We start from the raw sequence: 57,245 nt of genomic DNA, 5'->3' as shown, positions 1-57,245 counted from the left end.
GGGCGGCCTGATCGCCATCGCTGCCGGCACTGTGAATGCAGCCACGCCTTCAGCATCGCTGGCCGACCGTTGGGCAGCGCTGCGTACAGAGCAGCCCAAGCTGCAAATTCGCGACGCAGCGCGCACCTTGGGCGCCTCCGAAGCGGAGCTGCTGGCAACGGGCATCGGCAAGACGGTGACACGCCTGTCGGATGCAGATCACGCAGTGAACGACATCATGATCCGCGCGCTGGACCTGGGTACCGTGCTGGCATTGACCCGCAATGAGAACGGCGTGCTGGAACGCACCGGCGTGGCAACCAAGGCCAAGCCCGAGTCGTTCACCGACAAGGAGCGCTTCCGTGCGGTGGCTGGCGGCTACCTGGGCGGCGAGCTCGACATGCGCTTCCACTTCGCGAACTGGAAGCATGCGTTCGCCGTGGTGCAGCCGGCACGCGATGGCACCACCAGCCGCAGCCTGCAATTCTTTGACGCGCAGGGCAATGCGGCGCACAAGGTCTACGTGAAGAGCGAGGCCGGCGTCGCGGTATTCGACAAGATCGTGGCCGACTTCAAGCATCCGCAGCAGGCGGGTGAACTGAAGATCGCTGCCGCCGCACCGAAAGCGGCTGAAGTGGCCGATAGCGCGGTGGACGTGAAAGAGTTCCAGCTGGCGTGGAAGGAGATGACCGATGTGCACCAGTTCAATCGCATTGTCAGTGAATTCAAGCTGAACCGCGAACAGGCGATGCGCCTGGCGCCGGAAGGCGTAGTACAGAAGATCGCGCCGCAAGCGCTGCGCAAGCTGCTGGATGAATCGGCGAAGCAGCAGATGCCGATCATGGCCTTCCTGGGGAATGGCGCGGCGACGCAGATCTACAGCGGCAAGATCACCAAGACGGCTGCCAGCGGCGATTGGTACAACGTGCTCGATCCGGAGTTCAACCTGCACATTCGCGAAAGTGCCTTGAAGAGTGGCTACGTGGTGCAGCGCGCGGGCGTGACGTCGGTAGAGTTCTTCGACAAGGACGGCGAGCTGGTGGTGACCTTCTTCGGCGTTCGCGAACGGGCGAAGCCGCAACCGCAGGCATGGGTGGACCTGACGCGCAGCCTCTGATTGCAGTTGAGCCCGTGTCACACTTGGGGTGTGACCCCAAGGTGTGACACGGGCTGGGCTGTGGTTAGTGTTTGGCTTCGGAGCCGTGGATCAGGGCTTCGGCCGGGGCGTCGGTGACGAAGAGCTGGGCGCAGTCGACTGCGTCGTATTCGTAGTGCTTGCCGCAGAAGTCGCAGTTGATGCCCAGCTTGCCCTGTTCGGACAGGGCGTCTTCCACTTCCTGCCGGCCCAGCATCTTCAGCATATTGCCCACTTTTTCGCGGGTGCAGGAGCAGTGGAATGCCGGGTGCAGCGGCTCGAATACGCGCAAGGTCTCTTCCCAGAACAGGCGCTTTTGCAGTTCCTCGATGCCGTGTTCCAGCATCTCCGCTTCCTTTAGCGTATCGCCCAGCATCACGACGCGGTTCCAGGTTTCCTGCGACATTTCGGCAGCGTGCGCGCTCGCTTCCGCTTTGCCGCCATGCAGCGGCAGCTTTTGCAGCAGCAGGCCGCGCGAGACCTGGTCGTCCGCCGCCAGCCACAGTTTGGTGTCGAGCTGCTCGGAGCGCAGCATGTAGTGCTCGATCACGGTCGCCACATCGTCGCCGTCCAGCGGTACGATGCCCTGGTATGGCTGCTGGCCAGGTACTTTCTCGGCCGGATCCAGCGTGATCACGAAACGGCCGTGGCCATGCGAGTTGACCAGCGCCTGCAGGCCGGCGTCTTCGGCAATCGCGAATTCGGAGTTCATCTTGGCCGTGGCGCGCATGCGCAGCTCGGAATCGCATTCCACCACCAGCAGGCGCACCGGGCCGTCGCCGTGCAGCTGCATGATCAGCGAGCCGTTGAACTTGAGGTTGGCCGACAGCAGGGCGGCCGCCGACACCATTTGCCCCAGCAGGCGCTTGACGGCAACCGGGTAGTGGTGGCGGGCCACAATCTCGCGCCAGGTGGCGGAAATGTCGACCAGCTCACCGCGCACGGCGGCGTCTTCGAAGACAAACTTCTGCAGGGTATCCGGGGTGTTCGTCATTGTTTTTATCCAATCTTTTTCAGTTGCGACTTGAACAGCTGGCCACGTTTGACATAGCTGTCGGCGCTGCCAACCAGGCGCGCCACGTCTTCCGCTGTCAGTTGGCGCACCACCTTGGCAGGCGCACCGACGATCAGCGAGTTGTCGGGAAATTCCTTGCCCTCGGTGACCAGGGCGCCGGCGCCGACCAGGCAACCCTTGCCGATCCTGGCGCCGTTCAGCACCACTGCCTGGATGCCGATCAGCGAGCCGTCGCCGATGGTGCAGCCATGCAGCATGGCCTGGTGGCCGATGGTCACGTCCTTGCCCACCGTGAGCGGGTAGCCCATGTCGGTATGCATCACCGTACCTTCCTGCACATTACTGTTTTCACCGATTGTGATGCGCTCGTTATCGCCGCGGATAGTTGCGCCGAACCAGACGGAGCTGTTCGCGTGCAAGCTCACCTTGCCGATCAGGGTCGCATTCTCCGCCACGAAAGCGGAAGCATCAATCTCTGGCGCGTGTTCGCCAAGCTGGTAAATTGTCATGGATGGTCCGGTAGGAGGGAAGTGGCGCTATTGTACGCCAAGCAGGTTTTAGCACGGTCGTGCTATTATTCTGGTTCACCCATTTCGAGGCAGGCACCATGATTCCATCCCGTTCCGACTTTATCGATGTGCGCGGCAAGCGCACCCACGTGCTGCACTGGGGCCGCGAAGGCGCGCCCAAGGTGTTCATGGTGCATGGCTGGATGGACGTGGGCGCCAGCTTCCAGTTCGTGGTCGATTGCCTGAAGGGCGACTGGCACGTGATTGCGCCGGACTGGCGCGGTTTCGGCCTGACCGAGCGTAATGGCACGGATACTTACTGGTTCCCCGACTATGTGGCCGACCTGGACGCCATCTTGCGCCATTACCAGCCGAAGGGCGAGGTCAACCTGCTCGGCCATAGCATGGGCGGCAACGTTGTCAGTTTGTACGCGGGCGTGCGCCCGGAGCGCATCCGCCGCCTGGTCAACCTGGAGGGCTTCGGCCTGAAGGCAACCGTGCCGGAACAGGCGCCGTCGCGCATGCGCAAGTGGCTGGACGAACTGCTGGTGGAGCCCGAAATGCGCAGCTATGATTCGCAGGCCGCTGTTGCAGCGCGCCTGCAGAAGACCAATCCGCGCCTGTCCGACGAGCGGGCCGCCTTCCTGGCCAGCCATTGGTCGGCGCAGAATGCCGACGGCCGCTGGGAAATCCTGGGCGACCCGGTGCACAAACGTCCCGGCCCTTCGCTGTACCGGGTGGAAGAAGTGCTGGCCTGCTGGAAGAAAATCACGGCGCCGGTGCTGTGGGTGGAGGCGGAAGACACCAATATGTGGCTGTGGATGGGCCCCAAGGACGAGGCGCGCGCCGAAATCGACCGGCGCCTGGGCCACCTGGCCAAGGTCACGCCGAAAATGATGCCCGACGCCGGCCATATGCTGCACCACGACCAGCCGGAACTGCTGGCTGAAATGCTGGAGGAATTCCTGGCCTGAGCTTTCAGCGTACAATGAAACCTTCGCAATATTGCAACCTGTATGCTGAACGTAGATCTCCATTGCCATTCGAATGTGTCCGACGGCGTGCTGCCCCCTGCGGCAGTGGCCGAGCATGCCCATAAGGCGGGTGTGAATGTCTGGGCCCTGACTGACCACGATGAAGTCGGCGGCGTCGCCGCGGCGCGCGCGGCCGCGCAACTGTATGGCATGCGTTTTGTGCCGGGCGTGGAGATTTCCATTACCTGGGCCGGCGAAACGGTGCACATCGTCGGCCTGCAGGTCGACGAGAATAATGCAGGCTTGCTGAAAGGGCTGGAAGATACCCGCTCGGGGCGCGATAACCGTGGTCGCGAGATCGGGCGCCAACTGGAATTGGCGGGCATTCCGGGGGCTTACGAGGGCGCGCTGGAGTACGTCGACAACCCGGCGCTGATGTCGCGCACGCACTTTGCGCGCTTCCTGGTGGAGCAGGGCGCTTGCTCGTCGGTGTCGGAAGTATTCCGCAAGTACCTGTCGCCGGGCAAGCCGGGGTATGTCGAGCATCGCTGGGCTTCGCTGCAGGATGCGGTGGGCTGGATACTGGGAGCGGGCGGGATTGCGGTGATTGCGCATCCGGGGCGCTACAAGTTCACGCCGTTGCAGGAAGGTGTCCTGTTTGACGAATTCAAACAGCTTGGCGGGACGGCGATCGAGGTAGTGACTGGGTCGCATACGCCGGACCAGTATCCGAAATACGCGAACCTGGCGAACAGCTACGGCTTTTTGGCTTCGCGCGGGACCGATTTCCATGCGCCGGGCGAGGCGCGGGTTGATTTCCGTTTGCTGCCGCCACTGCCGGGCAATGTAACGCCGGTTTGGCATGACTGGTTCTGACCGGGGACTTGCAAATCCCTGCTGCTGTCCATAGATTATCGGTCGGTAAAGTTGTCCGGAGGGCCATTCTATGAAACGCATCATCCTGTTCATTGCCACCAACCTGGCGGTTGTCGTGGTGCTGTCAATTGTCCTGTCGCTGCTGGGCATTGGACGTCCCGGCTCGGGAACGAGCATGGGCGGTTTGCTGGCGTTTTCCGTGGTGGTGGGCTTCACCGGCTCGATTATTTCGCTGCTGATGTCCAAGCCGATGGCCAAGTGGTCGACCGGCGCGCGGGTGATCGAACAGCCGCAGAACTCAACCGAGCAGTGGCTGGTCGGCACCGTGCACGCACTGGCTGACAAGGCCGGCATCGGCCGTCCGGAAGTGGCGGTGTATGAGGGCGACGCCAACGCATTTGCGACCGGCGCCTTCAAGAATGACGCACTGGTGGCGGTGTCCACAGGCTTGCTGCAATCGATGAACAAGGAAGAAGTAGAAGCGGTGCTGGGCCACGAGGTGGCGCACATCGCCAATGGCGACATGGTGACCTTGACCCTGATCCAGGGCGTGGTCAATACTTTCGTCGTATTCCTGGCGCGCATCGTCGGCTCGGTAGTGGACGGTATGCTGAACAAGGATGAAGAGCGCCGTGGCCCGGGGATCGGTTACATGGTCACCGTCTTCGTGTGCGAACTGCTGTTTGGCCTGATCGCCTCGATGATTGTTGCCTGGTTCTCGCGCCAGCGTGAATTCCGTGCCGATGCCGGTTCGGCCCGTTTGCTGGGTTCCACTGTCCCGATGCAGCATGCCTTGGCCCGCCTGGGCGGCGTGCATCCGGGCGAACTGCCGCAAGGCATGGCAGCATCGGGTATTACCTCGCCGAGTGGCTGGGCGGCGCTGTTCTCCAGCCATCCACCAATTGAAGAACGCATCGCGGCCCTGCAGCAGCTGCGCTAAAACATGACCCAATTTTTCCAGGTACACCCAGACAATCCGCAGCTGCGGCTGATCAAGCAGGCGGCGCAAATCATCCACGGCGGCGGCATTGTCGCGCTGCCGACCGATTCCTGCTATGCGCTGGTGTGCCACCTGGACGACAAGGCGGCGGTGGAAAAGCTGCGCCGCATCCGCGGCATCGACGAAAAGCACCATCTGACCTTGTTGTGCCGTGACCTGAGCGAAATCAGCACCTACGCCCGGGTCGACAACAAGCAATTCCGCATGATGAAGGCCGTGACGCCCGGCCCGTACACCTTTATCCTGGAAGCGACGCGGGAAGTGCCGCGCCGCCTGTCCCATCCTTCGCGCAAGACCATCGGCCTGCGCGTGCCGCAGAATCCGATTACCGAATTGTTGATGGCCGAACTGGGCCAGCCGCTGCTCGGCACCACCCTGATCCTGCCGGGCGACGATGAGCCATTGACCGACCCGGACATGGTGCTGGAGCGCCTGTGCAAGCAGGTTGACCTGGTGATTGACGGTGGCGCCTGCCGGCTGGAACCAACCACCGTAGTGGACCTGACCGGCGACCAGCCTGAACTGATCCGGCGTGGCTGCGGTGACTGCGCTGCCCTCGGCCTTTGAGCTGTTTGGCCCTCAGTCTGACCGAGCAGCGAAGTGTCCAGAGCCCTCTGATAAAATTCCCTTTATGAACAATATTGACCAGGTCATCCAGACATTCGCCGTTTTTGCCATTCCCGTATTGTTTGCCATTTCGCTGCATGAGGTTGCACATGCCTATGTCGCCCGCTATTTTGGCGATAACACGGCTGAACAACTGGGGCGCTTGACCGCTAACCCTCTTAAGCATATCGACCCCATTGGTACCATATTGTTGCCATTGATAATGTATTGGGCAGGCCTGCCGCCGTTTGGCTATTCCAAGCCGACGCCGATTGATTATGGCAAGCTGCGCAACCCTAAGAAACAGATGGGGTATGTGGCTGCAGCAGGTCCGCTGGCGAATTTTGCAATGGGGCTAGGGTGGATGCTGCTAGGCGTGGTTTTCACAGCGGCCGGCGTGCATGAAGAATTCCCGCTGCTGATGTGCCAGGCGGGCGTTGCAACCAACGCGATGATGTTCGTGATCAACATGATTCCGGTACCGCCTCTCGATGGCGGCTCGGTTGTCGTATCGCTCCTGCCTCGCGATCTGGCAGTCAAATATGCGCGACTCGAGCAATATGGCTTGTTCGTCTTCATTGGTCTTGTGGTGTTACTGAATACCGGTCCTTTCCGTGGCCTGATTGGCGGGCTGATCATGATGGTCTACCAGCTTTTTGCGTTCCTGCTGACTCCGTTTCGCCTTCTTCTGAGCTGACACCATGTACCCTGACCGCGTAGTCTCCGGCATGCGCCCGACGGGCAGCATGCACCTTGGCCACTACCACGGCGCCCTGAAGAACTGGATCAGGATGCAGTCAGAGCAGCCCTGCCTGTTCTTCGTGGCCGACTGGCACGCGCTGACCACGCATTACGACGACCCGTCCATCATCGAGAAGTCGACCTGGGACATGCTGGTGGACTGGCTGGCCGCCGGCATCGACCCGACCCAGGCCACGCTGTTCATCCAGTCGAAGATCCCCGAGCACGCTGAACTGCACCTGCTGCTGTCGATGGCCACGCCACTGGGCTGGCTGGAACGCGTGCCGACCTACAAGGACCAGATCGACAACCTGGCCAACAAGGACCTGCAGACCTACGGCTTTCTCGGCTACCCACTGCTGCAGGCGGCCGACGTGCTGATCTACCGTGCCAGCGAAGTGCCGGTCGGCGACGACCAGGTGCCGCACGTGGAAATGATGCGCGAGATCGCGCGCCGCTTTAACTACTTGTACGGCAAGGAGAAGGGCTTCGAGGAAAAGGCCCAGGACGCGGTCAAGAAGCTGGGCAGCAAGCGCGCCAAACTGTATAACGAACTGCGCACCGCCTACCAGCAGGAGGGAGACGACGCCGCGTTGGAACAGGCCAAGGCCATGCTGGACGATGCGCAGAACCTGTCGATGATCGACCGCGAGCGCCTGTTCGGCTACCTGGAAGGTGCGCGCAAGCTGATCCTGGTGGAGCCGCAAGCCAAGCTGACCGAGGCTTCGCGCCTGCCGGGCCTGGATGGCCGCAAGATGTCCAAGAGCTACGGCAACGCGATTGCCCTGCGCGAGGACAAGGAATCGGTCACCAGGAAAGTCCGCACCATGCCGACCGACCCGGCGCGCGTGCGCCGCACTGACGCCGGCGAGCCGGAACGCTGCCCAGTGTGGCAATTCCACGTGGTGTATTCGGACGGCCCGACCCAGGAATGGGTGCAGAAGGGCTGCAAATCGGCCGGCATTGGCTGCATCGAATGCAAGCAGCCGGTGATCGACGCCATCGTCAAGGAGCAGGAGCCGATGCACGAGCGCGCGCAGCCTTACCTGGACGACCCGTCCCTGGTGCGCGCCATCGTGGCGGACGGTAATGAAGCAGCGCGCAAGCTGGCGCAGGAAACCATGCGCGATGTGCGCGAAGCAATGGGATTGAGTTATGGCTGATGTCTTCACACCACCCTCGGCCTGGGTGGAACGTTTCGCCTGCCTGGTGCCGAACGGCGAAGTGCTGGACCTGGCTTGCGGCAGCGGGCGCCATGCGCGCCACCTGGCCGCGCTGGGCCATGCGGTGGTGGCTGTCGACCGTGATGCCGAGGCACTGGCCGCGGCGGCCGGCGACGGCATCGTCACCAGCCAGATCGACCTGGAAGAGGAGGGCGCCTACTGGCCGTTCGGCCCGGCGCGCTTTGCCGGCATCATCGTCACCAACTACCTGCACCGTCCGCTGCTGGCCGGCATGCTGGGCAGCCTGGCGCCAAACGGCATGCTGATCTACGAAACTTTCGCCGATGGCAATGCCGCCTTCGGCAAACCATCGAATCCGGCCTTTTTGTTACAGCCGGGAGAATTATTGGAATTGGCTAGAATGCATGATCTGCGTGTCATCGCGTTCGAGGATGGCGTCGTTAATACACCGAAGCCGGCCATGGTGCAGCGGATTTGCGCCGTGAAAGGGGAGTTTCCAAGGGAGGCGGCGCTGTTGCCGTCATTTTGAGCGACCAAAATGCACCACGGGTGCAGGGTATGCTCTACAATCGTCGTTTTAATTCTTATTGCAATTGGTTTCCTATGATTAAGGGTAGCATTGTAGCAATCGTAACCCCGATGCACGCGGACGGCTCCCTGGACTATCCAGGCCTGAACGCGCTGATCGACTGGCATATTGCCGAAGGCACGGACGCCATCGTCATCGTCGGCACCACCGGCGAATCCGCCACTGTCAGCGTGGCCGAACATTGCGAACTGATCAAGGCTGCCGTGGAGCGCGTTGGCGGCCGCATCCCAGTGATCGCCGGTTCCGGCGGCAATTCCACTGCGGAAGCCATCGAACTGACCCGCTTTGCCAAGAACGCCGGTGCTGACGCGTCGCTGCAAGTGGTTCCTTACTACAACCGCCCAACCCAGGAAGGCATGTACCAGCACTTCAAGGCGATCGCCGAAGCGGTGGACCTGCCAGTCATCCTGTACAACGTACCAGGCCGCACCGTTGCCGACATGAGCAACGACACCATCCTGCGCCTGGCTAAAATCAAGAACATCATCGGCGTGAAAGACGCGACCGGCAATATCGCCCGCGGCTACGACCTGCTGCGCCGCGCGCCTGCCGATTTCGCCGTCTACTCCGGCGACGATCCGACTGCCATCGCGCTGATGATGGCCGGCGGCAAAGGCAATATCTCGGTGACCGCCAATGTGGCGCCGCGCCAGATGCACGAACTGTGCGAAGCCGCGATGGCTGGCGATGCCGCCAAGGCAACTGCCATCAACAACCAACTGCTCCCGCTGCACCAGCACCTGTTCATTGAACCGAACCCGGTGCCGGTCAAATGGGCGCTGGCGGAAATGGGCAAGATGCCGAAAGGTATCCGCCTGCCGCTGGTGTCGCTGGCAGAGCAATATCATGAGACCGTCCGCGCTGCCCTGCGTGAATCCGGTGTGCTGAACTAATCTTCTTTCTCACATGACTATTCGCAAGATCGTTTCCCAGACCCCGCAGCGCGGGCTCGTCGTTGGCGCCCTGATGCTGAGCCTGACCGGTTGCGGCATGGTGCAGTCCGTTGTCGGCGAAACCAAGGTGGATTACAAATCGGCCAAGAAGGCCAGTACCCTGGACGTGCCGCCGGACCTTACCCAACTGTCGAAGGACAACCGCTACTCGCTGCCAAGCAATGATCGCGGCGTGGCAACCGCCTCCGGCTACCAGCAAGCCCGCGGCACCACCACGGGCGCGGCTGCCGTCAGCAGCAATGAAGTGGCCAGCACCGGCAATAGCGCCGTGCGTGTCGAGCGTTCCGGCAACCAGCGTTGGCTGGTGGTACAGCAGACCCCGGAAAACCTGTGGCCGCAGCTGAAAACTTTCTGGGAAGAGTCGGGCTTCACCCTGGCAGTGGATGATGCCACCGCCGGCGTGATGGAAACCGAATGGAATGAAAACCGCGCCAAGATCCCGCAAGACTTCATCCGCAGCACGATCGGCAAGGTGTTTGACGGCCTCTACTCGAGCGGCGAGCGCGACAAGTACCGCACCCGCCTGGAGCGCAATCCAGCCGGCGGCACCGAGATCTACATCAGCCACCGTGGCACCAAGGAAGTGGTGACCGGCGCGCAGAACGAGTCGACCATGTGGACCAACCGCAATAGCGACCCGAACCTGGAAGCGATCTTCCTGGCCAAGCTGATGACCAAGCTGGGCGGCACCACCGACGAAGCAACGGCACGTACCTCGGTCGACAATGCCGCAGTCCAGGCGCAGCACGCCACCCTGGTGGGCGAAGGCGCCGACGCCTTCATCAAGACCGACGAAGGCTTTGAGCGCACCTGGCGCCGCGTAGGCCTGGCGCTGGACCGCGCCGGCTTCACCGTGGAAGACCGCGACCGCGTGCAAGGCGTGTACTTCGTGCGCTTCGTGAACGATGCCACCGATACCCGCGGCTGGTTCAGCAAGCTGTTCAGCTTCGGCGCCTCGGACAAGGAGAAGGAAGCGCAGCGCTACCGCATCTCGGTGCGTTCGGATTCGGTCAATACCACCCAGGTATCGGTCTGGAACAGCCAGAATAAGCCAGAAGCTTCCCCGGTTGGCCAGAAAATCCTGACCCTGCTGCAAGAGCAGTTGAAATAAGGTGCAAGCCTTTAAATAAAAAGAGCCGGCGCAAGCCGGCTTTTTTATTGCCTGAAAAATGGGGACGTACCCCATTTAAATGGCAAGTTCTCTTTCTTCAGGCGAAAAAAAAACCAGCCCGAAGGCTGGTTTTTTTCCCTGCAAGGAATTACTTAGCAGCGGAAGCAGCGGAGGCAGCAGCCGAAGCAGCCGAAGCAGCTGCGGAAGCAGCAGCAGCAGCGTCGGTAGCAGCGGAAGCGGCAGCAGCAGCAGCGTCAGCGGCTGGAGCAGCAGCAGGAGCAGCTGCGTCAGCTGCTGGAGCTGCAGGAGCGGCTGCTGGAGCAGCTGCTTCTGGGGTAGCTACTGGAGCAGCAGGAGCTTCTTCTTTCTTGGAGCAAGCAGCCAGAGCAACAGCCAGCAGGGAGGCGATCAGCAGGGATTTTTTCATTTGTCTTCCTTAAATAACAACAAAAATTAAACAATGTTGCGATGAATAATTACCGGTAATTATCGCTCATACGGCGTTTCGTCGGCCCTTCCAACCTTCAGAAAAAGGTCGACCAGACACGGAAACACACCGGATATTATAGCGTTTTCTGCTGCGTCGCAATAGCAAATCGGGCGGTTTACACAACTATTTTGCGAAAACGCAATATTTTTTTCCCGCTTCGATCTGCTGGCAACTGCAGCGATTACCGTCTTACCTCGAACCGCAGCATTTTACATTTTTCCAGCCTACAATCCAGTCGTTCCTGGTCTCAGGCCCGGCTGGGTTTCAGCCCAGATAGCTTCATAACGCTCCAAACTGGTTTGGGTTGACGAAGGGGCATCAAAATCCGCTTCGCCGCGGAAGTGGTCGGAATGGAAGCGGCGCACGATGTGCACGCCGTCGCCCACGCAGAAGGAATCGGTCAGGGTGCTGATGCTGCGGCTGGTCAGGCGGCACTCGATCTGGTGGCTGAAATCTTCCAGCAGCTTCAGGAAGCGCGGCTCATTGCGCTCCAGGTGGGCATTGCTGTGGGCTACCAATTGAATGCGGCCGTTGTGCTGAAGGAAGTGGCGCAGTAGGGCATCGGTCTTGGAATGCCCCAGCTGCCACCAGACGTAGTCCGGGTCGAACATCTGCAGCGTCAGGCGGGCCTGGGAGATGCAGTCCAGTAACAGGGACTGGAATTGGGTACGGCTGTCAAAAAGCTGCTTCTCCATGCTATCTCCGATTATTTGTTCAGTTCCAGCCAACCGTCCGTATACCAGGCGAACAGGGCTTCCAGTACGTCTTCGGAAGCGCCGGCCACTGCCGCGCCATCCAGGCCGCGGGTGTTGGCCAGGGTTTCCAGCGTCGCCTTGTCAGACTTGTTCATGGCGAACGATTCGCCGTTGATGAAGACATTCTTGCCGCGATACAGCATTTGCGTCTTGCGCGAGAGGGAAACCCCTTTTTTCTCTGCGGATTGCTGGAACTTGCCGGCAGTTAGCGGTTTCTCTACGGGTTGGAAGAAGACGTTATGCTTTGGTTCGGACAGATATTCGCCGAGGAAAATGGCGAAATCATCTTCCGTAAAGCTGACTTTATTCAATTCATCGGCCAATTTGCCCAGCATGGCTTTTGGAATTTCGGCCGGTTTATTGGTCGGCTCCAGATCCGGATCGGCATAGCGGCCCGGCAAGTCGATGGAATCGGCCATGAATTGCAGGAAGGCTTCGCCCAATTCCTGGTAGGAGGGCGAGCGGAAGCCGATCGAGTAAGTCTGGCAGTCACCAATCGCTTCGCCATCGTGGGCGTAGTGCGGCGGCAGGTAGAGCATATCGCCCGGTTCCAGCACGAATTCCTCGGTGGCCTTGAATTTCTTCAGGATCTTCAGCGGCAAACCGTCGATCAGGGTCAGGTCCTTCTGAGCGCTGATTTTCCAGCGGCGCTGGCCTTCGGCCTGCAGCAGGAACACGTCATAGGAATCGAAGTGCGGGCCGACGCCGCCGCCATCGGTGGCAAAACTCACCATCAGGTCGTCCAGGCGTGCATCGGGCAGGAAGCGGAACTGGCGCAGCAGCGCATCCGCGCTGTCGTCCTGCAGGTTGACGCCCTGGACCAGCATGGTCCACTCGCGCTCCTTGCGCGCAGGCAGGTCTTTCAGCGGGCCGTGCTGCATGTCCCAATTGCCATCCTTCTTGGTGACCAGGCGGCTTTCCACGTAGTCCTTGGTGGCCAGTTCGGCCAGCTTGTCGAAAGGCAGCAGCGGCTTGAAACCGGGGACGGCCTGGCGGATCAGCAGCGGCTTCTTGTGCCAGTAATCGCGCAGGAATTGTTCGGGCGTGATGTCGCCCAGGAGTGTCAGTTTTTTCATGGGGCCGATTATAGCAAGCGGTATAATCCTCCCAGCTTAGATATGAAAGGAAGCTCAATGAAGATCGCCAAGAATACCGTTGTGACGGTGGAGTACAAACTGTCCGACGCACAGAACAATCTGATCGAAGATGGTCGCCAGCCGATGGTCTACCTGCACGGTGGCTACGAGAACACCCTGCCGAAAATCGAAGAAGAACTGGACGGCAAGGAAAACGGCTATGCCACCACGATCCAGATTGAACCGGAAGACGCCTTTGGCGATTACGATCCCAACCTGCTGAAAGTGGAAGAGCGCGCGCGCCTGCCGGAGCCGCTGGAAATCGGCATGCAGTTCGAAGGCCTGCCTGAAGGCGGCGAAGATGACGACGCAATGATCTTCACCGTGACCGAAATCGCCGAAGACAAAGTGGTCCTGGACGGCAATCACCCGCTGGCCGGCATGGCCCTGCGCTTTGAACTGAAAGTGATCGACGTGCGCGCCGCCACTGAAGAAGAAATCGCCCACGAACACGTGCATGGCCCGCATGGCCATCACCACCACGACGGCGACGAAGAAGAAGGTGACGATGGCGAGGAAGGCGATCACTTCCGCAGCCACCCGATTCACTAAAAGAGAAAACCCCGCTGCTGCGGGGTTTTTTGTTGGCGCTTAGAGGTAGAGCGAAATGATCTCGCGGGTCCAGCGCGATTCATTGTCTTCGCCGGTCTTGAATCGTTCCATCTGTTTTTCCAGGTAGGCGCGGCTTTCCGAGGTGCCCATATCGCCGATGGCCTTCAGTGCCATGGCACGGTCCTGCCAGATGCCGGTCTGCGACTCGTAGCGTCCAACCAGGAATGGCATTTGTGCAGTGGCCTTCAGGATGCCCAGCGAGGACAGGGCGGCCAGCCGCACGTATTCGCTTTCGTGGCTGCTCAGCTTGACGAGTTCGGGAACGGCCAGCTGATTATTGCTGAAGCCGAGCTGGTACACGTCAAGCCAGACGGTATCGAGCGCGATATCGCGGTTGACTTTGTCGATCAGCACCTTGACCTGATCATCGCTGACGGACTGCTTGAACAGTTGCTGGTTCAGCTTGGCCGCCAGTTCCTTGGTCAGTACATCCAATGGAGCGTTGTAGGTCGGATCGATGACTTCGTCGAACGACCATACCGGCACTTTGCCGCGCTTCACGTAAGCTGCCACGTGCTGCACGCCTTGCGGCGTGTCGATATCGGCGCGCAGCGAAGTGAAGGTGACGAACGGCGAGAAGCCGCTGGCGCGGTGGTTTTCAATGCTGATGCGCTTGAAGCTCAGTTTCGTGCCAGCGCCACCGGCTTGCGCCACAGTCACCGGCAAGCCGCGCGCGGACATTTCACGCGCGGTCTGGTCGGCAATCCAATTCACCGCGTTGAACGGCTTATCCTGGTAGGTCAGGTTCATTGGAATCCGGCCGGTCAGCAGTTGTTCCTTGTTCTTGCCATCGCGCGCATCTTCGACGGCCAAGCCAACCGGCTGCGGCGCGGCGCCGTTGTTGTTGTAAGCCACAGTCGACTGCACCGGGTCTTTAACGGGTACGCCCATATTGATGGCGCAACCCGACAGGGTTGCCAGCGCAATGAGCAGGCCAGGCAGCGATTTCAGTTGTTTCACGACGTCCCTTTTTAGTTCTGGTTAAAAAGGGTAATTATAAATTTAATAATGATTATTGTGAATGGTCTGGTGCCAGGCTGAAGACCTCGGCGCTGCCGGGGATCACGCGCAGTGCCGCCCATTCGGCCCCCAGCGCCAGGTGGCCGACGTTCTTGTTCCATTCGATAGCCGGGGCGGCCTTGTCCTGCTTGCGGTTATCCACCAGCAGCAACTGGCCTGAATACTTGTCGGCCTGCGAGCGCACGATGCGGCGGATCTCGGTAAAGCCGTCGCGCTTTTGCGCCAGGCGGGCAAAGAAGCCTTGTTCCACATGGGCGCCGATATCGCCATCCATCACCAGCACGATACCGGCGATGTTCTTGCGCTTGGCGTGCAGGAAGGCGCGGTGCAGCCAGCCGCGGTTGGCCACCATGCGGTCTTCGTATTCGCTGTTGCGGCCAGCTTCGGTCAGGTAGTGGTTGTTCCTGGCCGGCACATTGAGCGTGACGAACAGGACGTTTTCGTATTCCCAATAGGTGTTCTCGGCGTAGTCGCGGAACTTGGCGATGCCGGACTGGCGGTTCAGCGGCAGCTTGCCCTTGCCCAGTGCATCGGGTTCGGCGAAGAACAGTTCGCGAATGCGGTTAAGGCGTTCGATGGCGTTCGACTTGCCGTTGGAGTTGCGGCATTCGGTCCAGTCGCTGCCAGCCGGCAGCAGCACCAGCGGGCGCTCGACGCTGTTCATCAGGTCGCGGCGCTCCAGGTACAGGGCATCGGTGCACGGTTCGCTGGCCGCCTTGAGCCCGATGGCGATCAGGAAGGCCGGCTCGCTGCGGCTCGTTTCCGCCAGCATGCGGCGGAATTCGGTATCGCCTTGGCCCTTGGGGAAGTTGTGGCCGAGCAGGGCGAAGCTGAATTCGCCCTTGCGCGGCGCAGGCTTGTCGCCGCGCGCAAATGCGGCCGGCGCGGCCAGTATGGCGGCCGCCAGCACGGCCGCGGCAGTCAAGGCGTAGCGCCGTTTCATGCCTTTGCCAGGCGTTTGAGCTGGTATAGGCGGTCCAGCGCTTCGCGCGGGGTCATGGCATCCGGGTCGATGTCGTCCAGCGCCGCCAGCAGTTCTTCGGCGCGCGGATCGGCGGCGGGGGCGGCCGATGGCGCCTCGTCGTCGTTGGCATCGGCCACTGGCGCGGCGAACAGGTCGAGCTGCGGCGTTGCGTCCAGCGCTTGCGCTTCCAAGCGCGCCAGGTGCTTGCGCGCGGCCTTGATCACCGGCTGGGGCACGCCGGCCAACTGGGCCACCTGCAAGCCATAGCTTTGCGAAGCAGGGCCGTTCTGCACCGCGTGCAGGAACACGATGGAGTCCTTGTGCTCCACTGCCGACAGGTGCACGTTGGCGGCAGTCGGATGCGCTTCAGGCAACTGGGTCAGTTCGAAATAGTGGGTCGCGAACAGGGTGAAGCTGCGGCTGGTTTCGATCAGGTGGCGCGCAATGGCCCAGGCCAGCGCCAGGCCGTCAAAGGTCGAAGTGCCGCGGCCGATTTCATCCATCAGCACCAGCGAATGTTCGGTGGCGCCGTTCAGGATGGTGGCCGCTTCCGTCATCTCCACCATGAAGGTGGAACGGCCGCCGGCCAGGTCGTCAGTGGCGCCGATACGGGTGAACACGCGGTCGATCGGGCCGATGGTGGCGCTGCTTGCCGGCACATAGCTGCCCACATAGGCCAGCAGGGTTATCAGGGCAACCTGGCGCATGAAGGTCGATTTACCGCCCATGTTCGGGCCGGTGATCAGCAGCAGGCGGCGGTCGGCCATGAACTTGCAGTCGTTGGCGATGAAGCGTTCGATCTGGTTTTCCACCACCGGGTGGCGGCCTTCCACGATATTGATGCAGGGCTCGGCCACCAGGTTCGGCGCGCACCAGTTGTTGCGCAGCGCGTGTTCCGCCAACGAACACAGGGTGTCGACCTGGGCCAGGGCCTGGGCGATCGCTTGCAGCGGGCCGATGAACGGGGCCAGGGCGGCCAGCAGCTCGTCATACAGCATCTTCTCGCGTGCCAGGGCGCGGTCCTGTGCCGACAAGGCCTTGTCTTCGAAAGCTTTCAGTTCCGGCGTGATGTAGCGTTCGCAGTTCTTCAGGGTCTGGCGGCGGCGGTAGTCTTCCGGCACCTTGTCGGCTTGGCCATTGGTGACTTCGATGTAGAAGCCGTGCACGCGGTTGTATTCGACGCGCAGGTTGGCGATGCCAGTGCGTTCGCGTTCGCGGGTTTCCAGGTCGACCAGGAACTGGCCGGCGTTTTCGGACAGGCCGCGCAGTTCATCCAGCTCGGCATCGTAGCCGCGGGCGATCACGCCGCCGTCGCGCACCATGGTGGCCGGCTCCGGCATGATGGCGCGCACCAGCAGGCCGACGCATTCCTCCGGCTCGTTCAGGCCGTGGTGCAGCTTGGCCAGCAAGCCTTGTGCGTTGTCGTGGCTCAGGGCGCGCTGCATGGCGTGCTGCAGCTTGGGCAATTGCTGCAGGCCGTCGCGCAGGGCGGACAGGTCGCGCGGGCGGGCCGACAGCAGGGCCACGCGGGTGGTAATGCGCTCGATGTCCGGCACTTGCGCCAGGTGGTAGGCCAGCGATCCGGTGGTGTCGTGCTGCATCAGCGCGGCGATGGCATCATGGCGCGCGCGGGCCACCGACTGGTCACGCTTGGCGTGGTGCAGCCAGTGGCGCAGCAGGCGCGAACCCATGGCGGTGCGGCAGTGGTCCAGCAGCGAGAACAGGGTAGGGGACTCCTGGCCGCGGATGGTTTCCGTCAGTTCCAGGTTGCGGCGCGTCGCCGCGTCCAGGCCGATGTACTCGTTTTCCGTTTCGCAGGACAGGCTCTTGACGTGCTGCAGGCCGCGGCCCTGGGTCGCTTGCGCATAGCGCAGCAGGGCGCCAGCTGCGCCGAACGCCGCGCCCAGGCCTTCCGCGCCGAAGCCGGTCAGGGTGGCGACCGCCAGCTGGTCCAGCAGGGCCTTGTGGCCGTGCACCACGTCGAAGTGCCAGGCAGGCACGTTGTTGACATGGCAGATCGAGATATCGTCGAACATGTCGGCATCGTCGCCGCGCAGGATTTCAGCCGGCGCGATGCGTTCCAGTTCCTGCCCCAGGCGCGTGTTGACGCTGCGCTGGTCGCCGGAGAATTCCATCAGGCGCAGCGCGCCGGATGCCAGCGACAGCCAGGCCAGGCCGCAGGTGACCACCTTGCGGTTGCTGATCATGGTCATCGAGAGCAGCGGACGCTCCGACTTTTCCGGCAGCAGGTCCGAATCGGTCAGGGTGCCCGGCGTGACCACGCGCACCACCTTGCGTTCCACCGGCCCCTTGGCCAAGGCCGGGTCGCCAAACTGCTCCGCGATCGCGCAAGACTCGCCGACCTTGACCAGCTTGGCCAGGTAGCCATCCAGCGAATGGAAAGGCACGCCCGCCATCTTGATCGGTACGCCGTTCTGGCTGCCGCGCGCCGTCAGCGTAATGCCCAGCACGCGCGAGGCCTTCTCGGCATCGTCAAAGAACAACTCGTAAAAGTCGCCCATGCGGTAGAACACCAGCATGTTCGGGTAATCGGCCTTGATGCGCAGGTACTGTTGCATCATCGGCGTCACTTTTTCGGCCGGGCTGTTCTTGACGGCGTCTGGATTGATTTCGGAGGGGAGGGTGGTCATTTTTCGAAGTTTCGGTCGGGCGTCGCGCCGGGCGCGGGAAAACATTGCATTTTACCCTAGGGGGCGGGTGTGCGGCGACCACGCCAAATCATAGATAAACCGTTCTAATGATGCTCCATAGCAACGGATTGTGCGAGACTTCTTGCCCAAATGCAGTTAAACTTCCGCAAATTATTTTTCGGCAAGACATGTTTTGCTGGTAAAGGAACCCTTGTGAATCAAATATTCAAGCACCGCAGCAGTGGTTTTACCCTGATTGAACTGATGGTTACTATCGCCATCATCGCTGTCCTGGCCGCGATAGCGTTGCCATCATATAAAGACTATGTCATTCGTGGCCACATCCCCCAAGCCACCAACGGCCTGGCGGACATGCGCATCAAGCTGGAGCAATTCTTCCAGGATAACCGTACCTACGCCGGCGCTTGCGACAAGGGCGCTGCGGCAGCGCCATCGACCAACCCGGACTTCACCTTCACCTGCAATATCGCGGCTGACGGCATGAGCTACGGCTTGAAAGCCGAAGGCAAGGGCCCGATGAACGGCTTTACCTATGAAGTCAATGAAAGTAATGCCAGGAAGACATCGGCCGTGCCGACCGGCTGGAGCACCTCGAACACTTGCTGGGTGACCGCGACGGGCGGGCGCTGCTGATGCGTAAGCAAAGTGGTGTGAACCTGATCGAGCTGATGGTCGCCATCAGCATCCTGGGCCTGCTGCTGGCATTGGCCATGCCAAATTTCTCGCGCATGGTGCAGGACGCCCAGAACCGCACTGCGGCGGAATCGGTGCTGAACGGCTTGCAGTTGGCGCGCGCGGAAGCCTTGCGGCGCAGTACACAGGTGCGCTTCACCCTGACCGACAAAGAAGGCAAGGTGGCGTGGACGGTCGGCTGCGTGAACGCCAACATCTGCTCGGCTTCGATTCAGGAGCGTGGGCCGGATGAAGGCGGCAACAACGCGCGGGTTGGCGTCACCACCGTGGCCCTGCCCAAGCCGCTCAAGCCCGATACCTTTGCTTCCATCCTGTCGGCTGGCGCCGGCCTCGATAAGCCGGCCGTGGTCACCTTCGACAGCTTCGGACGGGCCAGCGCTCCTGCCGGCACTGAAATCAGCCGCATCGACGTCACCAACGCCAAGACCAGCGAAGCGCGCCGATATGTCGTGACCGTTGGCGCGGGCGGGCAGGTCCGCATGTGCGATCCCGACACCAGACTGGGTGGCACACCCCAGGGCTGTACTTAAGGAGCAATCCCATGATTCGCAAGTTTAAACCTGGCAGCCAGGACGGCATCGTATTGCTTGAAGCGCTGGCCGCCATCCTGATCTTCTCCTTCGGCATCCTGGCTTTCCTGTGGATGCAGGCCTCGGCAACGCGCCAGGTCACCGATTCCAAATATCGCCTGGAGGCCAGCTTCGCGGCCAACCAGCTATTGGGCGATATGTGGGTGCATCGCGACAAGTGGTCGGATTACATCGGCGATAACCAGGCCGTACCTGGCCTGCCAAACGGCAAACGCACAGTGGCAGTCCAAGGCAATACGGTGACCATCACCATCAATTGGAAGCTTCCTGGCGAGTCCAAGGACCACAAATACCAGGCCGTGGCCCAAATCAACGGTTGAGGAAAATTATGTACCGTTCACACAAAGGCTTCACGCTGATCGAGGTCATGGTCGGCCTGCTGATCGGCATGCTTGGCACACTGATCGTGGCGCAGGCATTCACCAATAACGAAGCGCGCAAGCGCGCCACCACCAGCAATGCCGACGCGCAGGCAAACGGCGCTATCGCGCTGTACATGCTGGAGCGCGATGCCAAGGCCGCCGGCTGGGGCATGGCCGCGGGCAGCAATTCCTATTCGGGCTGCACGACGATCTATGCCTACTGCGACAAGAATGCAAGCTGCGGTGGCGCGGCAGGGGCCCTGACCAATATCAGCTTTGCCCCGGCACTGATCAAGGACGGCGGCACCAAGCCGGACACCCTGGCCATCCAGTATTTCGCCGATCCTAACCTCGGTTCGTCCTTGCCGTCCGGTTCTACCATCACGACCAGGAAAATGCTGCTGCCATCGGCCGAACTGGATGTCGCCAATCCAGCGGCATGCTCGGAGGGCGACCTGGCACTGGTATCCCAGGCCGGCAATTGCACTGTGATGAAAATCACCGAAGTGCAGGACGTGGCGTCCAAGCTGCAGCACAACCCGGGCACGAGCGGGGAATACAACCCGCCGGCCAGTTTTTCCAATGACAATGGTTGGCCAAAGTACCCGTCCGGCGCCAGCGTGACCTGTTTCAAGCCGGCCACCAATGGCCCGATTTTCCGCAAGGTCTATTCCGTCAATACGGCAACGCATGACCTGGAACGCAGCGATAACTCGCAGAATCCAGCCGTCACCAACGAGCTGGTCATGACTGACGTGGTTGACCTGCAGGCCCAGTATGGCGTCGCGCCGGCCGGGACCCAGGCCATCAACGCCTGGGTCAATGCCTCCGACCCGGGCTGGGACAACCCGCTGCCGGCCGACTGGGCGCGCATCAAGGCGATTCGCGTCGCGCTGGTCACGCGTTCCACCCAGTACGAACGTCCCGTTGCCGGCGAAGGCTGCAAAGCGACGACCTCGCTGAAGTCCAGCTGGGCGACGATCAAAACCGACAACTACCCCAGCGATTGGGGCTGCTATCGCTACCGGGTATACGAGACCGTCATCCCGCTGCGTAACGTGATCTGGGGAAAGATATGAAATCGGTAATCAATTCGGCAGGGCGCCGCCGGCAGCACGGTGTGGCGCTGGTGATGGCGCTGATCGTGCTGGTGGCCATGACACTGGCCGGACTGGCCATGATGCGTTCGGTCGATACCTCGTCCATGATCGCGGGCAACCTGGCGTTCAAGCAAAGCGCGGCGATCAGCGCCGATGCGGGCGTGGAAGCGGCGATCGCGTGGCTGAGTGCGCGCCCGGGTGGGCTGGACAACGACGCCGGCGACAGCGGCTACTCCGCCAGCAGCCAGGCGTCGCTCGACTTGACGGGCAACGATACGCCGGAGGCCAACGATGACCTGGACTGGAACGACAAGGGCAATGTGGCCCAGCTTCCAGTCGATGTCGCGGGCAACCAGGTGTCTTACGTGATCCACCGCATGTGCGATGTGGCCGGCGAGTTTGACCCGGCCAAGTGTTCTACCGCGCCATCCGGGGCCCAGGGTATCGGTGACAACAGTATCGGCATTTTGCGCCCGATGCTGACTTACCAGCCGCTCAACAACACCGGGGTCTCCGGCACTACGGTCGCACTTTACCGTATCACTGTGCGGGTGATTGGCCCGCGTTCCAACGTCAGTTTCGTACAGGCGGTTATTTCACAATGAGTATGCGAGACCTATCAATGAGGCCACTCTTTAAACATCTGATGCTGGCAGCACTGTTTACCGGCAGTGTGCTGGGCGCCGCCATGTCGCGTGCTGCCACCACGGACCTGGCGGACAAGCCGCTGGCAAACTCCACGACAGTAGTGCTGCTGCCGAACATCATGCTCGACCTGGATAATTCGGGCAGCATGCTGTGGAACTACATGCCCGACTACGTTCGCATGAAGTCGGGTAATAACTTTGAAAAATATTGCCGCAACACCGACGGCCGGATTACTGCCGTCTGCAATAACGGCGACCCGCCGTTTGCCTCCAGCGCATTCAACAAGATCTACTACAACCCTGCCGTGCGCTACGACTGGCCGGTCAACCATGACGGCGCGCCGCGTCCCGATGCCACCAAGGCGGCGCGGACCTCCTACAAATCGCCATGGTCGGGGATTCCGAGTGACGGTTACGGCAAGCAGCGCGTTGAAACGACTTACGGCGAGACCAACCTGGACTACCCTTGCGGCCCCAGCACTTCTTGCGACAAGCTGAAGGCCGGCGACACCGTAAACCTGATGACGGTCGGTAAAGATGCTGCGAGCTTCCCTGACCGCGTCTGGTGCGATGCCTGGGGCAGTACCTGCGTCAAGGCCATCAGCGGAACGAGCTACGCTTACCCGAACGCTAACTACCCGAATGCCAAAGAGGTGACGGGAGCGCCGTACTACTACAACGTGACCGTGAAATGGTGCGACGCCAATGGCAATAATTGCCAGGCAGCCCGCGACAATGGCCATACCACCGTCAATTACAGCCAGTGGGAACGGGTGGACATCGTGCCGACCCGCACCAGCTATCCCAAGGCTGCCAGCCGTACCGATTGCCGCGGTGCGACGAGCTGCAACTTTGAAGAGGAGATGAGCAATTTCGCGACCTGGTACGCCTGGTACCGCACGCGCGCGCAAATGGCCAAGTCGGCCATCGGCCTGGCTTTCAAGGACGTGCGCGGTACGCCAAAGCAGGTAACCGACGACAAGACCGACGCGAACTACTTCCACGCCCGCATGGGCCTGGTGACCATCGACAACTCCACCATCGCGGTCCCGATCGAGGCCTTCGAGGGCGCGCATAAAGAGTCGTTCTACACGGAACTGTATAAGCTCAACCCGGACACCAGCACGCCGTTGCGTGCTTCGTTGAACGAAGTAGGCCGCCTGTATAAGTTCGGCAAGAACGAAGCGTTCCCGAAAGGCCCGGATCCGATCCAGGCTGCTTGCCAGCGCAACTTCACCATCCTGGCCACCGACGGCTACTGGAACGGCAACGCCCCTTTGTACACCGATGCTGACCGGAGCGTCCAGATGAAGGACCAGGACGGCGACATCAGCAAGGCCCCGCGCCCGTCCTATGCGCCGTACAAGGCCGGCTCGAAAGGCGTGACTGGCGACCAGATCACGCTGGCCGACGTCGCCTTCTACTATTACAACAACGACCTGCGTCCGACTATGGAGAACATCGTCCCGAGCGCGGGCGGTGCAGCCAACATCGGCGATGTGGCCAACCACCAGCACATGACGACGTTCACCCTCGGCCTTGGTGTCGACGGCACGCTGCCTTACCGTAGCGACTACAAGACGGCCAAGGCGGGCGAGTACTACAAGATCCTGCAGGGCCCGCAGAACTGGCCTGCGCCAACCGAGAACACGGCGGAGACCATCGACGACTTGTGGCATGCTGCAGTCAGCGGCCGCGGCACCTATTTCAGTGCCAAGGACCCGGCAGCGCTGCAGGAGAGCCTGCACCAGGCGCTGGGCAGCATCGGCCAGTCCGACGGTAGCGGCGCCGCAGCAGCGACCAGTAACCTGCAGCCGACTGAAGGCGACAACAACATCTATATCGCCAACTACCGCACCGGCGCATGGGATGGCGAGTTGAGCGCCTACGCCATGAACACCACCACCGGCGAAGTCACGGGCGATCCGAAATGGCAGGCTGCCGTGAAGCTGCGCACCAGGATCACTGCCGACGGCGACTCCCGCACCATCTGGACTTCGGACACCAGCAATAACCTGGTGCCGTTTACCACCGGCGATATCTCGCCAGCCCAGAAGGCCTTCTTCAACGAGACGGTCCAGAAGTCGCTGAGCCAATACAAGAATTGGTCTGCCGAACAAATCAAGGCGGCCAACGCCGATACGCTGGTGAAATTCCTGCGCGGCCAGGATCCGCAGGTCGTGGTGGAAAAGGAAAGCAAGCGCCTGTACCGCGAACGCGACAAGATCCTGGGTGACTTTGTTCACTCGCAGCCGGTGTATGTGCGCCAACCGCCCTTCGGCTTCAAGGATGGCGACTACGACAAATTTGCCAACCAGAACTCTGATCGCGCCCCGACCGTTTATGCAGCCTCCAATGATGGCATGCTGCACGCTTTCGACGCTGATACCGGTGAGGAGCGCTGGGCCTACATTCCGCCAATGGTGCTGCCCGACCTGTGGCAACTGGCCAACAGCGACTACGCCGACCGCCACCGCTATTTCCTGGACGGTTCGCTGACGGTGGCCGACGTCAAGATCGGTTCTGACTGGAAGACGATCCTGATCGGCGCCATGGGCAAGGGTGGCCGCGGCTACTACGCACTGGACATCACCGATCCGGCCAAGCCGAAAGTGCTGTGGAACTTTACGGCCGAAGACAACCCGAATCTCGGCTACAGCTTTGGCCCGGCGCACGTCACCAAGGTCAATGGCAAATGGGTGGCGGTGCTGACCTCCGGCTACAACAACGTCGCGGAAGACGGCAAGTACGATGGCGACGGCAAGGGCCATGTGTTCATGCTGGACCTGGCCGATCCGAAACTGAAAGCCAATGCCGTTGATATTTCCACCGGTGAAGGCACGAAAGCCAATCCAAGCGGGCTGGCGCGCCTGAACATTGCTGCGTTCGACTTTAACAAGGATAACTCTGCGGTTGCTGCCTACGGCGGCGACCTGCTGGGCAATCTGTGGCGCTTCGACCTGAAAGCCGCCACCGTGACCAAATTGCTGGCGCTGGACAGCGGCAAGCCGATCATGGCTGCACCGGAACTGACGGAAGGCCCTTCCAAATCCGTGATCGTGTATTTCGGTACCGGCCGTTTCCTGGGCACGAGCGACCTGGTCCTGCCAAAGGACAATATGTCGGTCGACGCGCAAATCGTGGGCGGCATCAAGGACGACCTGGAAACGACCAAGACTGTCTCGTTGAACGCACTCGTGAAGCAGACCATGACTTCGTCCGATACCTCGCGCAATATCGTCGATCCAAAGCGGGTTAACTGGACGAGCGATCTGGGCTGGTACATCGAACTGCCAAGTGTCGGAGAGCGCGTTGCCGTCGATCCGCAACTGTTCGAAGGCACCTTGCTGGTGCCGACCGTGGTGCCAACGGCATCGGACTGCCAGCCGGGCGGTTATAGCTGGCTGTACCAGTTCAACGGCAGCGGCGGCGCGGCCAACGACAAGGCCCCGCTGGGCTCCAGGCTGACTTCGCCGATCGTGGGTATGACGGTGAGCAAGCTGCCAAGTGGCAAACCGGTGATCATTGCCGTTACCGCCGACGGCAAGCGTCCTAAAACGTTTGGTTTGAATAAGCCAGCCCCAGGCGACAGTGGCAATGGTGGCAAGATTGAAACCAAGCGCCTCCAGTGGCGTGAGTTGGGCAAATAAGATGCGGCGCGCACCGTGGGGCAAGGGCAGCGCCCTGGCCCTGACGGTGCTGGCCCACCTGGCCCTCCTGCTTGGCGTCGGCAAGCATGGCAACGCCGCCAGGGCACTGCCACCGCCTGCGCCCGCAGCATTGATGGTGACCCTGTTGCCGGAACCGGTGGCGGCGCCTGCCGAACCTGCCAGGATGCCCGAGGCGGCCCAGCCGCTGGCTGCGGCACCTGTTCCCGTTCCGGTGTCGGCCCCCGAACCGCCGGCCGTGGTGGAGCAAGACCACACCCCTCCCCAATTTTTTCAGTTGCACGTGTTGACCAGTCCGCCAACCGTGGCCGATGGCCTGGCGCGCGGTGAACTGCTTGAGCTGCCCGGCACCAGTGGCGGCTATATCACCGCGCGTTTCTGGATCAACGCGCTGGGCGAAGTGGTGCGCGTTCAGGTGGTCGACGTCGATGGCAACGAAGACGATGAGGAAAAGCTGCTGGCGGCTTTGCGCCATGTGCGTTTCCTGCCCGCCCGCATCGGCCAACTAGCGGTGCACAGTGAGTTGCAGATGGAACTGCGCGTGGTGCGCAGCGCGGGGCTGTAAGGCCAGGCGCGGGCCTAGGCAAGCCGGCGTGCGATGCGGTTCAGGCCAACGGGCGTGACGCCCAGGTAGGCCGCCAATTCCTTCTGCGGTACGCGCTGCACCAGCGCCGGGCGCTCATCGAGCAAGCGCTGGTACATCTGTTCCGGCGTGTACATCAGCAAGTCGCGCTCGCGCACCATTTTCAACTGGGTCAATTGCTGGAAGGCGAAGCGGATCGCCTTCTGCCACGCCAGGTGGCGTTCGCCCAGCGCGTCGATCAGGCGCCAGTCGATGACTTCCAGCACGCTCGGCTCCAGCGCGGCTGCGCCGAAGCTGGTGCAGCCACCCGGCTGGAAGCCGATCGGGCAGGCAAACAATTCGTCCTCCGCCGTGAAGCTCTTGATCCATTCCTTGCCGTCGGGCGTAGTGTAGAACTGCTTGAGCAAGCCGGATCGCACGGCGAACAGGCGCGGGCAGGCGTCGCCTTGGTGAAAGGCGAAGGCGCGTTCGGGCAGTTGCACGAGCTGCACTGCAGCGGCAAGCTGCTCCACTTGCGGCAGTTGTAAGCCGGCAGCTTGTTCCAGGCGGCGCAAGGCACGCACCAGCGTCAGGTGTTCCATGCCTGTGATTATAGGATGACGCCAAGCTGGCGCATCAGCTTCAAGTCCTCGGTGATGCGCCAATGCTGACAGATGCGGCCATCCCTGATCCATTCAATCTGCATTTGCCGCACGTCGATCGATTTGCCCGTGGGCGCGATGCCGAACAAGCTGCCGGTGTGGGTGCCGGTCATGCGAACGAAGGCGGCCACGCGGTCCGGCGCCAGCACCAGGTCTTCGATGGCGTAATGCAGGTCGGGAACCCCCTCGCGCATCATCAGCACGATAGGCTTCAAGCCTTCCGGGCCCGGCTGCGGATCGGGCAGGCCAGGGCTGTGGTTGCGGTAGTCGCTGGCCAGCAGCTCGTCGAGCACGTCGACCTTGCCCTGGTTCCAGACTTCTTCGAAATAGCGCTCGATCAGGCGCGCGTTGGCTTGCAGTGTCATGTCTTCCTCCGTGAAAGAAGACAGCTTAGCGAGGCGAGGGCGCCGTGTAATTAACCCGGGTTAATGCCAGTTGACGACCCGGCCGCGCTGCTGCGGCACCAGCAGGGAAACGTCGCCAGCTTCCACCGCACTGGTGGGATCGGCCAGGAAGCGCGACAGGCCGGCTTCGCCGCTGCGTGCCTGCACGCCGACCCAGGCGTCGCGCCAGGTGTGCTTGGCGGCGTAGAGGGCGGCGTCGGCCAGGCGCTGCAGCGATTCCGGCGTCAGCGCGCTGGGGCGGCCCGGCATGCCGGGGAAGGTGGCAAAGCCGATCGATACGGTCTTGCGCAGCACCTGGCCGCCGGGGATCAGGAACTCGTGGGCGGCGACGGCCAGCCGGATTTTTTCCGCCAGCGCGGGCGCATCGTTGCGGTCGATGAAGCGCGCCACCAGCAGGAATTCCTCGCCGCCCCAGCGCACAATATGGTCGGAGCTGCGCATGCAATCGCCCAGCAGGGCGGCGGTCTGCTGCAGCACGGCGTCGCCGGCGGCATGGCCATGCTGGTCGTTGACGCGCTTGAAGTGGTCGAGGTCGAGCATGAACAGCACCAGGTCCGAATGCGGTTCCGGCGGCATGCTGCGATGGCGGCGGGCGGCCAGGTCGAAGTCGGCCTGGATGGTTTGCTCCAGGTAGCGGCGGTTGTGCAGGCCGGTCAGCGGGTCGGTCAGGCTGGCCTGCTCCAGCCGGCGCGAGGCCGCTTCCAGTTCGGCGGTGCGTTCGGCCACCAGGCGCTCCAGCCGTTCGCCGCGGCGGCGCAGGGCGTGCAGGCGCAGGCGGAACAGGAAAACCACACCCAGTACGCCCAGCACCCACATGGCGCAGCGGAACCACCAGGTCTGGTAGAAGGCCGGCTGTACGTGCAGGGCCAGGGCCCATTCCTGCGGGCTCCATTGGCCGGCGCGGTTGCTGGCCTGGACCCGCAGCTGGTAGTCGCCCGGCGGCAGGTGCGAATAGGCGGCCACGCGCTGGCGGGCGTCGACGTTGACCCAGCCGGCGTCGTAGCCATCGAGGCGGTAGCGGTATTGCTGCTGTTCCGGCGCGCTGAAGTCGGGCGCTGCAAATTCCAGGCGCAGATCGCGCTGGCTGGGCGATAGCGTGCGCTCGGCCAGGATGCCGGCGCCGGGCTGCTCGACGCCGTCAATGGTCAGCGCGGTGGCTGTCACGGCGGGCTTGTATTCCCAGCGCCGCAGCATGTGCGGCCGCACCCGCAGCAAGCCTTCCGGTGAACCGAACAGCAGGTCGCCGTTGCGCATGCGTTCGCGGCTGGCGTAGTAAAGGGTACGGAATTCATTGCCATCGGCGCGGTCGAAACTGCGCCAGCGCCAGGTCAGCGGGTCGATGCGCACGCGGCTGCCCAGCCAGACCTGGCCTTGCGCGTCCTGCAGCAGCGATTCGGGCGGGTGCGGCGGCAGCTTCAGGCGCGTCGACAGCAGGTCGAAGCGCGCCGCCTGGCCGTCGAAAGAGCGCAGGATGGCGGCGCCGGACTGGGTCGCCAGCCAGAGCTGGCCGTCCTTGTCGACCATCAGGTCCGGCACCCAGTTGTCGGGCAGGCTGTCGGCGCGCGCAGGATCGCGGTATATGCGGCGCGCCTTGCCGCTCCTGGTGTCGAATGCATTCAGGCCGTCATTGGTGCCGATCCACAGCGTGCCGTCCGGCGTGAAAGCAAGCGCTTCGACTTCACGGCCGGACAGGCTGGCCGGGTCATCGGGCTGGTGGCGCCAGGTGTTCACCGCGCCATCCTTGCCGATGCGCGCCAAGCCTTGCTGGGCGCCTGCCCACAGCGCGCCGTCGGTGCCAAAAACCATGGTGCGGACCGGGCCGCCCGGCAAGCCTTGCGCGCTGCCGAAGCGCTGGAAGCCTTGCTGGCCGGGGCGCTGGCGGTGCAGGGTGCCGTCCAGCGTCGCTACCCACATGCTGCCATCCGGCCCTTGCGCCAGGCAGGTGATGGCGCCATCGGCCAGCGCGTCGCTGCGCGCGGCGTCGGGCCGGAAGCCTGCCACCAGCTTGCCGCCGGCATCGAGCACGTCGATGCCATTGCCATTGGTGCCCAGCCACAGCCTGCCGTCGGCAGCTTCCAGCGCGCGCACAATGGCGGGATGGCTGGGCCCCAGCGGGTTGGCGGGGCTGTGCCGCAGCTTGAGGAAGGCACGGCTGGAAGGATCGTGATGCGCGATGCCGCCGCCCCAGGTGCCGGCCCAGGCCAGGCCGGAGCGGTCCACCAGCAGGGCGCCAACGCGGTCGTTGCCGATGCTGGAAGTGCTGGTGCTGTCGTATTGCAGGCGGTCGACCACCGCCAGGCTGCTGCCGTCGACCACGTCGATGCCCTTGCCGAAGGTGCCCAGCCAGATTTCGCCAGGCAGCGGTTCGGCAATGCTGTAGATCCAGAAGTGGCCCAGGCCGGACACGCTGCGCAGCGCGCCGTTGGCCGAATCGTACACGGCGGCGCCCTGGCGCGAGCTGCCGATCCAGATGCGGCCCTGGCTGTCCTGGAACAGGCGGATCGCGTTGGCCGGGCCGACCGGCGCCGAGAAGCGGCCATCGCCCAGCCAGCGCTGCAAGCCGGCATCGCCGGCTACCCACAGCCGGCCTTCACGATCGAGCAGCACGGCGCGCAACTGGTTATTGGCCAGGCTGCTGCTGTCGCCTTCCACGTGGCGGTGGTGGGTGAACCGGCCGCTGGCCGGATCGAGGATCGACAGGCCGTTGTCGGTGGCCAGCCACAGCACGCCGCCCGCCAGTTCCGCAATGCCTTCCACCCGGTCGTTGGCCAGGCTGTCCTTGCGCTGCGGGTCGTGGCGGTATTGGATGAAGCGTTCGGTGCGCGGATCGAACACCGACAGGCCGCCGCTGATGGTGCCGATCCACAGCCGGCCGTCGCGCGCGGCGTGCAGGGTGCGGATATAGCTGCCTCCCAGCGCGGCCGGATCGCCGGGACGCGGCCGGAACACCTTGTAGCCATAGCCGTCGTAGCGCACCAGGCCATCCTGGGTGCCGATCCACAGCAAGCCCTGCGCGTCCTGCACCATCGCTGTACTGAGGTGGGCCGGCACCTGGTCCGGCATGGCGATGCGCTGGAACGACACCACGCCCGGACGTTGTTGCGCCGATGCCATAGTGCCCGCAGCGAGCAGGCAGGCCAACAAGGAGGAGCGCAGCAGCGAACGCATTGCCGGAGAGTGTTAAATTGAAACTATCATTATGCCACGCTCAGCTATCTCTGCTAGCATGAACCACACGGGAGGCAGCATGCGCGCATGGTGGGCGATCGGTGTGGCGGGCCTGGCGGCATGGCCGCAGGCGTGGGCGCAGCAGTCGGCGGAAGGGGCGCTGCCAAGTGTGTACGTCACGGCGCAGCGCCGCGCGGAACCGCTGCAGGACGTGCCGCTGAATGTCTCCGTGCTGGCTGGCGATGCGCTCGACGTGCTGGCCGCCAGCGGGCGCGACTTGCGTTACCTGGCCTCGCGCATGCCGAGCCTGCACATCGAATCGGACTTTGGCCGTTCCTTCCCGCGCTTTTACCTGCGTGGCCTGGGCAATACCGACTTCGACCTGAACGCCGCGCAGCCGGTCGGCATCGTGTATGACGAGGTGGTGCAGGAAAACCCGCTGCTCAAGTCCTTCCCCCTGTTCGACCTGCAGCAGGTGGAAGTACTGCGCGGGCCGCAGGGCAGCCTGTTCGGGCGCAACGCACCGGCCGGCGTGGTGAAGTTCGATTCCGCGCGGCCGGCCTTCAGGACGGAAGGCTATGCCAGCGCCGCTTATGGCAAGGACGAGATGCGCAACGTCGATGGTGCATTCAATGCGCCGCTGGGCGAGACGCTGGCGCTGCGCGTATCGCTGCTCAGCCAGCACCGTGCCAACCGCGTCTTCAACGACCGCCCCGGTGCGCCCACTACGGAATTCGAGGGCTATCACGACAACGCGGCGCGGGTGCAGCTGCTGTACCAGCCCAGTGCCGCCTTCAGCGCTCTGCTGAACGGGCACGGGCGCCGCATGGCGGGACGCGCCACGCTGTTCCGCGCCAACATCCTGCAAAAGGGCAGCAATGCACTGGCGCCCGGCTTTGATTACGCCAGCCTGCCGACTGACGGCGCCAACCACCAGTTCCTGAAAACGAACGGCGCCAGCTTGCGCCTGCGCTGGCAGTTCGACGGACTCTCACTGCACTCCATATCGGGCTGGGAACGGGCGCGCTTTTACAGTCGCGCCGACGTGGATGCCGGTTATGGCGCGCTGTCGCATTTGCCGATGGGTCCGGGCCGCATTCCATTCCCGTCCGAGACTGCCGATGCGTTGCCAGGGCACAAGCAGTTGACGCAGGAGTTCAGGCTGGAATCGGACGCCGCCCGGGCGTGGAGCTGGCTGGCCGGCGTGTACGGCTTCAAGGAAGAGATCAGGATCGACAGCTACAGCTTCGACACCTTCAATGGCAATCGCCAGAATGCTTACGCCTGGCAGCAGCAGGAGAGCCGTTCGCTGGCCGCCTTCGGCGCCGTGTCGTGGCGTGCACGGCCAGGCCTGTTGCTGCACGCCGGCCTGCGCTACACCAAGGACCGCAAGGAGTTCCTCGCCGCCCGCCCGCAGCCGGCGCCGGGCGCGCTGCCGATCGCCGGACTGGCGGCGGCGCCGCGCGGCAACAACCTCAGCTGGGACCTTGGCGCGACGCAGGCACTGTCGCCCGACAGCCATGTGTACGCGCGCGTCGCCACCGGCTACCGCGCGCCGTCGATCCAGGGCCGCATCCTGTTTGGTAACAGCATTTCCGAGGCGCGCGCCGAACGGGCACTGAGCTGGGAGGCTGGCTGGAAGCGGGATTTCATGCAGCGCCGCGCGCGCCTCGGCTTCGCCTTGTTCCGTTATACGGTCGACGATATGCAGCTCACGGCCGGCAGCGGCGTCGTCAACCAGAACCGCCTGGTCAACGCCGCCAGGGTGCGCGGGCAGGGCGCCGAGGTGGAATGGCTGGTGCGCCCCAACAGTGAATGGACGGCCAGCCTGGGCGCCAGTTACAACGCGACGAAGATCCGCGATGGCGGCCTGTTCGTGATCCCTTGCGGCAATGGCTGCACGGTGCTCGACCCGCGCGCAAGCGCACCCAATAGTGTCTCGATCGATGGCAACCCGCTGCCGCGCTCGCCGCGCTGGATCGCCAATGCCACGCTGCGCTACAGCCAGCCCTGGCGCAGCGGCGAGCTGTTTGTCCATACCGACTGGGCCTATCGCGGCAAGTACAACTTCTTCCTGTACCAGGCGGCCGAGTACAAGGCGCGGCCCTTGCTCGAAGGCGGCCTGCGGCTTGGCTACAAGGACGGGCGCGAGCGTTACGAGATGGCAGCCTTCGTGCGCAATGTGAGCAACAAACTGGTCGCGGTGGCGGCAATCGACTTCAACAACTTCACAGGCGTGGTCAACGAACCGCGCACCTACGGCCTGCAGCTCAAGCTCAATTACTGATACTACTGATATTTGGACGTCATGCGCAGCCACAGCGGGTCTTCGCGCATGCGCTTGACGATCGGCGCCAGTTTGTCGAACAGGTCAATGCGCCCCAGTGGCACCAGGAAGCGGCGTTCGGTGGCGCGGCCCGGCAAATCGACGAAGGTCAGGCTGCCGTGCAAGCCGTGCAGGCGCACGAAATAGCGCGCTGCCGATTCCGACACCGCCACGCAATCGATGCGGCCGCGGCGCAGCTTCTCCAGGTTGATCTCCTCGCTCATGGCATCCTGGCGCTGCAGGCCGTGGCGCTGTATCCATTCATCGATTCCCGGATAGACATAGCCCAGCGTCAGGCCGATTGATTTGCCGGCCAGCCCTTGCGGGACATCCATCTGCACCGGACGTTCGGCGCGCGACACCAGCACGAAGTGATCGATGGCGAAGGCCGTGGTCCACAGGTATTTCTTCTGTGCGACGTCATCAAACCATTGGGGCATCATGCCAATAACGACGCCGTCCAGCGTGCCGTCTTCCAGCCGCATCTGCAGCCGTTTGCGCGGCAGGTAGGCCAGCCGGAAACTGGTGCCGTCCGTGGCCTGTTTGTTCAGGTAGTCGATTGCTTCGTAATAGATACCGCGGGTGCCGTCGATCACCAGGGGCGCGAAATTGGCGCTGGTATATACCGTCACTGTTTCCGCCCTTGCCGCAGGCAGCAGCAAAGACACAATCAGCGTCAGCAACGGCATTAAAAATTTCATACACGCACTATAGCAAAGCGCTTTTACATGCATCATGAAAGTTAAATTCTTCATTTGCAATTGTTTCGCGCGGCTGCAACACAAATAGGGATTAAGAAAAAGATTTGCGTAGCAAATTCTAACGAATTGTAACGCTGGGCCATAAATCGGCATAAGATCAAAGCAAGAGGTATCGCGGTGCTGACACGCACTTTTTGCCAAACTTGACTTTAGGAAACTGCCATGAATCCTACCTCCCTTCTCGCTCAACTCAAGCTGGGTCATAAGTTCATGATCCTCGGCCTGATCGCGGCGCTGCTGGCAATCATTCCCGCTTATCTCTACATGCGTGAAGCCGGCAAGGTGCTGGAAGCCTACCAGGGCGAATATGAAGGCCTGCCTATCGTGGTGGACGGCCTGAAAGTCGTCCAATACACGCAACAGCACCGCGGCTTGTCGGCGCTGGTACTGGGGGGCGTGAACGCCGCGGCTGAAAAACGCCGCGCCAAGCAGATCGAGGCGGACGCAGCTTACGCCCGCCTGGAAAAGGCTGCTGCCGCGCTGGGCGACAAGGCCATCATCGATGCCTTCGCCGCTGCCAAGCAGGAATGGGAAACCCTGCGCAACAATGTGGCCGAAGGCAAGATCACCGTGCCGCAAAGCTATGCCGGACATACTGGCCTGATGCCCAAGCTGCTCAAGGTCAATGAGCTGATTGGCGACGCCTATGGCCTGAGCCTGGATCCCGACAAGGATACCTACCAGCTCATCCAGTCGATGTTTTACCAGTTGCCATGGCTGACCGAGGAGACCGGCAAGACCCGCGCCAAAGGGGCGGGCCTGCTGGCAAAAAAAGAAGCCACGCCTGAAGACCGCATGCAGCAAGCGGCCATCATGTCGCGCGTGACAGACCGCCTGGACCAGACGCTGACTGCCTTTGGCAAGGCTGGCGCAGCCAATCCTGCCATCGACGCCAAGCTCGGTGCGCAATTGCGCGCTGCGGGGGATGCTGCGCGCAAGATCGTCGAACTTGGCACGGAACAGATCGTCAAAGCCGATCCGCTGACGTATTCCGGCGAGGAATGGGTGGCCAAGACTACGGCGGCAATCGATATGCAGTTCGCGGTCAACGAGGCGGCGGCGAAGGAAATCGAAGCCATGCTGTCCGGGAAGATCTCCGGCTTTACCGAACAGCGCTGGATCATGGTGGTCTCGATGGTGCTGCTGTTTGCGCTTGCGGCATGGATCTGCGTGTTGATTGCCCGTTCGGTGACGGGGCCGCTGCAAAATGCCATCGCCGTGGCGGACGAGGTGGCGCAGGGGAAACTCGATAGCGACTTCGACGTCGGCCCGCCCAATGAAGTGGGGCAGTTGCTGCGCTCGCTCAAGACCATGAGCGAGAGCTTGCGCGGCATCGTGTCCGACGTGCGCGCCAGCGTGGACCAGATCAATGCCGCCAGCCGCGATATCGCGACCGGCAATGCCGACGTGTCCTCGCGGCTGGAAGCGCAAGCCTCCAACCTGGAAGAGACCGCGTCGTCGATGGAAGAACTGACTTCCACCGTCAAGCAGACTGCCGACAATGCGCGCCAGGCCAACCACCTGGTGCATACCGCTTCCGGCGTGGCCAGCAAGGGCGGCGAAGTGGTGTCGCAAGTGGTGCAGACCATGGGCGAAATCAATGACAGCTCGCGCAAGATCGTGGACATCATCGGCGTGATCGATGGCATCGCCTTCCAGACCAATATCCTCGCGCTCAACGCCGCAGTGGAAGCGGCGCGCGCCGGCGAGCAGGGACGCGGCTTTGCGGTGGTGGCCTCCGAAGTGCGCAACCTGGCGCAGCGTTCGGCCTCGGCGGCCAAGGAGATCAAGGACTTGATCAGCCATAGCGTCGACCGCGTCGAAACCGGCAACCGCCTGGTCGGCGAAGCCGGCCTGGCAATGCAGGAAGTGTTGAAGAGCGTGCAGGGCATTACCACCATCATGCAGGAAATCGCCACCGCATCGGCCGAGCAGGGTAACGGCATCGAGCAAATCAATATGGCCGTGACGCAGATGGACGACACCACGCAGCAGAACGCGGCGCTGGTGGAGCAGACCGCGGCCGCATCGGCCAGCCTGCAGGACCAGGCGCAAATGCTGGTGAAATCGATCAGCATCTTCACGCTGGGAAATGAGGGCGCGGCCGCACCGGCAGTGCGTAAATCAGCTGCCTCGCGGCGCTTGCCAGGCAATGTGCGCGCATTGCGGGCGGCCTCGGTATAATTTCTTGCATGGAAAAGCTCAGGGACTTAGCCACCATTATCTCGGAAGTGCAGCGTGGGGAACTGGTATTCCCCACCAGCGTCAATGCCGCACTGGCATTGCAGCTTGCATTGGCTGACCCTGATTGTCACGACGATGAAATAGCGCGCAAGGTGCTGGGCGAACCGGTGCTGGCGGCGCGTGCCGTCGCCCTGGCCAATGCCGCAGTGTTCCGGCGCCACGGCGCGCCGGCCATCACCAGCGCCCGCGCTGCCGTGATGCGGCTTGGCTACCGCAACCTGTATTCGCTGGCCGCCGCCATGGTGGTACGCCAGTTCGGCGCCCGCATCCGCGATCCCCAACTGCGCGAGCGCGCCGAGCAATTGTGGAAGTATTCCGCCCACGTGGCAGCCATCGCCTACCAGGTGGCGCACCATATCACCCGCACAGATCCCGACACCGCGCTGTTTGCCGGTATCGTGCATGAGGCCGGCAATTTCTTCCTGCTGTCGCAGGCTGACCAGCTACCTGGCTTGCTCGATGAAATGGGCTCGCGCCTGGGTCCGGTACAGGAAATCGTGGCGCGTGAAGTGCTGCGCAAGCTGCAAGTGCCGGAAGCGGTGGGCGCCGCCATCATGACGCTGCGCGATGGCGCCATCAGCCTGCCGCCGTCCGGCCTGCGCGACACGCTGCTGCTGGCGCGCCACCTGTGTCCCGTGCTGTCGCCGCTGCCTGCGCTGCAGGACGATTACCTGGTGCGGCGCTCCGACATCGTGCAATGCCTGGAAAATTTCCCCGACCTTGCCGAACTGCTCGACCTGGCCGCCGCCGAAGCGCGCTCGATGGGGGCGGCGCTACTGGCCTGAGGCGGTTGGCGGTGCATCTTCCAGCAACTGTCTGGCCAGCAGCCTGGCGTGCGGCGTCAGGGCCGAAAAGTCGCGCGCGCACAGGTAGAGGCGGCGCGTGGCCCAGGTTTCCGCCAGCGGCGCGATGGCCAGCTCGCGCCGCAATTGCCGCGCCACGGCACCTGACATGATGGAAATGCCGATACCGGCTTCGACGTGCATGGCCACATGGTCGATGTTGCGCAACAGGATGCGGTAGTCGAGCTGGTGGCCCAGGCGCGAGGCGCGCTCGCCGAGGTGGGTTTCGAGTGCGGTATCGGCGATGCCGACAATAGGCTCGCCAAGGATGTCGGCGAATGTCACGGCAGTTTTCCTGGCCACGCGATGGGCATGGCTGGCGACCACCACCAACTGGTCGCTGGCGATCAGGTGCGTTTGCAGTGGGCCGAAGTCGGTGATGTCGGCTACGATGCCCAGGTCGGCGCGGCGGTCCACCATGGACTGGACGATTTCCGCGCTGGGGCGCTCCAGCAAATCAATCGACAGGTCGCGATAGGCGGCGAGGAAGCGGCACAGGTGGGGCGGCAGGAATGCCGCCAGGGCGGCGGAATTGGACAGCAGGCGGATGCGGCCCTTCAAGCCCGTTGCATAGGTGCGCAATTCGCCGCGCATCTGCTCGACCTGGCCCAGGATCGAGCGCGCGTGGCGCACCAGCGCTTCGCCTGCCGCAGTGGCGCGCACGCCGCGCCGGTTGCGCTCAAGCAGCGCAGCGCCCAGCGCCGCCTCCATGCCGGCAATACGTTCACTGACCGAGGCCAGCGCCAGGTGCATGGTGCGCGCGCCCTGGGTCAGGCTGCCGCATTCCACCACGGTGAGGAAAAGCCGCATATCGGTCAGGTCAAAGCGCATCAGAAGTCTCCAGCATTCGGAATTTCCGAAGTGTAGCACCGGAATTGCCAGATTGCGTGGCTGCCGCCGGGCGACTAACATCGTTGGCATGGATGCGATGATTCTGACTTTTTCCGCAGGGTTGCTGGCCGGAGCGATGAACGCGCTGGCCGGCGGCGGCTCTTTCGTCAGCCTGCCGGCGCTGATTACCGTGGGTGTGCCACCGGTTCAGGCGAATGCTTCCAGCACGGTGGCGCTGTTTCCAGGCGGGCTGGCCAGCGCCTGGGCCTACCGCGACGGGCTGCGGCCGGTCGGCGGGGTGCCGCTGCGCGCGCTGCTGGTCGCAACGCTGTGCGGCGGCCTGGCCGGCGCCTTGCTGTTGCTGCGCACTTCATCGACTGCTTTCACCCTGGTGCTGCCATGGCTGCTTCTGGTAGCGTCGGTTGCGCTGGCCTTTGGACGGCGCCTGGGCAACGCCTTGCGCGCACGCTGGCAGGTGCACGCACCGGCGGTGCTGGCGGTGCAGTTCGCGCTGGGCGTGTACGGCGGTTACTTCGGCGGGGCAGTGGGGATCATGATGATGGCCATGTGGGGCTTGATCGACAAGCGCGACCTGAAGGATCTGAATGCACCGCGCACCTTGCTGGTCAGCGCTGCCAATGCGGTGGCGGTGCTGGCGTTCAGCATGGCCAATGCGGTGCACTGGCCCGTAACGCTGGCGATGCTGGCTGGCGCCGTCGTCGGCGGCTACGGTGGCGCCAGGATTGGGCGGCGCGCACCGCCCGAGGTGATCCGCGCCATCACGCTAGCCGCGACGTCCGGTATTACGCTGGCATTTTTCTGGAAGACTTACTTCGGAGGGAATCATGCTTAACGCATTGCTGGAAACAATCGGGACGCTTGGTGTCCTGGTCAGTATCGCCGTAAAGGTCGGAGCGGTCTTGCCTAAGGCTCAAAGTCGAAGTCAAGCAGTTCGTCAACAGTGAACGGTAGCACTGCCGGGAAACGCGCGGCGGCCAAGCCTGTTTCGCGTGCAGCTTGCCGTACTGCGACCGTGTAGGCGCCAACTGCTTCGTCGGGCAAGTCATGCTGCAAGCTGGGGTAGTGCTGCAAGAGCTGAGCTATTCGGGCGCGCTGTTCGCAGATCGTCTTATGCCAACTACTCGACTTTCGTTTCGGCTGGAAGCTGCATTTGAGCAAATGTACCTCCAGCACCCGCAGGCGGCTGGCAAGTTGGTGTCGAATATGGGACGCCATGCTGGTCAACTCCTCGTAGAGGTTGGGGATGTCGAGCAAAACGAATTTGCGGTCGCGCAGCAAGGCGGCCTGGGTTTCGACCCAGGGAATGAAATCTTCTTCGTAAGCGGTATGGTTCATGGCTAGCCTCCCAAAGGACAGGCTAGGCGTTGAAACTTGCCCCAGTCAAGCGCGACTGGAGCAAGAATTGAGACAGGTCAGGGGCGGGATTGTTCGAGGATGCGAACCAGCGATTCGATGCCTTCGGCGTCGACTGCATCGAAGCGGCCCGGCAGTGGGCTGTCGAGGTCGAACACACCGATCACCTCGCCGTCCTTGCCGAAGATCGGCACCACCAGTTCCGAGCGCGAGGCGGCATCGCAGGCGATGTGGCCAGGGAAGGCATGCACGTCTTCCACCACGCTGGTCGCGCGCTTTTCAACGGTGCTGCCGCACACGCCGCGGCCTTTCTTGATGCGGATGCAGGCTGGCTTGCCCTGGAACGGGCCCAGCACCAACTCATCCGGGCCTTGCATGAAATAGAAACCCGCCCAGTTCAAGCCGGGCATGCTGTTGAAGACCAGCGAGCTGGCATTAGCCGTGTTGGCGATCCAGTCATGTTCGCCGTGCACCAGGCCACCCAGTTGCGCGCGCAGGTCTGCGTACATGGCGCGCTTGGCTTCGGGGGTATCGGTGCTGTAGGTGGTTTCGCTGAGAGAGAAAGACATATTGCAGCTCGGTATGTTACTTAGGACGCCGACATCTTACCAGCAATCGCGTTAAGTTGCGGGCATGGCTACTCATCATCAAATCCGCCATCTGCTGCGCGAGGTATTCGGCGTCGAACGTCTCCGTGCTGGCCAGCAACAAGTGATCGACAGCGTGCTGGCGGGCCAGGATACGCTTGCCATCATGCCGACCGGCAGCGGCAAGTCGCTGTGCTACCAGATTCCGGCATCCATCCTGAAGGGCAGCACGGTGGTGGTATCGCCCCTGATCTCGCTGATGAAGGACCAGGCTGAAAAGCTCGACGATATCGGCATCGAAGTGGGGCAGCTCAACAGCAAGGTGTCGGCCGAAGAACAGCATGAGGCGCTGCAGGGCTTGCAGAATAATGAAGACCGCATAGTGTTCTGCACACCGGAACGGCTGGCCACGCCCGAGTTCATGTCCTTGCTGCATAAGGCCGACATCGGCCTGGTGGTGGTGGATGAAGCCCACTGCATCTCGCGCTGGGGCCATGACTTCCGTCCGGCTTACCTCGATATCGGCGCGGCACTCGATGCACTGGGCCGTCCGCCGGTATTGGCGCTGACCGCCACTGCTACCGACGAAGTGGTGGACGATATCCGCCGCCAGCTTGGTGCGCCGAAGATGCGGGTGGTGAATACCGGCATCTACCGTCCCAACCTGCACCTGGCCGTGCGCCAGGTGACCAACGCCGACGAGCGTGCGGCAGAGGCGCTGCGCCTGGTGCGGGAATCCGGTGGCAGCGGCATCGTCTACACCGCCACCGTCAAGGCTGCGCAAGAAATGCTGGCGGTGCTTGAGGAAGCCGGTGAAAGCGTGGCGCTCTACCACGGCAAGCTGCATGCCGGCGAGCGCCACCAGAACCAGGAAATGTTCATGTCCGGCGCGCGCCGCGTGATGGTGGCGACCAATGCTTTCGGCATGGGCATCGACAAGCCCGACATCCGCTTCGTGATCCACCTGCAGGTACCGGCCAGCCTGGAAGCCTATTACCAGGAGGCCGGGCGGGCAGGGCGCGACGCCGACGCGGCCGACTGCACGCTATTGTATTTCCATGAGGACAAGCGGGTGCAACAATTCTTCCTGGCGCGCAGCTATCCCGATGCGGCCCTGCTGCGTGCGGCCTATGACGCAGCCTCCAATGGCGAGCGGCCGCGCGACAAACGCAGCCAGGTCGCGCTCAAGCTGCTGAAGGAGGGTGGCTGGCTGAAACAGGACCGCAAGCTGCAATATCGCCTGGCCGGCAATGCTCCTCGCCCGGTGGATCTTGAGCGCCTGGCAGAACGCTATCGCGAGAAGCAGGAGCACGACCGCGATGCATTGGCGCAGATGGTGTCTTACGCGCAGAGCGGCTATTGCCGCTGGAAGCTGCTGCTTGACTATTTTGGCGACGAATCTGCTGGCATAGAGCGCTGCGGTACTTGCGACAATTGCAGGTCTCCACCGACAATCGGCACAGGAGGGTAACGATGGCGGACATGGTTGTCGTGCGCAAGGAGGGACTGTACTGCGTGCCAGGCGGCTTCTATATCGATCCCTGGCGTCCGGTGGAGCGCGCCGTGATCACGCATGGCCATGGCGACCACGCGCGTCCCGGCCACGGGCATTACCTGTGCGCGGATCCCGGCCTCGGCATCCTGCGTGCCCGCCTCGGTGAGATCAACCTCCAGGGGCTGGCCTACGGCGAAGTTTTGGAGCACAACGGTGTACGCATCTCGCTGCACCCGGCCGGGCACGTGCTCGGCTCGGCCCAAGTGCGCATGGAATGCCAGGGCGAAGTGTGGGTCGCCTCGGGCGACTATAAAGTGGAGCCGGATGCCACCTGCACGCCATTCGAGCCGGTGCGCTGCCACTGCTTCATCACCGAGTCCACTTTCGGCCTGCCGATTTACCGCTGGCAGCCGCAGCAGGCAATCTTTGACGATATGAATGCCTGGTGGCGCCGCAACGCGCAGGAGGGCCGTTGCAGTGTCATGCTGTGCTACGCCTTCGGCAAGGCGCAACGCATCCTGAGCGGGCTCGATCCTTCGATTGGGCCCATTGTCTGCCATGGCGCGGCGGAACCGCTGAACCGGATTTATCGCGAGGGCGGCATTGCGTTGCCGCCGACCGTCATGGTGAGCGATGTCGACAAGGCAGCACTGCGCCAGTCGATGGTGCTGGCGCCGCCATCGGCTGCCGGATCGCCATGGATACGCCGCTTTGGCGATTTCAGCGACGCCTTTGCCAGCGGGTGGATGCAGTTGCGCGGTGCGCGCCGGCGGCGCGCGGTGGACCGCGGCTTTGTGTTGTCCGACCATGCCGACTGGCCCGGCTTGATGCAGGCCATCCGCGCGACTGGAGCGCAGCGCGTGATCGTGACGCATGGGTCGATTCCCGTCATGGTGCGCTGGCTTTGCCAGAACGGCTACGATGCGAAAGGTTTCGATACCGAGTACGGCGACGAGGAGGCGGGGGAGGCCAGCGATGCGTGAGTTTGCCCGCCTTTACGCGGAACTGGACGACACCACCTCCACCAAGCGCAAGCTGAATGCGTTGCAAGCCTACTTCAGCAAAGCTGCGCCGGAGAATGCGGCATGGGCGGTGTATTTCCTCGCCGGTGGCAAGCCGCGGCAAGCGGTGCCGGTCAAGCTGCTGCGCCAATATGCGACGGAATATGCAGGACTGGAAGAATGGCTGTTCGACGAGTGCTACAACGCGGTCGGCGACCTGGCCGAAACGATCGCCCACATCCTGCCGGCACCCAGGCAGGAGAGCGATATTGGCCTGGCCGATTGGATCGAGCAGCGCATTGCGCCCCTGCGTGGGGCAGCGCCGGACGACGTGCGGGCGACCCTGTTCGGCTATTGGGATGAACTGGAGACGCGCGAGCGCTTCCTGCTGGTGAAGCTGATCGGCGGCGGCTTCCGCGTTGGCGTGTCGCGCCTGCTGGTCACGCGCGCGCTCAGCGCCATCGCGGCGGTCGACAGCAAGCTGGTAGCGCAGCGCCTGATGGGCTGGACCGATGGCAGCGTGCGGCCGACCGCGCAAGGCTTCCTGCAATTGATCGCGGCGCCATCGGCAACCGAACATGCGGAGCGGGGCGGACAACCGTATCCATTTTTCCTGGCGCATGCCTTGCAGGCCGATCCCGCCACGCTGGGCGAGCTGGCGGACTGGCAGGTCGAATGGAAATACGATGGTATGCGTGCGCAGCTGGTAGCGCGGGGCGGGCTCAATTTCCTGTGGTCGCGCGGCGAGGACCTGATCACCGAGCGCTTTCCCGAACTGCTCGCTATCCGCCTGCCGCAGGGAACGGTGATCGATGGCGAAATCCTGGTGTGGCCGCAGGGCGATGCGCCGGCGCCGTTTGCAGCACTGCAGAAGCGCATTGGGCGCAAGCTGCTCAGCACGAAACTGCTGGCGGAGCTGCCGGCGGTGCTGGTCGCCTATGACCTGCTGGAGCTCGATGGCGTCGATGTGCGCCAGTTGCCGCAGCACGAGCGGCGCGCCTTGCTGGAACAGTTGGTGGTGCAGGCAGGCCAGCCGCAATTGCGCTTGTCGCCGCTGGTGCTGGCGGAAGACTGGGCGCAGCTTGCCAGGATCCGGACCGAGTCGCGCGCGCGGGGCATGGAGGGCATGATGCTCAAGGCGCGCGCTGCGCAGTATGGTGTCGGGCGCACCAAGGATGTGGGTACCTGGTGGAAATGGAAGATCGATCCGTTCAGCGTCGATGCGGTGCTGGTTTATGCCCAGGCGGGGCATGGGCGGCGCGCCTCGCTGTACACCGACTACACCTTTGCGGTGTGGGACAGCGATGCGGATGGAGCGCGCAAGCTGGTGCCATTTGCCAAGGCCTATTCCGGCTTGACGGATGCGGAAATTGCGCAGGTCGACAATACAGTGCGCCGCACCACCATCGAGCGCTTTGGGCCGGTGCGCAGCGTGAGGCCGACCATGGTGTTCGAGATCGGTTTCGAAGGCATTGCGCAGTCGCCGCGCCACAAGTCGGGGATTGCGGTGCGCTTTCCGCGCATCCTGCGGCGGCGCGACGACAAGGACGTGGAAGATGCCGACACGCTTGATACCTTGCGTGGCTTGCTGGCGCAGGCGCCGCCATGAGTCCTGGCTTTCCGCGCCCGCGCCCGTTGCCGCCCCGGCGGGCGGCCGCCGCGTCCGGCGCAGCAGGTTCGGTCGAGGACGCGGCGCCAGTGCCGGTGCGCTTGCCTGCCGCGGGTTCGCCCGCCGGCCCTTCGCGTGAGGAGGTCGAAGCCTGGTTTGCAGCGCACGGCTGGTCGATCTTCCCCTTCCAGCGCGAGGTATGGGATGCTGCCGGGCGCGGCGAATCTGGCCTGCTGCACGCAACGACCGGCTCCGGCAAGACGCTGGCGGTATGGCTGGCCGCTTTGCAGCGCGCGAAGGCCAGCCGCAAGCCGGGCCTGCGCGTGCTCTGGATCACGCCGATGCGAGCGCTGGCCGCCGATACGCTGCGCGCCTTGCAGTCGTCGGCTGCCGGCCTGCTGCCCGGCTGGCAAATCGAATCGCGCACCGGCGACACGGACAGCGCCACCCGGGCCCGGCAAGCGCGCGTCCTGCCCCATGCGCTGGTGACGACGCCGGAAAGCCTGACCGTCCTGCTCAGCCGCCCGGAGGCGAAAGAGCTGTTTGCGCACCTCGACATGCTGGTGGTCGATGAATGGCATGAGCTGATGGGCAATAAGCGTGGCGTGCAAACCCAACTCGCGTTGGCGCGCTTGCGCCACTGGCAACCGGGGCTGGTAGTGTGGGGCTTGTCCGCCACCCTCGGCAATCTGCAGCAGGCACGCGAAGTGCTGGCGCCGCATGGCGCTATCGTCCAGGGCCACCTGCGCAAGGAGCTGCGGGTCGACACCCTGATTCCCGGCCATCCGTCGCGCTTCCCTTGGGCGGGCCACCTTGGCATCCAGATGCTGGAGCCGGTAGCCAAGGAGATCGCGCAGCACGCCAGCACCCTGGTGTTCTGCAATACCCGCTCGCAGGCCGAGCTGTGGTACCAGAACCTGCTTGACGCGCGGCCCGAGTGGGCAGGCCTGATCGCCCTGCATCATGGATCGCTCGACAAGGAAGTGCGCGAGTGGGTCGAGCAGGGCCTGAAGCAGGGCAAGCTGAAAGCAGTGGTGTGCACGTCCAGCCTTGACCTGGGCGTCGACTTCCTGCCGGTCGAAAGAGTGCTGCAAATTGGCAGCGCCAAGGGCATTGCGCGTCTGCTGCAGCGCGCCGGCAGGTCGGGCCATGCTCCCGGCCGCACTTCGCGCATCACGCTGGTGCCGACCCACAGCCTGGAACTGCTGGAAGCGGCAGGCGCCATCGAAGCCGTGCGCGAGCGCCATATCGAGCCACGGCTGGCACCGGAAAAGCCGCTCGACGTGCTGGTGCAGCACCTGGTTACGGTAGCGCTGGGCGGCGGCTTTCGCAGCGAGGAACTGCTGGCCGAGGTGCGCACTGCGTGGTCGTATCGCGCACTAAGCCAGGAGGAATGGCAATGGGCGCTGGACTTCGTGGCGCGCGGCGGGCAAAGCTTGTCGGCATATCCCGAATACCGCCGCGTGCTGCCGGACGAGGAAGGCGTCTACCGCGTGCCCGATGCCGCCATCGCGCGCCGCCACCGCATGGGCATCGGCACCATTGTTTCGGAAGCGACGGTGCAGGTGAAATACATGAACGGGTCCGCACTTGGCAGCGTGGAAGAAGGCTTTATCGCGCGGCTGGCCAGTGGCGACCATTTCCTGTTCGGCGGCCGCATCCTCGAATTCGTTCGCATGCATGAAATGACGGCATTCGTGCGCCGCGCAACCGGTGCCAAGGGTGCGGTACCGCGCTGGCAGGGCGGCAAAATGCCACTATCGTCCGAACTTGCCCACGCTGCGCTGGAACAGTTGCGGCACGCCACCGAAGGCCGTTACGAAGGCCCGGAAATGCAGGCCATCCGGCCGCTGCTGGAAATCCAGCGGCGCTGGTCGGCGCTGCCCACGCCGGACACCACCGTAATCGAGGCCATGGAAAGCAGGGAAGGGCATCATCTCTTTGTCTACCCTTTTGCCGGGCGTTCAGTGCACATCGGACTGGCCTCCTTGCTGGCCTACCGCATTGCACGCGCACGGCCTGCCACGTTCTCGATTGCCGTCAACGACTACGGCTTTGAATTGCTGGCGCCGGAAGCGCTGCCCTGGCGCGAAGCGCTGGGCGATGGCGGCGCCTTCACCACCGATCATTTATTGGAAGACGTGCTGGCCAGCCTGAATGCCGGCGAACTGTCGCAACGCCGTTTTCGCGAAATCGCGCGCATTGCAGGACTGATCTTCCAGGGCTATCCTGGCCAGCCCAAAAGCAATCGCCAGTTGCAGGCCTCCTCCTCGTTGTTCTTTGAAGTCTTCCGCAAGCACGATGCGGGCAACCTGCTGTTGACGCAGGCGCAGCGCGAGGTGCTGGAGCAGGAGCTGGAACTGGGGCGCCTGCGCACTACGCTGGCCGAATTGCAGCAGCGGCAAGCCAGCTTCCACCAGGTGCGCCGCGCTACGCCGTTCGGCTTTGCGCTGATGGTTGAGCGCTTCCGGGAGAAGCTGACGACGGAAAGATTGTCCGACCGCGTGGCACGCATGCTGCGCGAGCTGGAAAAGGCAGCCGGCCCATGACTGCCATGGCCACCGAACTGGCGGGCGAGCAGGTGCTGCTTCTGCCGCAAAAAGCCTTGTACTGGCCGGCCGCCAGGACCTTGATGGTGGCCGACATCCATTTCGGCAAAGCCGCCAGCTTTCGCGCGCAAGGCGTGCCGGTGCCGCGCGGGACCACCAGCGAAAACCTTGCAGCGCTCGAAACGTTGTTAACCACGCATGATGCCCAGCGCATAATTTTCCTCGGCGACTTCCTGCATGCCAAGGCAGCGCAGGCGCCGGCAACATTGCAAGCCATGCTTGATTGGCGCAGCCGTCACCGGGAACTGGAGCTATTGCTGGTGCGCGGCAACCATGACTGGCATGCCGGCGATCCCTCGGAGCTGTTGCATGTAGCGCTGGCCGACGAGCCCTTTGCCTGCGGGCCTTTCGCCTTGTGCCACCATCCCGGCGTGGCTTGCGAAGGCTACGCCATTGCCGGACATGTGCATCCCGTGTTTCACCTGCGCACCGCGCGCGAGTCCCTGCGCCTGCCTTGCTTTCTGCTCGGCACTAGCCGTGCCATCCTGCCGGCCTTTGGCGCCTTTACTGGCGGGCACTCTTTAATTCCGCAAGCCAGCGACAAAGTCTATGTGGTTGCCGAAGATTCAGTTTTCCTGATTGAAAAAAGGTAGGCGATATCCTACATTTGTCGCGCTGAACGTCCTATATTACCTGTACAGTGCTTGCACTAACATGAGTTCTCCCGCGCCTACGCCGCGGGGGTCTTTTCCACCGAACCGAGCAGGGAGACGAATCATGGCTTCGAATAATCCAGGCGACAAACGCGGCAACCGGCAGGATAGTCCGGCCGGCAGCAAGCAAAGTGCACGTGGCTTTGCCTCCATGGACCCACAACGCCAGCGGGAAATCGCTTCCGAAGGCGGCCGCGCTGCCCACCAGAAGGGCACCGCGCACGAGTTCACTTCCGAGGAAGCACGCCGCGCCGGCAGCATGAGCCACAAGAACGACGGCAACCGCCAGAGCGGATCGCGCGGCAATGCCAGCCGTAGCGAGCAGCAACCCAGCCAGGGCCAGCAGGAAGTCGGCAAGGACTTCCAGCAGGACTACCAGGGCAACAAGCAGGGTGGCGATAAGTACTAAGTTTCAATTGAAGCAAGGAGGCCAGCATGGGAAGGCCTGATAAACCCAGTAAGGACACGGAGAACCAGCAAAACTTTGTGCTGGTCGATACAGAGCATCCGGAGATCGGCAACGCCACGGTCCCGGAAGGCCAGATCCGCCGCGCTGACCGGCCTTTGCCAGGCAACCGGCAAAGCGTTACGGAAAGCGGTTCGCGGCAGGGCGGCAGTGGACTGGGCACCGAAGGCGGTGCGCCAGGGCCGGACGCATTGATCGCCTTTTTTACGCCGGTTTCCTTAGAACATGAAATTCGCGGTCAACTGGGCGTAGCGCGGCGCGCCCAGGGTGGCACGGGCGCCGCTGTTGTTCAGGGTATTGACATAGAACTTGTCGAACAGGTTGTACAGGTTCAGCTGCAGGGCCACATTCTTGTTCAGCTTGTACGAAACCATGGCATCGACCACCGTGTAGTGCGGGATGGCCGGCATGTTGGTGGTGGCGGCGGACTGGGACGGATCGATCAGGCGTTTCTGCTCGCCCATGTAGCGCGCACCGCCGCCAACGGTCAGCTTGTCGTCGAACTTGTAGGTGGTCCACATGGTGGCCGAGACTTTCGGCGACCAGCGCGTGGCTGCGCCAACGGCGTTGTTGCCGGTGGTGCCTTCCTTGATCTCGGTATCCATGGTGGCGATGCCGGCAGTCACGCTCCAGGCTTTGGTGATCTGGCCTACCGCGCCCAGCTCCACGCCTTGCACGCGGCGTTCACCCAGTTGCGCCCAGGTGTTGGTGACGGCATCCACCAGCTGCGGGAATTCGTCCTTGTTGGTGGTGCGGTACAGCGCGGCAGTCAGGGCCAGCTGCTTCTGGATCACGTCCCACTTGGTGCCCAGCTCGATGTTGGTGGTCTTCTGCGGCTTCAGTGCCGGGTTGTTGGCGTTGGCCGCGGTTTGCGCGGCCAGCGAATGATTGGCGCTGCCCGGCGGTGTCTTGGAATTGGCGTAGGCCAGGTAGACGCTGCCGTCCTCGGTCGGCTTGTACAGCAGGCCTGCCTTGATGCTGGCCAGGTTGCCCGACTTCTCGACGTGGGCGCCGCTCAGCACGTTGGTGGTGGTGTTCAGCGTGGCGCTGTCGGTGCTGGTCTTGTAGCGCTCTACGCGCAGGCCGCCGTTGACTTGCCACTGTTCGTTCAGCTTGACGGTGTCGAAGGCGTAAGCGCCGACCGTATCGGTTTTGCCGTTGGTGAAGGCGCCGCTCAGGACTGGATTGAAGCCGGTCAGGGTGTCGTTCGGGTTCGGGTGGTACAGCTTGGCGGCCGGCGCCGTGCCCAGGCTGGAGGCCAGGCGGCTCGGCGAGAACTGCTCTTCGCTCAGGAGCTCGAGGCCGGTGGACAGCGTGTGCTGCAGCCCGCCCAGCGTGAATTCGCTGACGATATTGGTGGTGTTGGCCAGGATCTTGTTTTCCTGCAGCACGCTCTGGCGCGTGCGGCTGATGGTCCAGGTAGCCGGATCAGCAGTCGGCGCGCTGAGGGTATTGATGCCGCTCAGGATGCGATCCATCTTGGACTTGCCCCAACGGGTGGTGTTGGTCAGCGTAGTCTTTGGCGCCAGCTCGTGCTCGATCTTGGCGGTCAGCAGGTCGGCGTCGACTTTCTCGTAATCGCCCTTGATGCCATACCAGTTGTTGCGCTCCACGCGCGGTGCGGTGCGCAGGGCGGAGCCGGCATTGTAGAAGCCTTCCACGCCCACGCTTGGAATGCCGCCGTCCGGCACGTTATCCTGGCGCACGTGCTGCGAGAACAGGTAGAGGCGGGTCGGCGTGCCCAGGCCCCAGGCGATCGATGGTGCGAAGCCTTTGCTTTCGCGGTCCAGCGCCTTGCTGCCTTTCAGGCTGCCATCCTGCACCATGGCGTTCAGGCGGAAGGCGCCGCTGCTGCCGAAGCTGCGGGTCACGTCGGCGGTGCCGCGCTTGACGCCGCCCTGGGTGTAGGCGAGCGATGCCGCGGTCGATTCCTCGCGGCTTGGCAGCTTGGAGACCAGGTTGATGTAGCCGCCGGCTGCGCCGCGGCCGATGTCGGCGCCGGCCGGACCCTTGGCCACTTCGACTTGCTCGATATTGAATGCTTCGCGGGTCACGGCGCCAAGGTCGCGGATGCCATCGACGAAGATCGAGGATTGGGCGGCGAAACCGCGCATCTGAAAGGTGTCGCCGGCGCTGGTGTTGCCGTTCTCGCCAAGCTGCAAGGTAATGCCGGGGGTGTTGCGCAGGGCCTCGACGATGGAGGAGGCGCCCTGTTCCTGGATCAGTTCTTTCCTGATCACGGAAATGGTTTGCGGGGTATCCACCAGCGGGGCGGTCAGTTTCGGCGAAGACGCGCGGTCAACCTTGTAGGCGACGTCGGCGGCGGCTTCGACCTTGACTTCGGCCATGGTCTTTTCCTGCGCCTGGGCCTGGACGGACAAGGGCAGGCCGATGGCGGCCATGGCGAGCAGGGATTGGTTCAGCAGCGGCTGGGTGGCCAGCGTGTGCTTGCGGCTACGGATAGTCAAAATTCTCTCCAGATTTGATGCAGTTGATGTTTTACGGCTGGCTGCATCCGTCAAACTGGAGATGGCTGGCTGTTGCGGGTATGTAAAGCAATGTAAATGATAACGATTCTCAATTGCATTAGCAAGTCTGGTGCATTATCATCCGGTATTCACTTATGGAAAGTAACAACTTGAGCAGTCCAGAAATCGAGGCGAATCGCCAGGCCAAGCGCGCCGTTTGGCTCAAGCTCCTGCATGAATGGCATTGGGTCAGTTCGGCCATGTGCCTGCTCGGCATGTTCCTGTTCGCGGTCACAGGCATCACCTTGAACCACGCCAGCCAGATCGAGGCCAAGCCGTCCGTGGTGCGCCAGCAGGCCACCGCGCCCGACGCCCTGGTGGGTGAGTTGCATGCGTTCGCCGCAAAGCACGACGGCGAAAAGGCGCCGCTGCCGGAAGCGGGCGAACGCTGGCTGCGCGACACCTGGTCGCTCAAGGCTGGCGGGCGCGAAGCCGAATGGTCGGTCGATGAGGTCTACCTGCCGCTGCCGAAAGCGGGCGGCGATGCCTGGGTGCGCATCGGCCTGGAGGACGGCGCGGCGGAATTCGAGAACACCGACCGCGGCTGGATCTCCTGGCTCAATGATGTGCACAAGGGCCGCAATACCGGCGCGGCCTGGAACTGGTTCATCGATATCTTTGCGGCTGCCTGCCTGGTGTTCTGCATTACCGGCTTGCTGATCCTGAAATTCCACGCGGCCAAGCGGCCGTTCACCTGGCCGATGGTGGGCCTGGGCGTTGTCATTCCATGCGTTATCGCTTTGCTCTACATTCATTAAGGACTTCTGTATGAAACTTCGTTATTCCATCGCCGTCGGACTGCCGCTGGTGAGCGCGTCCGCGATGGCGGCCGACCTGACGCTGAAATTCGATATCCCGCAACTGAACGTGGCCGAATACCACCGCCCATACGTGGCGGCCTGGCTGGAGAATGCGGACCAGAAGGTGGTGGCCAACCTGGCCGTGCTGTACGACGTGAAGAAGAAGGACAATGCCGGCACCAAATGGCTGAAGGACATGCGCCAGTGGTGGCGCAAGGCCGGCCGTGACGTGGAAATGCCGATGGATGGCGTGAGCGGCGCCACCCGCGCCCCGGGCGAAGTTTCCCTGAACTTCCCGGTGGCGAAAGATGCGCTGAACAAGCTCCCGGCCGGCAATTACCAGCTGGTGCTGGAAGCGGCGCGCGAAGCGGGCGGCCGCGAGCTGGTGAAAGTGCCGGTGGCGTGGCCGCCGAAATCGGCGCAGTCCTTCTCCGCCAAGGGCAAGGAAGAACTGGGCGATGTGACCGTGCAAGTCAAACCTTAAGGACCCGCCATGAAGCTGAGAAAAACCCTGATCGCGCTGGCACTGGCCGGCACCGCCTTCAGTGCCCAGGCGCACAAGCCATGGCTGCTGCCTTCATCCTCGCTGGTCGATGCCAAGGAGCCCTGGGTCACCGTGGATGCGGCGATCTCGGAAGGCTTGTTCGATATCGACCACCAGCCCCTGAAGCTCGATGGCATCACCATCACCGGCCCGGATGGCGCCAGGGTCGACATGCAGAACGCGCTGACCGGCCGCCTGCGTTCCACCTTCGATGTGAAGATGGCCAGGCCGGGCACTTACAAGATCGCCCTGGTCAGCCAGTCCGTGATGGCAAGCTGGAAGGCCAATGGTGAAGTGAAGCGCTGGCGCGGCCAGGAGGCGGAGATGGCCGCCAACGTGCCGGCCAATGCGGAAGAGCTGAATGTGTCGCGCACGGCCAGCCGCCTGGAGACTTTCGTCAGCGCCAACAAGACCGACGAGGCGGTGTTCAAGCCGACTGGCGTTGGCCTGGAGCTGGTACCGGTGACGCACCCGAACGATATGCGCGCGGGCGAAGAAGCGAAATGGAAGTTCCTGCTGGACGGGAAGCCAGCAGCCAACCAGGCCTTCAGCCTGATCCCGGGCGGCGTGCGCTATCGCGGCACGCTGGGCGAGATCCGCTTGTCGACCGATGCCAGGGGCGAGATCAGCTTCAAGATCCCCGAGGCGGGCATGTACCTGGTCTCCAGCAGCTGGCCGGCCGCCGCTGCGCCGCAAGCGGGACAGCCGCCGGGTCCGCGCCAGATGCCGCCCCGCCGCGTGACTTACGCTGCGACGGTGGAAGTACTGCCGCAGTAAGCAGGTGCGCCGGGTACTGCTGCCACCCGCCATCTCCGCCGTGCCAGTGCCGGCGGGGGCGGGCATCGTCGATTTCGGCGGCGCCAGCATGGGTACCACCTGGTCGGCGCGGGTAGCGCTGGCGCCCGGCGCGATGGCTGCCGGTGCACCGCTGCGGGCGGCCAGCCTGCAGGCCGGCTTGCAGGAACAACTGGAGCAGGTGGTGGCGCAGATGAGCCACTGGGAGCCGGCCTCGGACCTGGGGCGTTTCAACCGCGCCGGCGCCTGCACCTGGCATGCGCTGCCTGCCGACTTTTTTGAAGTCCTGAAGTACGCGCTCGACGTGGCGCGCGAGACCGGCGGCGCCTGCGACCCCTGCGCAGGCGCGCTGGTCAACCTGTGGGGTTTCGGCCCGGCTGGACGGCATGACCAGGCCGGCTTCGTGCCGCCCGCTGCGCGCGACGTGGCGGCTGTGCGTGCCGCCATGGCGGGCCGTGTGGTGGAACTGGACAGCCCGCGCAAGCGCGCCTTCCAGCCCGGCGGCGTGCAGCTGGACCTGTCCGCAGTGGCCAAGGGCTTCAGCGTGGACAAGCTGGCGCATTACCTGGAAGGGCAGGGCTGCCGGCACTACCTGGTCGAAGTCGGGGGCGAGCTGCGCGGCGCCGGTGTCAAGCCCGATGGACAGCCCTGGTGGGTGGCCCTGGAAGAGCCGCCAGCAGCCGGTGCCGGCCGTGCCGGCCAGATTGCCGTCGCCTTGCACGGCCTGGCCGTCGCCACCTCGGGCGACTACCGCAAATATTTCATGCAGGACGCCACGCGGCGCCCGCATACCATCGATCCTCGCAGCGGCATGCCGATCAGCAATGCGCTGGCATCGGTGACGGTCGTGCACGAAAGCGCCATGGCGGCCGACGCCTGGTCTACTGCGCTGACGGTGCTGGGGCCCGAGCCAGGCCTGGCGCTGGCCGAACGCAAAGGCCTGGCCGCGCGCTTCCTGCTGCGCGAAGGCGAGGCGCTGCGGGAAATCCTGAGCAGCCGTTTCGAGAAAATGCTTGAAGAAGAATGATCCTGACGAATGACCCGACCCGGCTCGCCCTGACGGCCGCCATGATTGCCGGCTATGGCATGGTATGCCTGCTGCCCTGGCTGCGCACACGGCGCGTCCGCGCCGCAGTGCTGGCCGCGCGCGCCGCGGCGCGCGATTCGCCTTGGCTGGTGGCCTACGCCAGCCAGACCGGCAACGCCGAACTGCTGGCGCGCCAGACCAGCGAAACCCTGCGTGTGGCTGGCATTGCCAACCACCTGTGCGATTTTGATGAACTGGACGCTGCCACGCTGCAGGCGGCCGAACGCGTGCTGTTCCTGACTTCGACTTACGGCGAAGGCGATCCGCCCGATGCGGCGGCGCGTTTTGCGCAGCGCCTGATGGCACGCAGCGACCTGGCGCTGGGGCAGCTGCACTACGCGGTGCTGGCGCTGGGCGACAGCGCCTACAGCAGCTTCTGCGGCTTCGGCCGCGCGCTCGACGCCTGGCTGGCGGCACGCGGCGCGCAAGCGCTGTTCCCGCGCGTTGAGGTCGACCGCAGCGCCGCGCCTGCCATCGCCGCCTGGCGCCAGCAATTGAGCCACCTGGCCGGCACCAGCGACGCGCCGGACTGGGACGCGCCCGATTTCGCGGAGTGGCGCCTGGCGGCGCGCCGCCAGCTCAACCCCGGCAGCGCCGGCGCGCCGATTTACCACCTTGAGCTGGAGCCGATGCCCGGCCTTGCGCTGCCGGCCTGGCAATCGGGCGACCTGGTGCAGGTGGCCGCGCCGGCCGATCCCGATCGGCCGCGCGAATACTCGGTCGCATCGGTCCCGGCCGACGGCCGCGTGCACCTGCTGGTACGCCTGCACCGCCATGGCGACGGCAGCCACGGCCTGGCTTCGGGCTGGCTTACGCAGCAGGCTGCGGAGGGCGCCATGGTGCGACTGCGCCTGCGCGAACACCGCCGCTTCCGGCTCGGGGACAACGCCGTTCGCCCGCTGATCCTGATCGGCAACGGTAGCGGCATGGCCGGCCTGCGCGGGCACCTGAAGGCGCGCGCCGCCGCCGGCCAGGCGCGCAATTGGCTGCTGTTCGGCGAACGCGATCCGGCGCACGACGCCTTCTACCACGAGGAACTGGCGGCCTGGCAGCGCACCGGCTTGCTGCCGCGCCTTGACCTGGCCTGGTCGCGCGGCCCGGATGGCAGGCAATACGTGCAAGACCTGCTGTTGCGCCAGGCGGAAACCGTGCGTGAATGGGTGGAGGAGGGGGCCGCCATTTATGTTTGCGGCAGCCTGGAAGGGATGGCAGCGGGCGTTGACCGCGTCCTGCGCGAAATTCTTGGCGAAGACGAAATAGCGAAAGTTTCGCGTTCAGGCCGCTACCGGCGCGACGTCTATTAATTTCCCATGGTCAAGTATAAATACAATTCAATCAAGTCTGAATACAATTTATTACAAGCATATCTTGGATGTGCGTGGCAAGTTCTCGCCGTAATAAATCAATATGTATTGAATAAGTCTCTCGCGTTGTTGCGTTAAAACTACAAATGCCTAGTTTTTTGGCAAATTAAATTCCGATTCTTTCACTATCTTGCGAATTTTCCCTGTAACTTTCAGAAATGTAATTGCAGGGCATTAAATTGCTTGTTTGCTCCCCCCATAATCCGCGGTCGGTGAGCAAAATGCAAAAAAGAAACTTTGCTCATTCGAACGTTTTCAGAAACCCGAAGGAGTAAAGAAATGGCATTCCAAGAAAAGATCGGTGCGCGTTCCGTGCGCCTGGCGATGTCCGCCCTGGCCCTGATCGCTGCAGGCAACGCAGCCGCGCAAGAAGCGCCGATGCAACGCGTTGAAATCACCGGTTCCGCGATCAAGCGTATCGCCGTCGAAGGTGCACTGCCAGTGCAGCGCCTGTCCGCCGAAACCATCGCCAAGACCGGCGCCGGCACCGTGGCCGACCTGATCCAGGCCCTGCCAGCAATGCAAGGCTTCACCGTTGATGCAGTCGCTGCCGGCTCGAATTCGGGCGGCAACGTGTCCGCATCGATTCACAATATCGGTGAAGAGTACACCCTGGTGCTGCTGAACGGCCGCCGCGTGGCCCCGCAAGGTTCGGGTTCCGCCGTTAACCTGAATGCCATTCCGATGAGCGCGGTTGAGCGCGTTGAAATCCTGACCGACGGCGCATCCGCCCTGTACGGTTCCGACGCGATCGCCGGCGTGATCAACTTCATCCTGAAAGACAGCGTCAAAGCTACCTCGATCGAAGCCAACATCACCCAGCCGTTCGACAGCAGCGCCGGCCGCCAGACCTACTTCAACCTGACCTCCGGCTGGACCGATGAAGCGGGCCGCATCAAGCTGGTTGGCTCCTACCGCCACGACGAGCGCACCGCCGTCAAGGCCACCGAGCGCGAGTTCGCCAAGACTTCCTACGTGCCATTTACCCACAATGGCCACAACTACGTGATGGACCGCACCAGCTCGTCGGCAATCCCTGCCAACGTTCAGGTCAAGATGAACAAAGCCAGCGGCACCGGCACCGAGTCGATCGGTTTTAACCCGTACTACAAGGCTAACGGCAAGTGCGCTCCGGTGAACTTCTACCAGGCCGCCAACGACGCTACCACCCAGAACTGCGGCTTCGACTCCGGCACGATGGTTGAAATCGTTCCTGAGAACAAGCGTGACAGCTTCTTCGGCAAAGCCACCTTCAAGCTGACCGACAACATCAACCTGTTCGCCGAGACCGCGCTGTCGCGCCTGGACCTGACCGCACGTATCGCCGCCAACACCGCGCCGATCAGCGTTGCCAAAGGTTCGGCTTACTACAACGATTACGTCAAGCCATACCTGACCGCCGACCAGGATTCGCGTGTGACTTCGGTCAACGCCCTGTACCGCACCTTTGACTTTGGCAGCCGCGCCAGCAACACCATCACCGATTCGACCCACTTCGTTACCGGCGCAGAAGGCGAACTGGGCGCATGGTCGTTCAACACCGGCCTGACCTGGTCCCGCAACAAGATCGACGAGCGTTACGTTGGCGGCTACGCGCTGAACCAGCCGTTCCGCGACATGATCGCCAGCCGCACCATCAATCCGTTCGAACCAATCGGCAGCACCAAGGCGACTGCCCAGCAACTGTCCGACGCGACCTTCATCGGCTCGATCCGTGAAGCATCGACCACCCTGAAGGGCATCGACGCACGCGGCTCGCGCGAACTGTTCAACCTGCCAGGCGGCGCCGTGCAGATCGCAGTGGGCGGCGACTTCCGCAACTACCACTACGAGCAGACTCCTTCCGAAGCGGCAAGCAACGGTTCGATCTACAACTTCAGCACTCCTGCACGTTACGACATGGATCGCGACACCTACGGTCTGTTCACCGAACTGGCTGCTCCAGTGACGAAGTCCGTCGAAGTGACCGGCGCCGTGCGTTACGACGGCTACTCCGCCATCGACAACGGCCTGACCAATACCACGATGGGCAAGCGTGAACACGCAACCACCTACAAGGTATCGGCACGCTGGCAGCCAACCCAGGGCTTCCTGGTACGCGGCTCCTACGGCACCGGCTTCAAGGCGCCTTCCATGCTGAACATCGGCCAGCCGCTGGTTACCGCCGGCTTCACCGCCAGCTCCTACGGCTGCCCAACCGTCCTGGGCAACGATTCGCTGTGCCAGCCTGGCAAGTCGCAGTACAACGTGTACTCCGGCGGCAATCCGGACCTGCGTCCTGAGAAGTCGAAGCAGTTCACCATCGGCTTCCGCGCTGAACCGACCAATGCCTTCTCCTTCGGTGCCGACCTGTGGGATGTGAAGATGACCGACGCGGTTTCGGAAGTGTCCGAGCAACTGGCGTTCTCCGACCCGGTCAAGTTCCGTGACCTGTTCACCACCTTCACCCAGCCTGCAACCGGCGCTACCTACTGGGCCTTCAAGTCGCTGTCGATCAACATCGGCAAGACCCACAGCCAGGGCCTGGACTGGGACTTCACCGCACGCCACAAGTTCGGCTTCGGCAACCTGACCTCGAACCTGGCAGGTACCTACCTGATCAAGTCCGACTACACCGAGCCAGGCACTTCGGACAAGTGGACCAACGACATGAACTTCTTCGGCACCGACAACAAAGTCGCGTTCCGTCACGTTGTGCGTTGGACCACCACCCTGGAGACTGGTGCCTTCAGCAACACCCTGATCGCCAACTACCGCAACGGCTATACCGACGCGTCGGCGACCGTGCTGAACCTGGACACCAACGTGAGCGAGAAGATCCGCCTGCACGTGCCTTCGCACCTGACCTGGGACTGGCAAGGCAAGTGGACTGTCAACAAACAGTTGGCACTGCGCGCCGGTATCAAGAACCTGCTGGATCGCGATCCTCCTCTGTCGCTGCGTAACTCCTCGGGCCACCAGGTTGGCTTCGACCCACGCTACGCCGACCCAATGGGCCGCACCTTCTACCTGACCGGCAATTACGCCTTCTAAGCGCTGCCCTCAGTAGCAAAACGCCCCGTGCGCGCAAGCGCCGGGGCGTTTTTTTTTGAAAGTCGGGGTCAGCTCCGGCAATCGGACATTTTGCGCAGCAAAATGTCCGATTGCCGGAG

At 63.1% G+C, this 57,245-nt stretch carries 50 protein-coding genes (1 of these 50 running past the window's edge); 34 read left to right on the top strand and 16 right to left on the bottom strand.

The window, feature by feature from the left end; translation table 11 throughout:
• Positions 1–1,096, top strand: partial view of a hemin-degrading factor gene (locus tag ASD58_RS11235; protein ID WP_057261212.1) — the 3' portion only. It extends 35 nt beyond the left edge of the window; 1,096 of the gene's 1,131 nt are visible here — the last part of the coding sequence; its start codon lies beyond the left edge, outside the window; it ends in the stop codon at positions 1,094–1,096.
• A 64-nt stretch (positions 1,097–1,160) separates the two neighbouring features.
• On the opposite strand, the gene hslO is transcribed toward ASD58_RS11235, so the two are convergent.
• Together hslO and ASD58_RS11225 are read right to left on the bottom strand one after the other, a co-directional pair.
• Positions 1,161–2,108: an Hsp33 family molecular chaperone HslO gene (gene hslO, locus ASD58_RS11230; RefSeq protein WP_057261211.1), complete on the bottom strand. Its 948-nt coding sequence runs from the start codon at positions 2,106–2,108 to the stop codon at positions 1,161–1,163.
• Positions 2,109–2,113: 5 nt separating this feature from the next.
• The gene (locus ASD58_RS11225; RefSeq protein ID WP_057261210.1) at positions 2,114–2,638 is read right to left on the bottom strand and encodes a gamma carbonic anhydrase family protein; all 525 of its coding nucleotides are present in this window, start codon (positions 2,636–2,638) and stop codon (positions 2,114–2,116) included.
• Between the two features lie 98 nt (positions 2,639–2,736).
• Between ASD58_RS11225 and ASD58_RS11220 the strand changes: the two genes are divergently transcribed.
• The 9 genes from ASD58_RS11220 (at position 2,737) to bamC (ending at position 10,672) form a co-directional block, all read left to right on the top strand.
• Entirely contained in the window at positions 2,737–3,612 is an 876-nt protein-coding gene (locus ASD58_RS11220; RefSeq protein ID WP_057261209.1) for an alpha/beta fold hydrolase, read from the top strand.
• 42 nt (positions 3,613–3,654) lie between these two features.
• Positions 3,655–4,488, top strand: a complete 834-nt coding sequence (locus ASD58_RS11215; RefSeq protein WP_057261208.1) for a 3',5'-nucleoside bisphosphate phosphatase — start codon at positions 3,655–3,657, stop codon at positions 4,486–4,488.
• A 70-nt stretch (positions 4,489–4,558) separates the two neighbouring features.
• A complete protein-coding gene (gene htpX / locus ASD58_RS11210; protein ID WP_057261207.1) occupies positions 4,559–5,428 on the top strand; it encodes a protease HtpX in 870 nt (289 codons plus the stop codon).
• 3 nt (positions 5,429–5,431) lie between these two features.
• Positions 5,432–6,055 (top strand): L-threonylcarbamoyladenylate synthase, encoded by a 624-nt coding sequence (locus ASD58_RS11205; protein ID WP_057261206.1) that lies wholly within the window; start codon positions 5,432–5,434, stop codon positions 6,053–6,055.
• Between the two features lie 64 nt (positions 6,056–6,119).
• On the top strand, positions 6,120–6,791 hold the full coding sequence (locus ASD58_RS11200) for a site-2 protease family protein (protein WP_057261205.1): 672 nt from the start codon (positions 6,120–6,122) through the stop codon (positions 6,789–6,791).
• Positions 6,792–6,795: 4 nt separating this feature from the next.
• Positions 6,796–7,998, top strand: a complete 1,203-nt coding sequence (locus ASD58_RS11195) for a tryptophan--tRNA ligase (protein WP_057261204.1) — start codon at positions 6,796–6,798, stop codon at positions 7,996–7,998.
• Positions 7,991–8,548, top strand: a complete 558-nt coding sequence (locus tag ASD58_RS11190) for a bifunctional 2-polyprenyl-6-hydroxyphenol methylase/3-demethylubiquinol 3-O-methyltransferase UbiG (RefSeq protein ID WP_057261203.1) — start codon at positions 7,991–7,993, stop codon at positions 8,546–8,548. Before ASD58_RS11195 ends, ASD58_RS11190 begins: the two co-directional genes overlap by 8 nt.
• A gap of 74 nt (positions 8,549–8,622) precedes the next feature.
• On the top strand, positions 8,623–9,501 hold the full coding sequence (gene dapA, locus ASD58_RS11185; protein ID WP_057261202.1) for a 4-hydroxy-tetrahydrodipicolinate synthase: 879 nt from the start codon (positions 8,623–8,625) through the stop codon (positions 9,499–9,501).
• A 13-nt stretch (positions 9,502–9,514) separates the two neighbouring features.
• Complete coding sequence (gene bamC / locus ASD58_RS11180; protein ID WP_057261201.1) at positions 9,515–10,672, top strand: outer membrane protein assembly factor BamC; 1,158 nt, start codon at positions 9,515–9,517, stop codon at positions 10,670–10,672.
• Positions 10,673–10,820: 148 nt separating this feature from the next.
• Here the strand turns inward: bamC and ASD58_RS30480 are convergent, their stop codons facing one another.
• The 3 genes from ASD58_RS30480 to ASD58_RS11170 all read right to left on the bottom strand — a co-directional run bounded on the left by ASD58_RS30480 (position 10,821) and on the right by ASD58_RS11170 (position 12,993).
• Positions 10,821–11,099: a hypothetical protein gene (locus tag ASD58_RS30480; RefSeq protein ID WP_082565359.1), complete on the bottom strand. Its 279-nt coding sequence runs from the start codon at positions 11,097–11,099 to the stop codon at positions 10,821–10,823.
• Between the two features lie 287 nt (positions 11,100–11,386).
• Positions 11,387–11,857, bottom strand: coding sequence for a hypothetical protein (locus ASD58_RS11175; protein ID WP_057261200.1), 471 nt, complete (start codon positions 11,855–11,857; stop codon positions 11,387–11,389).
• Positions 11,858–11,868: 11 nt separating this feature from the next.
• Positions 11,869–12,993, bottom strand: a complete 1,125-nt coding sequence (locus ASD58_RS11170; protein WP_057261199.1) for a cupin domain-containing protein — start codon at positions 12,991–12,993, stop codon at positions 11,869–11,871.
• A gap of 57 nt (positions 12,994–13,050) precedes the next feature.
• Between ASD58_RS11170 and ASD58_RS11165 the strand changes: the two genes are divergently transcribed.
• Positions 13,051–13,605, top strand: coding sequence for a peptidylprolyl isomerase (locus ASD58_RS11165; protein ID WP_057261198.1), 555 nt, complete (start codon positions 13,051–13,053; stop codon positions 13,603–13,605).
• Positions 13,606–13,644: 39 nt separating this feature from the next.
• Here ASD58_RS11165 and ASD58_RS11160 read toward each other — a convergent pair whose 3' ends face one another.
• Genes ASD58_RS11160 through mutS form a run of 3 tightly spaced genes read right to left on the bottom strand, consistent with a single transcriptional unit; the run spans position 13,645 to position 18,300 of the window.
• Positions 13,645–14,625 (bottom strand): HEAT repeat domain-containing protein, encoded by a 981-nt coding sequence (locus ASD58_RS11160; RefSeq protein ID WP_057261197.1) that lies wholly within the window; start codon positions 14,623–14,625, stop codon positions 13,645–13,647.
• A 52-nt stretch (positions 14,626–14,677) separates the two neighbouring features.
• Positions 14,678–15,628: a hypothetical protein gene (locus ASD58_RS11155; protein WP_057261196.1), complete on the bottom strand. Its 951-nt coding sequence runs from the start codon at positions 15,626–15,628 to the stop codon at positions 14,678–14,680.
• On the bottom strand, positions 15,625–18,300 hold the full coding sequence (mutS, locus tag ASD58_RS11150; protein ID WP_057261195.1) for a DNA mismatch repair protein MutS: 2,676 nt from the start codon (positions 18,298–18,300) through the stop codon (positions 15,625–15,627). The genes ASD58_RS11155 and mutS overlap by 4 nt, the downstream gene beginning before the upstream one ends.
• Before the next feature lie 213 nt (positions 18,301–18,513).
• Here mutS and ASD58_RS32180 point away from each other — a divergent pair, with 213 nt between their 5' ends.
• From ASD58_RS32180 to ASD58_RS11115, 7 genes are read left to right on the top strand one after another with little or no spacing between them, the layout of a single operon-like run.
• Complete coding sequence (locus ASD58_RS32180; protein ID WP_304438516.1) at positions 18,514–18,954, top strand: type IV pilin protein; 441 nt, start codon at positions 18,514–18,516, stop codon at positions 18,952–18,954.
• Positions 18,954–19,544, top strand: a complete 591-nt coding sequence (locus ASD58_RS11140; protein ID WP_156401240.1) for a GspH/FimT family pseudopilin — start codon at positions 18,954–18,956, stop codon at positions 19,542–19,544. The genes ASD58_RS32180 and ASD58_RS11140 overlap by 1 nt, the downstream gene beginning before the upstream one ends.
• 11 nt (positions 19,545–19,555) lie before the next feature.
• Positions 19,556–19,924 carry a hypothetical protein gene (locus ASD58_RS11135; protein WP_057261193.1) on the top strand — a complete coding sequence of 123 codons (369 nt, stop codon included), beginning with the start codon at positions 19,556–19,558 and terminating at the stop codon, positions 19,922–19,924.
• 8 nt (positions 19,925–19,932) lie between these two features.
• Positions 19,933–21,045, top strand: a complete 1,113-nt coding sequence (locus ASD58_RS11130; protein WP_057261192.1) for a PilW family protein — start codon at positions 19,933–19,935, stop codon at positions 21,043–21,045.
• Positions 21,042–21,671, top strand: coding sequence for a hypothetical protein (locus tag ASD58_RS11125; RefSeq protein ID WP_057261191.1), 630 nt, complete (start codon positions 21,042–21,044; stop codon positions 21,669–21,671). The genes ASD58_RS11130 and ASD58_RS11125 overlap by 4 nt, the downstream gene beginning before the upstream one ends.
• Before the next feature lie 17 nt (positions 21,672–21,688).
• A complete protein-coding gene (locus ASD58_RS11120; protein WP_162253008.1) occupies positions 21,689–25,363 on the top strand; it encodes a pilus assembly protein in 3,675 nt (1,224 codons plus the stop codon).
• Position 25,364: 1 nt separating this feature from the next.
• Positions 25,365–25,946 carry a hypothetical protein gene (locus tag ASD58_RS11115; RefSeq protein ID WP_057261189.1) on the top strand — a complete coding sequence of 194 codons (582 nt, stop codon included), beginning with the start codon at positions 25,365–25,367 and terminating at the stop codon, positions 25,944–25,946.
• Positions 25,947–25,960: 14 nt separating this feature from the next.
• Here ASD58_RS11115 and ASD58_RS11110 read toward each other — a convergent pair whose 3' ends face one another.
• From ASD58_RS11110 to ASD58_RS11100, 3 genes are read right to left on the bottom strand one after another with little or no spacing between them, the layout of a single operon-like run.
• On the bottom strand, positions 25,961–26,545 hold the full coding sequence (locus tag ASD58_RS11110; protein ID WP_057261188.1) for a Crp/Fnr family transcriptional regulator: 585 nt from the start codon (positions 26,543–26,545) through the stop codon (positions 25,961–25,963).
• Between the two features lie 8 nt (positions 26,546–26,553).
• The gene (locus tag ASD58_RS11105) at positions 26,554–26,970 is read right to left on the bottom strand and encodes an ester cyclase (RefSeq protein ID WP_057261187.1); all 417 of its coding nucleotides are present in this window, start codon (positions 26,968–26,970) and stop codon (positions 26,554–26,556) included.
• Between the two features lie 60 nt (positions 26,971–27,030).
• On the bottom strand, positions 27,031–30,177 hold the full coding sequence (locus ASD58_RS11100) for a ligand-binding sensor domain-containing diguanylate cyclase (RefSeq protein WP_057261186.1): 3,147 nt from the start codon (positions 30,175–30,177) through the stop codon (positions 27,031–27,033).
• A 79-nt stretch (positions 30,178–30,256) separates the two neighbouring features.
• Between ASD58_RS11100 and ASD58_RS11095 the strand changes: the two genes are divergently transcribed.
• Positions 30,257–32,464 carry a TonB-dependent receptor gene (locus ASD58_RS11095; RefSeq protein WP_229209961.1) on the top strand — a complete coding sequence of 736 codons (2,208 nt, stop codon included), beginning with the start codon at positions 30,257–30,259 and terminating at the stop codon, positions 32,462–32,464.
• A 2-nt stretch (positions 32,465–32,466) separates the two neighbouring features.
• Here ASD58_RS11095 and ASD58_RS11090 read toward each other — a convergent pair whose 3' ends face one another.
• Positions 32,467–33,192, bottom strand: coding sequence for an ABC transporter substrate-binding protein (locus ASD58_RS11090; RefSeq protein ID WP_229209960.1), 726 nt, complete (start codon positions 33,190–33,192; stop codon positions 32,467–32,469).
• Positions 33,193–33,426: 234 nt separating this feature from the next.
• Between ASD58_RS11090 and ASD58_RS32625 the strand changes: the two genes are divergently transcribed.
• Positions 33,427–35,448 (top strand): methyl-accepting chemotaxis protein, encoded by a 2,022-nt coding sequence (locus tag ASD58_RS32625; RefSeq protein WP_057261183.1) that lies wholly within the window; start codon positions 33,427–33,429, stop codon positions 35,446–35,448.
• Between the two features lie 8 nt (positions 35,449–35,456).
• Positions 35,457–36,293, top strand: a complete 837-nt coding sequence (locus tag ASD58_RS11080) for an HDOD domain-containing protein (protein WP_057261182.1) — start codon at positions 35,457–35,459, stop codon at positions 36,291–36,293.
• Here ASD58_RS11080 and ASD58_RS11075 read toward each other — a convergent pair.
• Entirely contained in the window at positions 36,282–37,181 is a 900-nt protein-coding gene (locus ASD58_RS11075) for a LysR family transcriptional regulator (RefSeq protein ID WP_057261181.1), read from the bottom strand. The two genes, ASD58_RS11080 and ASD58_RS11075, sit on opposite strands and share 12 nt — an antisense overlap.
• An 88-nt stretch (positions 37,182–37,269) precedes the next feature.
• Here ASD58_RS11075 and ASD58_RS11070 point away from each other — a divergent pair, with 88 nt between their 5' ends.
• Positions 37,270–38,034, top strand: a complete 765-nt coding sequence (locus ASD58_RS11070; protein WP_057261180.1) for a sulfite exporter TauE/SafE family protein — start codon at positions 37,270–37,272, stop codon at positions 38,032–38,034.
• Positions 38,035–38,105: 71 nt separating this feature from the next.
• Here ASD58_RS11070 and ASD58_RS11065 read toward each other — a convergent pair whose 3' ends face one another.
• Both ASD58_RS11065 and ASD58_RS11060 read right to left on the bottom strand, forming a co-directional pair.
• Complete coding sequence (locus tag ASD58_RS11065; RefSeq protein WP_057261179.1) at positions 38,106–38,537, bottom strand: DUF29 domain-containing protein; 432 nt, start codon at positions 38,535–38,537, stop codon at positions 38,106–38,108.
• Positions 38,538–38,614: 77 nt separating this feature from the next.
• On the bottom strand, positions 38,615–39,124 hold the full coding sequence (locus ASD58_RS11060; protein ID WP_057261178.1) for a GAF domain-containing protein: 510 nt from the start codon (positions 39,122–39,124) through the stop codon (positions 38,615–38,617).
• Between the two features lie 64 nt (positions 39,125–39,188).
• Between ASD58_RS11060 and ASD58_RS11055 the strand changes: the two genes are divergently transcribed.
• From ASD58_RS11055 to ASD58_RS11030, 6 genes are all read left to right on the top strand, one after another.
• The gene (locus ASD58_RS11055; protein WP_057261177.1) at positions 39,189–40,613 is read left to right on the top strand and encodes an ATP-dependent DNA helicase RecQ; all 1,425 of its coding nucleotides are present in this window, start codon (positions 39,189–39,191) and stop codon (positions 40,611–40,613) included.
• Between the two features lie 2 nt (positions 40,614–40,615).
• Positions 40,616–41,620, top strand: coding sequence for a ligase-associated DNA damage response exonuclease (locus ASD58_RS11050; protein ID WP_057261176.1), 1,005 nt, complete (start codon positions 40,616–40,618; stop codon positions 41,618–41,620).
• The gene (locus ASD58_RS11045; RefSeq protein ID WP_057261175.1) at positions 41,613–43,247 is read left to right on the top strand and encodes an ATP-dependent DNA ligase; all 1,635 of its coding nucleotides are present in this window, start codon (positions 41,613–41,615) and stop codon (positions 43,245–43,247) included. Before ASD58_RS11050 ends, ASD58_RS11045 begins: the two co-directional genes overlap by 8 nt.
• A complete protein-coding gene (locus ASD58_RS11040) occupies positions 43,244–45,796 on the top strand; it encodes a ligase-associated DNA damage response DEXH box helicase (protein WP_082565355.1) in 2,553 nt (850 codons plus the stop codon). Before ASD58_RS11045 ends, ASD58_RS11040 begins: the two co-directional genes overlap by 4 nt.
• Positions 45,793–46,449, top strand: coding sequence for a ligase-associated DNA damage response endonuclease PdeM (pdeM, locus tag ASD58_RS11035; RefSeq protein WP_057261174.1), 657 nt, complete (start codon positions 45,793–45,795; stop codon positions 46,447–46,449). Before ASD58_RS11040 ends, pdeM begins: the two co-directional genes overlap by 4 nt.
• 124 nt (positions 46,450–46,573) lie before the next feature.
• Positions 46,574–46,918, top strand: a complete 345-nt coding sequence (locus ASD58_RS11030) for a KGG domain-containing protein (protein WP_057261173.1) — start codon at positions 46,574–46,576, stop codon at positions 46,916–46,918.
• Positions 46,919–47,193: 275 nt separating this feature from the next.
• Here the strand turns inward: ASD58_RS11030 and ASD58_RS11025 are convergent, their stop codons facing one another.
• Positions 47,194–49,443 carry a catecholate siderophore receptor Fiu gene (locus ASD58_RS11025; RefSeq protein ID WP_229209959.1) on the bottom strand — a complete coding sequence of 750 codons (2,250 nt, stop codon included), beginning with the start codon at positions 49,441–49,443 and terminating at the stop codon, positions 47,194–47,196.
• A 170-nt stretch (positions 49,444–49,613) separates the two neighbouring features.
• On the opposite strand from ASD58_RS11025, the gene ASD58_RS11020 reads away from it, so the two are divergent.
• The 6 genes from ASD58_RS11020 (at position 49,614) to ASD58_RS10995 (ending at position 57,126) form a co-directional block, all read left to right on the top strand.
• Positions 49,614–50,261: a PepSY-associated TM helix domain-containing protein gene (locus ASD58_RS11020; RefSeq protein WP_057261172.1), complete on the top strand. Its 648-nt coding sequence runs from the start codon at positions 49,614–49,616 to the stop codon at positions 50,259–50,261.
• 10 nt (positions 50,262–50,271) lie between these two features.
• Positions 50,272–50,787, top strand: a complete 516-nt coding sequence (locus tag ASD58_RS11015) for a DUF2271 domain-containing protein (RefSeq protein ID WP_057261171.1) — start codon at positions 50,272–50,274, stop codon at positions 50,785–50,787.
• A gap of 9 nt (positions 50,788–50,796) precedes the next feature.
• Positions 50,797–51,624, top strand: coding sequence for a DUF4198 domain-containing protein (locus ASD58_RS11010; protein ID WP_057261170.1), 828 nt, complete (start codon positions 50,797–50,799; stop codon positions 51,622–51,624).
• Positions 51,625–51,628: 4 nt separating this feature from the next.
• Positions 51,629–52,669: an FAD:protein FMN transferase gene (locus tag ASD58_RS11005; protein WP_057261169.1), complete on the top strand. Its 1,041-nt coding sequence runs from the start codon at positions 51,629–51,631 to the stop codon at positions 52,667–52,669.
• The gene (locus tag ASD58_RS11000; RefSeq protein WP_057261168.1) at positions 52,666–54,033 is read left to right on the top strand and encodes a sulfite reductase subunit alpha; all 1,368 of its coding nucleotides are present in this window, start codon (positions 52,666–52,668) and stop codon (positions 54,031–54,033) included. The genes ASD58_RS11005 and ASD58_RS11000 overlap by 4 nt, the downstream gene beginning before the upstream one ends.
• 339 nt (positions 54,034–54,372) lie before the next feature.
• Complete coding sequence (locus tag ASD58_RS10995; protein ID WP_057261167.1) at positions 54,373–57,126, top strand: TonB-dependent receptor; 2,754 nt, start codon at positions 54,373–54,375, stop codon at positions 57,124–57,126.
• Positions 57,127–57,245: the final 119 nt, after the last annotated feature.

The sequence above is a fragment of the Duganella sp. Root1480D1 genome (assembly GCF_001427305.1).
Taxonomy (GTDB): domain Bacteria; phylum Pseudomonadota; class Gammaproteobacteria; order Burkholderiales; family Burkholderiaceae_D; genus Rugamonas.
The sequence above is the reverse complement of the archived record's forward strand: the minus strand, read 5'-3'. Positions and strand labels throughout refer to the sequence as shown.

Coding starts and splice junctions, on each gene's coding strand:
- dapA (WP_057261202.1), top strand. CDS start 8,623: ATGATTAAGGGTAGCATTGTAGCAATCGTAACCCCGATGCACGCGGAC.
- ASD58_RS11090 (WP_229209960.1), bottom strand. CDS start 33,192: ATGCCGTTGCTGACGCTGATTGTGTCTTTGCTGCTGCCTGCGGCAAGG.
- ASD58_RS11040 (WP_082565355.1), top strand. CDS start 43,244: ATGAGTCCTGGCTTTCCGCGCCCGCGCCCGTTGCCGCCCCGGCGGGCG.
- ASD58_RS11060 (WP_057261178.1), bottom strand. CDS start 39,124: ATGTCTTTCTCTCTCAGCGAAACCACCTACAGCACCGATACCCCCGAA.
- ASD58_RS11080 (WP_057261182.1), top strand. CDS start 35,457: ATGGAAAAGCTCAGGGACTTAGCCACCATTATCTCGGAAGTGCAGCGT.
- ASD58_RS11205 (WP_057261206.1), top strand. CDS start 5,432: ATGACCCAATTTTTCCAGGTACACCCAGACAATCCGCAGCTGCGGCTG.
- ASD58_RS11045 (WP_057261175.1), top strand. CDS start 41,613: ATGCGTGAGTTTGCCCGCCTTTACGCGGAACTGGACGACACCACCTCC.
- ASD58_RS11030 (WP_057261173.1), top strand. CDS start 46,574: ATGGCTTCGAATAATCCAGGCGACAAACGCGGCAACCGGCAGGATAGT.
- hslO (WP_057261211.1), bottom strand. CDS start 2,108: ATGACGAACACCCCGGATACCCTGCAGAAGTTTGTCTTCGAAGACGCC.
- pdeM (WP_057261174.1), top strand. CDS start 45,793: ATGACTGCCATGGCCACCGAACTGGCGGGCGAGCAGGTGCTGCTTCTG.
- mutS (WP_057261195.1), bottom strand. CDS start 18,300: ATGACCACCCTCCCCTCCGAAATCAATCCAGACGCCGTCAAGAACAGC.
- ASD58_RS11055 (WP_057261177.1), top strand. CDS start 39,189: ATGGCTACTCATCATCAAATCCGCCATCTGCTGCGCGAGGTATTCGGC.
- ASD58_RS11010 (WP_057261170.1), top strand. CDS start 50,797: ATGAAGCTGAGAAAAACCCTGATCGCGCTGGCACTGGCCGGCACCGCC.
- ASD58_RS11125 (WP_057261191.1), top strand. CDS start 21,042: ATGAAATCGGTAATCAATTCGGCAGGGCGCCGCCGGCAGCACGGTGTG.
- ASD58_RS11120 (WP_162253008.1), top strand. CDS start 21,689: ATGAGGCCACTCTTTAAACATCTGATGCTGGCAGCACTGTTTACCGGC.
- ASD58_RS11095 (WP_229209961.1), top strand. CDS start 30,257: ATGCGCGCATGGTGGGCGATCGGTGTGGCGGGCCTGGCGGCATGGCCG.
- ASD58_RS11195 (WP_057261204.1), top strand. CDS start 6,796: ATGTACCCTGACCGCGTAGTCTCCGGCATGCGCCCGACGGGCAGCATG.
- ASD58_RS11155 (WP_057261196.1), bottom strand. CDS start 15,628: ATGAAACGGCGCTACGCCTTGACTGCCGCGGCCGTGCTGGCGGCCGCC.
- ASD58_RS30480 (WP_082565359.1), bottom strand. CDS start 11,099: ATGAAAAAATCCCTGCTGATCGCCTCCCTGCTGGCTGTTGCTCTGGCT.
- ASD58_RS10995 (WP_057261167.1), top strand. CDS start 54,373: ATGGCATTCCAAGAAAAGATCGGTGCGCGTTCCGTGCGCCTGGCGATG.
- htpX (WP_057261207.1), top strand. CDS start 4,559: ATGAAACGCATCATCCTGTTCATTGCCACCAACCTGGCGGTTGTCGTG.
- ASD58_RS11050 (WP_057261176.1), top strand. CDS start 40,616: ATGGCGGACATGGTTGTCGTGCGCAAGGAGGGACTGTACTGCGTGCCA.
- ASD58_RS11075 (WP_057261181.1), bottom strand. CDS start 37,181: ATGCGCTTTGACCTGACCGATATGCGGCTTTTCCTCACCGTGGTGGAA.
- ASD58_RS11130 (WP_057261192.1), top strand. CDS start 19,933: ATGTACCGTTCACACAAAGGCTTCACGCTGATCGAGGTCATGGTCGGC.
- ASD58_RS11225 (WP_057261210.1), bottom strand. CDS start 2,638: ATGACAATTTACCAGCTTGGCGAACACGCGCCAGAGATTGATGCTTCC.
- ASD58_RS11170 (WP_057261199.1), bottom strand. CDS start 12,993: ATGAAAAAACTGACACTCCTGGGCGACATCACGCCCGAACAATTCCTG.
- ASD58_RS11135 (WP_057261193.1), top strand. CDS start 19,556: ATGATTCGCAAGTTTAAACCTGGCAGCCAGGACGGCATCGTATTGCTT.
- ASD58_RS11165 (WP_057261198.1), top strand. CDS start 13,051: ATGAAGATCGCCAAGAATACCGTTGTGACGGTGGAGTACAAACTGTCC.
- ASD58_RS11175 (WP_057261200.1), bottom strand. CDS start 11,857: ATGGAGAAGCAGCTTTTTGACAGCCGTACCCAATTCCAGTCCCTGTTA.
- ASD58_RS11215 (WP_057261208.1), top strand. CDS start 3,655: ATGCTGAACGTAGATCTCCATTGCCATTCGAATGTGTCCGACGGCGTG.
- ASD58_RS11110 (WP_057261188.1), bottom strand. CDS start 26,545: ATGGAACACCTGACGCTGGTGCGTGCCTTGCGCCGCCTGGAACAAGCT.
- ASD58_RS11220 (WP_057261209.1), top strand. CDS start 2,737: ATGATTCCATCCCGTTCCGACTTTATCGATGTGCGCGGCAAGCGCACC.
- ASD58_RS11105 (WP_057261187.1), bottom strand. CDS start 26,970: ATGACACTGCAAGCCAACGCGCGCCTGATCGAGCGCTATTTCGAAGAA.
- ASD58_RS11015 (WP_057261171.1), top strand. CDS start 50,272: ATGAAACTTCGTTATTCCATCGCCGTCGGACTGCCGCTGGTGAGCGCG.
- ASD58_RS11000 (WP_057261168.1), top strand. CDS start 52,666: ATGATCCTGACGAATGACCCGACCCGGCTCGCCCTGACGGCCGCCATG.
- ASD58_RS11070 (WP_057261180.1), top strand. CDS start 37,270: ATGGATGCGATGATTCTGACTTTTTCCGCAGGGTTGCTGGCCGGAGCG.
- ASD58_RS11065 (WP_057261179.1), bottom strand. CDS start 38,537: ATGAACCATACCGCTTACGAAGAAGATTTCATTCCCTGGGTCGAAACC.
- bamC (WP_057261201.1), top strand. CDS start 9,515: ATGACTATTCGCAAGATCGTTTCCCAGACCCCGCAGCGCGGGCTCGTC.
- ASD58_RS11200 (WP_057261205.1), top strand. CDS start 6,120: ATGAACAATATTGACCAGGTCATCCAGACATTCGCCGTTTTTGCCATT.
- ASD58_RS11100 (WP_057261186.1), bottom strand. CDS start 30,177: ATGCGTTCGCTGCTGCGCTCCTCCTTGTTGGCCTGCCTGCTCGCTGCG.
- ASD58_RS11115 (WP_057261189.1), top strand. CDS start 25,365: ATGCGGCGCGCACCGTGGGGCAAGGGCAGCGCCCTGGCCCTGACGGTG.
- ASD58_RS32625 (WP_057261183.1), top strand. CDS start 33,427: ATGAATCCTACCTCCCTTCTCGCTCAACTCAAGCTGGGTCATAAGTTC.
- ASD58_RS11190 (WP_057261203.1), top strand. CDS start 7,991: ATGGCTGATGTCTTCACACCACCCTCGGCCTGGGTGGAACGTTTCGCC.
- ASD58_RS11140 (WP_156401240.1), top strand. CDS start 18,954: ATGCGTAAGCAAAGTGGTGTGAACCTGATCGAGCTGATGGTCGCCATC.